Source organism: Collinsella aerofaciens (assembly GCF_020709435.1).
GTDB classification, from domain to species: Bacteria; Actinomycetota; Coriobacteriia; order Coriobacteriales; family Coriobacteriaceae; genus Collinsella; species Collinsella aerofaciens_AU.
The window spans coordinates 57,672-113,812 of sequence record NZ_JAJFDP010000007.1 but is presented as its reverse complement, the minus strand read 5'-3'; the positions used below and the strand labels follow the sequence as shown (position 1 = coordinate 113,812).

General features: G+C 61.1%; 55 protein-coding genes and 2 tRNA genes (1 of these 57 only partly in view). 47 read left to right on the top strand and 10 right to left on the bottom strand.

Annotated features, from left to right (window positions below; genetic code table 11):
- A partial coding sequence (locus tag LK493_RS06150) for an SDR family oxidoreductase (protein ID WP_227790454.1) occupies positions 1-511 on the top strand: 511 nt, incomplete at its 5' end.
- Positions 512-613: 102 nt separating this feature from the next.
- On the opposite strand, the gene LK493_RS06145 is transcribed toward LK493_RS06150, so the two are convergent.
- Positions 614-1,585, bottom strand: a complete 972-nt coding sequence (locus LK493_RS06145; protein ID WP_117654851.1) for a glycosyltransferase family 2 protein — start codon at positions 1,583-1,585, stop codon at positions 614-616.
- A 160-nt stretch (positions 1,586-1,745) separates the two neighbouring features.
- On the opposite strand from LK493_RS06145, the gene LK493_RS06140 reads away from it, so the two are divergent.
- From LK493_RS06140 to LK493_RS06130, 3 genes are all read left to right on the top strand, one after another.
- A complete protein-coding gene (locus tag LK493_RS06140) occupies positions 1,746-2,591 on the top strand; it encodes an ABC transporter permease (protein WP_022094778.1) in 846 nt (281 codons plus the stop codon).
- 11 nt (positions 2,592-2,602) lie between these two features.
- Positions 2,603-3,370 carry an ABC transporter ATP-binding protein gene (locus LK493_RS06135; RefSeq protein ID WP_006236046.1) on the top strand — a complete coding sequence of 256 codons (768 nt, stop codon included), beginning with the start codon at positions 2,603-2,605 and terminating at the stop codon, positions 3,368-3,370.
- A gap of 54 nt (positions 3,371-3,424) precedes the next feature.
- Positions 3,425-3,501: transfer RNA gene (locus LK493_RS06130), tRNA-Arg, on the top strand.
- Between the two features lie 104 nt (positions 3,502-3,605).
- On the opposite strand, the gene aroQ is transcribed toward LK493_RS06130, so the two are convergent.
- The 8 genes from aroQ to aroF all read right to left on the bottom strand — a co-directional run bounded on the left by aroQ (position 3,606) and on the right by aroF (position 12,053).
- Entirely contained in the window at positions 3,606-4,043 is a 438-nt protein-coding gene (aroQ, locus tag LK493_RS06125; protein WP_099431841.1) for a type II 3-dehydroquinate dehydratase, read from the bottom strand.
- A gap of 64 nt (positions 4,044-4,107) precedes the next feature.
- Positions 4,108-5,358, bottom strand: a complete 1,251-nt coding sequence (locus LK493_RS06120; RefSeq protein WP_227790453.1) for a shikimate kinase — start codon at positions 5,356-5,358, stop codon at positions 4,108-4,110.
- Complete coding sequence (pheA, locus tag LK493_RS06115; RefSeq protein WP_227790452.1) at positions 5,359-6,504, bottom strand: prephenate dehydratase; 1,146 nt, start codon at positions 6,502-6,504, stop codon at positions 5,359-5,361.
- A gap of 53 nt (positions 6,505-6,557) precedes the next feature.
- Positions 6,558-7,655 carry a chorismate synthase gene (gene aroC, locus LK493_RS06110; RefSeq protein WP_227790451.1) on the bottom strand — a complete coding sequence of 366 codons (1,098 nt, stop codon included), beginning with the start codon at positions 7,653-7,655 and terminating at the stop codon, positions 6,558-6,560.
- Between the two features lies 1 nt (position 7,656).
- Positions 7,657-8,976 (bottom strand): 3-phosphoshikimate 1-carboxyvinyltransferase, encoded by a 1,320-nt coding sequence (gene aroA / locus LK493_RS06105; RefSeq protein ID WP_227790450.1) that lies wholly within the window; start codon positions 8,974-8,976, stop codon positions 7,657-7,659.
- Positions 8,970-10,076 (bottom strand): 3-dehydroquinate synthase, encoded by a 1,107-nt coding sequence (gene aroB, locus LK493_RS06100; RefSeq protein WP_227790449.1) that lies wholly within the window; start codon positions 10,074-10,076, stop codon positions 8,970-8,972. The genes aroA and aroB overlap by 7 nt, the downstream gene beginning before the upstream one ends.
- Positions 10,077-10,112: 36 nt before the next feature.
- Positions 10,113-11,027 (bottom strand): prephenate dehydrogenase, encoded by a 915-nt coding sequence (locus LK493_RS06095; protein ID WP_035138596.1) that lies wholly within the window; start codon positions 11,025-11,027, stop codon positions 10,113-10,115.
- A 3-nt stretch (positions 11,028-11,030) separates the two neighbouring features.
- Positions 11,031-12,053: a 3-deoxy-7-phosphoheptulonate synthase gene (gene aroF / locus LK493_RS06090; protein WP_022094767.1), complete on the bottom strand. Its 1,023-nt coding sequence runs from the start codon at positions 12,051-12,053 to the stop codon at positions 11,031-11,033.
- A gap of 204 nt (positions 12,054-12,257) precedes the next feature.
- Here aroF and LK493_RS06085 point away from each other — a divergent pair.
- The 20 genes from LK493_RS06085 (at position 12,258) to LK493_RS05990 (ending at position 33,111) form a co-directional block, all read left to right on the top strand.
- Positions 12,258-12,334: transfer RNA gene (locus LK493_RS06085), tRNA-Arg, on the top strand.
- A gap of 75 nt (positions 12,335-12,409) precedes the next feature.
- Positions 12,410-15,133 carry an HAD-IC family P-type ATPase gene (locus LK493_RS06080; RefSeq protein WP_227790448.1) on the top strand — a complete coding sequence of 908 codons (2,724 nt, stop codon included), beginning with the start codon at positions 12,410-12,412 and terminating at the stop codon, positions 15,131-15,133.
- Positions 15,134-15,236: 103 nt separating this feature from the next.
- Positions 15,237-16,379 (top strand): zinc ribbon domain-containing protein, encoded by a 1,143-nt coding sequence (locus LK493_RS06075; protein WP_227790447.1) that lies wholly within the window; start codon positions 15,237-15,239, stop codon positions 16,377-16,379.
- Positions 16,380-16,486: 107 nt separating this feature from the next.
- Positions 16,487-17,029, top strand: coding sequence for a peptidylprolyl isomerase (locus tag LK493_RS06070; RefSeq protein WP_006236059.1), 543 nt, complete (start codon positions 16,487-16,489; stop codon positions 17,027-17,029).
- A gap of 11 nt (positions 17,030-17,040) precedes the next feature.
- Complete coding sequence (locus LK493_RS06065) at positions 17,041-18,345, top strand: tetratricopeptide repeat protein (RefSeq protein ID WP_055309859.1); 1,305 nt, start codon at positions 17,041-17,043, stop codon at positions 18,343-18,345.
- A gap of 127 nt (positions 18,346-18,472) precedes the next feature.
- The gene (gene mreB / locus LK493_RS06060) at positions 18,473-19,504 is read left to right on the top strand and encodes a rod shape-determining protein (protein ID WP_006236061.1); all 1,032 of its coding nucleotides are present in this window, start codon (positions 18,473-18,475) and stop codon (positions 19,502-19,504) included.
- Positions 19,505-19,582: 78 nt separating this feature from the next.
- Positions 19,583-20,524, top strand: a complete 942-nt coding sequence (gene mreC, locus LK493_RS06055) for a rod shape-determining protein MreC (protein WP_082421788.1) — start codon at positions 19,583-19,585, stop codon at positions 20,522-20,524.
- An 11-nt stretch (positions 20,525-20,535) separates the two neighbouring features.
- Positions 20,536-21,102 carry a rod shape-determining protein MreD gene (locus LK493_RS06050; RefSeq protein WP_022094761.1) on the top strand — a complete coding sequence of 189 codons (567 nt, stop codon included), beginning with the start codon at positions 20,536-20,538 and terminating at the stop codon, positions 21,100-21,102.
- A 13-nt stretch (positions 21,103-21,115) separates the two neighbouring features.
- Positions 21,116-23,185, top strand: coding sequence for a penicillin-binding protein 2 (gene mrdA / locus LK493_RS06045; RefSeq protein ID WP_227790446.1), 2,070 nt, complete (start codon positions 21,116-21,118; stop codon positions 23,183-23,185).
- Positions 23,186-23,194: 9 nt separating this feature from the next.
- The gene (locus tag LK493_RS06040; RefSeq protein ID WP_022094759.1) at positions 23,195-24,421 is read left to right on the top strand and encodes an FtsW/RodA/SpoVE family cell cycle protein; all 1,227 of its coding nucleotides are present in this window, start codon (positions 23,195-23,197) and stop codon (positions 24,419-24,421) included.
- An 18-nt stretch (positions 24,422-24,439) separates the two neighbouring features.
- Complete coding sequence (locus LK493_RS06035; RefSeq protein ID WP_006236071.1) at positions 24,440-25,369, top strand: YcjF family protein; 930 nt, start codon at positions 24,440-24,442, stop codon at positions 25,367-25,369.
- Positions 25,370-25,379: 10 nt separating this feature from the next.
- The gene (locus tag LK493_RS06030; RefSeq protein WP_227790445.1) at positions 25,380-27,257 is read left to right on the top strand and encodes a TIGR03960 family B12-binding radical SAM protein; all 1,878 of its coding nucleotides are present in this window, start codon (positions 25,380-25,382) and stop codon (positions 27,255-27,257) included.
- Entirely contained in the window at positions 27,254-28,066 is an 813-nt protein-coding gene (locus LK493_RS06025) for a TIGR03936 family radical SAM-associated protein (RefSeq protein WP_117745946.1), read from the top strand. The genes LK493_RS06030 and LK493_RS06025 overlap by 4 nt, the downstream gene beginning before the upstream one ends.
- 67 nt (positions 28,067-28,133) lie before the next feature.
- Entirely contained in the window at positions 28,134-28,508 is a 375-nt protein-coding gene (rplU, locus tag LK493_RS06020; protein WP_035138585.1) for a 50S ribosomal protein L21, read from the top strand.
- Positions 28,509-28,541: 33 nt separating this feature from the next.
- A complete protein-coding gene (gene rpmA, locus LK493_RS06015) occupies positions 28,542-28,799 on the top strand; it encodes a 50S ribosomal protein L27 (RefSeq protein WP_006236075.1) in 258 nt (85 codons plus the stop codon).
- Between the two features lie 85 nt (positions 28,800-28,884).
- Positions 28,885-30,351, top strand: a complete 1,467-nt coding sequence (gene obgE, locus LK493_RS06010; RefSeq protein WP_172544921.1) for a GTPase ObgE — start codon at positions 28,885-28,887, stop codon at positions 30,349-30,351.
- Between the two features lie 3 nt (positions 30,352-30,354).
- Complete coding sequence (nadD, locus tag LK493_RS06005; RefSeq protein WP_089573445.1) at positions 30,355-31,032, top strand: nicotinate-nucleotide adenylyltransferase; 678 nt, start codon at positions 30,355-30,357, stop codon at positions 31,030-31,032.
- 87 nt (positions 31,033-31,119) lie between these two features.
- Positions 31,120-31,653, top strand: a complete 534-nt coding sequence (gene yqeK, locus LK493_RS06000; protein ID WP_192934390.1) for a bis(5'-nucleosyl)-tetraphosphatase (symmetrical) YqeK — start codon at positions 31,120-31,122, stop codon at positions 31,651-31,653.
- A gap of 27 nt (positions 31,654-31,680) precedes the next feature.
- Positions 31,681-32,136: a ribosome silencing factor gene (gene rsfS / locus LK493_RS05995; protein ID WP_117745948.1), complete on the top strand. Its 456-nt coding sequence runs from the start codon at positions 31,681-31,683 to the stop codon at positions 32,134-32,136.
- 225 nt (positions 32,137-32,361) lie between these two features.
- On the top strand, positions 32,362-33,111 hold the full coding sequence (locus LK493_RS05990; protein ID WP_161115632.1) for a transposase: 750 nt from the start codon (positions 32,362-32,364) through the stop codon (positions 33,109-33,111).
- A gap of 217 nt (positions 33,112-33,328) precedes the next feature.
- On the opposite strand, the gene dinB is transcribed toward LK493_RS05990, so the two are convergent.
- Complete coding sequence (gene dinB, locus LK493_RS05985; protein ID WP_161115631.1) at positions 33,329-34,582, bottom strand: DNA polymerase IV; 1,254 nt, start codon at positions 34,580-34,582, stop codon at positions 33,329-33,331.
- Between the two features lie 201 nt (positions 34,583-34,783).
- Between dinB and rpsP the strand changes: the two genes are divergently transcribed.
- The 23 genes from rpsP to dxr all read left to right on the top strand — a co-directional run.
- Complete coding sequence (gene rpsP, locus LK493_RS05980) at positions 34,784-35,125, top strand: 30S ribosomal protein S16 (RefSeq protein ID WP_022094749.1); 342 nt, start codon at positions 34,784-34,786, stop codon at positions 35,123-35,125.
- A gap of 42 nt (positions 35,126-35,167) precedes the next feature.
- Positions 35,168-35,413 carry a KH domain-containing protein gene (locus tag LK493_RS05975; RefSeq protein WP_171021534.1) on the top strand — a complete coding sequence of 82 codons (246 nt, stop codon included), beginning with the start codon at positions 35,168-35,170 and terminating at the stop codon, positions 35,411-35,413.
- Between the two features lie 4 nt (positions 35,414-35,417).
- A complete protein-coding gene (gene rimM / locus LK493_RS05970) occupies positions 35,418-35,939 on the top strand; it encodes a ribosome maturation factor RimM (RefSeq protein WP_195621714.1) in 522 nt (173 codons plus the stop codon).
- Between the two features lie 10 nt (positions 35,940-35,949).
- Entirely contained in the window at positions 35,950-36,708 is a 759-nt protein-coding gene (gene trmD, locus LK493_RS05965) for a tRNA (guanosine(37)-N1)-methyltransferase TrmD (RefSeq protein WP_055285126.1), read from the top strand.
- Between the two features lie 2 nt (positions 36,709-36,710).
- Positions 36,711-37,274, top strand: coding sequence for a signal peptidase I (gene lepB, locus LK493_RS05960; protein ID WP_227790444.1), 564 nt, complete (start codon positions 36,711-36,713; stop codon positions 37,272-37,274).
- Positions 37,275-37,333: 59 nt separating this feature from the next.
- Entirely contained in the window at positions 37,334-38,245 is a 912-nt protein-coding gene (locus LK493_RS05955) for a glycine--tRNA ligase subunit alpha (RefSeq protein WP_006236091.1), read from the top strand.
- Positions 38,246-38,248: 3 nt separating this feature from the next.
- Positions 38,249-40,345 (top strand): glycine--tRNA ligase subunit beta, encoded by a 2,097-nt coding sequence (gene glyS, locus LK493_RS05950; RefSeq protein ID WP_227790443.1) that lies wholly within the window; start codon positions 38,249-38,251, stop codon positions 40,343-40,345.
- Positions 40,346-40,379: 34 nt separating this feature from the next.
- Positions 40,380-41,246 (top strand): pyruvate, water dikinase regulatory protein, encoded by an 867-nt coding sequence (locus tag LK493_RS05945; protein WP_117745955.1) that lies wholly within the window; start codon positions 40,380-40,382, stop codon positions 41,244-41,246.
- A gap of 250 nt (positions 41,247-41,496) precedes the next feature.
- On the top strand, positions 41,497-44,247 hold the full coding sequence (ppdK, locus tag LK493_RS05940) for a pyruvate, phosphate dikinase (protein ID WP_227790442.1): 2,751 nt from the start codon (positions 41,497-41,499) through the stop codon (positions 44,245-44,247).
- Between the two features lie 209 nt (positions 44,248-44,456).
- Entirely contained in the window at positions 44,457-44,798 is a 342-nt protein-coding gene (gene rplS, locus LK493_RS05935; RefSeq protein ID WP_006236098.1) for a 50S ribosomal protein L19, read from the top strand.
- 93 nt (positions 44,799-44,891) lie between these two features.
- Positions 44,892-45,680 carry a ribonuclease HII gene (locus tag LK493_RS05930; protein ID WP_117639929.1) on the top strand — a complete coding sequence of 263 codons (789 nt, stop codon included), beginning with the start codon at positions 44,892-44,894 and terminating at the stop codon, positions 45,678-45,680.
- 189 nt (positions 45,681-45,869) lie between these two features.
- Positions 45,870-46,355, top strand: a complete 486-nt coding sequence (locus LK493_RS05925) for a YraN family protein (protein WP_055250020.1) — start codon at positions 45,870-45,872, stop codon at positions 46,353-46,355.
- A complete protein-coding gene (locus LK493_RS05920; RefSeq protein ID WP_055250022.1) occupies positions 46,355-47,878 on the top strand; it encodes a YifB family Mg chelatase-like AAA ATPase in 1,524 nt (507 codons plus the stop codon). The genes LK493_RS05925 and LK493_RS05920 overlap by 1 nt, the downstream gene beginning before the upstream one ends.
- Entirely contained in the window at positions 47,878-48,810 is a 933-nt protein-coding gene (locus LK493_RS05915) for a DNA-processing protein DprA (protein WP_227790441.1), read from the top strand. Before LK493_RS05920 ends, LK493_RS05915 begins: the two co-directional genes overlap by 1 nt.
- 14 nt (positions 48,811-48,824) lie before the next feature.
- Entirely contained in the window at positions 48,825-50,162 is a 1,338-nt protein-coding gene (trmFO, locus tag LK493_RS05910; protein ID WP_227790440.1) for a methylenetetrahydrofolate--tRNA-(uracil(54)-C(5))-methyltransferase (FADH(2)-oxidizing) TrmFO, read from the top strand.
- The gene (locus tag LK493_RS05905; protein WP_117745960.1) at positions 50,159-51,079 is read left to right on the top strand and encodes a tyrosine recombinase; all 921 of its coding nucleotides are present in this window, start codon (positions 50,159-50,161) and stop codon (positions 51,077-51,079) included. Before trmFO ends, LK493_RS05905 begins: the two co-directional genes overlap by 4 nt.
- 219 nt (positions 51,080-51,298) lie before the next feature.
- Positions 51,299-52,027: a 30S ribosomal protein S2 gene (gene rpsB / locus LK493_RS05900; RefSeq protein ID WP_006236109.1), complete on the top strand. Its 729-nt coding sequence runs from the start codon at positions 51,299-51,301 to the stop codon at positions 52,025-52,027.
- 45 nt (positions 52,028-52,072) lie between these two features.
- Entirely contained in the window at positions 52,073-52,942 is an 870-nt protein-coding gene (gene tsf, locus LK493_RS05895) for a translation elongation factor Ts (protein ID WP_227790439.1), read from the top strand.
- A gap of 118 nt (positions 52,943-53,060) precedes the next feature.
- Entirely contained in the window at positions 53,061-53,783 is a 723-nt protein-coding gene (gene pyrH / locus LK493_RS05890; RefSeq protein ID WP_040359955.1) for a UMP kinase, read from the top strand.
- Positions 53,784-53,785: 2 nt separating this feature from the next.
- A complete protein-coding gene (gene frr, locus LK493_RS05885) occupies positions 53,786-54,322 on the top strand; it encodes a ribosome recycling factor (protein WP_055250029.1) in 537 nt (178 codons plus the stop codon).
- 1 nt (position 54,323) lies between these two features.
- The gene (locus LK493_RS05880; protein ID WP_195363557.1) at positions 54,324-55,118 is read left to right on the top strand and encodes an isoprenyl transferase; all 795 of its coding nucleotides are present in this window, start codon (positions 54,324-54,326) and stop codon (positions 55,116-55,118) included.
- Between the two features lie 2 nt (positions 55,119-55,120).
- Positions 55,121-56,020, top strand: a complete 900-nt coding sequence (locus LK493_RS05875; protein WP_227790438.1) for a phosphatidate cytidylyltransferase — start codon at positions 55,121-55,123, stop codon at positions 56,018-56,020.
- A protein-coding gene (dxr, locus tag LK493_RS05870; RefSeq protein WP_227790437.1) for a 1-deoxy-D-xylulose-5-phosphate reductoisomerase crosses the window boundary here: on the top strand, positions 56,020-56,141 show its 5' portion. It continues 1,066 nt past the right edge of the window; only the first 122 of its 1,188 coding nucleotides appear in the window; its start codon is at positions 56,020-56,022; the stop codon falls past the right edge of the window. Before LK493_RS05875 ends, dxr begins: the two co-directional genes overlap by 1 nt.

Below are 56,141 nucleotides of genomic sequence, written 5' to 3'. Positions count from 1 at the left end.
GTCCGTCTACGGCCAGACCAAGGCCGCCGGCGACATCGCCGTGGCCGGGTGCCCGCGCCACTACATCATGCGCTCCAGCTGGGTCATCGGCGAGGGCCGCAACTTCGTCAAGACGATGAAGGGCCTGTCCGACCGCGTCGCCGACCCCGAGGACGGGCTCGAGCAGGTCACGGTCGTTGACGACCAGCTGGGCCGCCTGACCTTCACGCGCGACATGGCCGAGGCCATCTTCCACGTGCTGGGGACGCACGCCCCCTACGGCACCTACGACTGCACCGGCTCCGGCACCGTCAAGTCCTGGGCCGATATCGCCCGCGCCGTCTTCGAGGCCGCCAACGGCAACGGGGACAGGGTCGTGCCGGTATCGACCGCCGACTACTACGCGAGCGCCGAGGGCCCCGTCGCCCCGCGCCCGGTCCACTCCGCGCTCGACCTGTCCAAGCTCGAGGCTGCCGGCTTCCACATGCCCGACTGGGAGGAAGAGCTGGGGGAGTACATCAAGACGCTCTAGCCGCTATTAACTTTTCGAGAGTAAAAGCCGCCGTTCTTTAACGGCGGCTTTTCTTGTTGGCGGCTATCTGCGCAGTGGTGCCAATAGTATTTTGCGGAAGATCTACCTCTCGCTTGGCATGGAAGTAGGGTGGCCGGGCTGGTCGTCGTAGGCGTATTTGCTGTACACGTTGACCTCCCACTGCTTTTTTTCGACCTTTGCTACAGAATCTAGGATGAAGCCGGTCGCAAGGCTCAGGCCGCACAGGAACATAAACGAGGCGGCGAGCACAGCGGTGGGGAAGCGCGGGACGAGGCCGGTCTGGAAATATTCGACAACGATGGGCATGCCCAGGGCGAGGCCGAATACCGCGAACAGAAGCGCAACGAGGCTGAAGAACTTCAGCGGGCGGTAGTCCTTGAACAGCGTGCCGATCATCGCAACGACTTTAATGCCGTCGCTCACGGTGTTGAGTTTGGACTCGGAACCCTCGGGACGGTCGCGGTACTCGATGGGCACATCTTTGATGCGCCAGCGGTGGTCGACGGCGTGGATCGAGAGCTCGGTTTCGATCTGAAAGCCCTCGGAAAGCACTGGGAAGGTTTTAACGAACGGGCGGCTCATGGCGCGGTAGCCTGTCATGACGTCATCGAAGCTGTAGCCATAGATCCACTTGATCATGGCGCGGACCAGATTATTGCCAAAGCCGTGGAAGGCACGCTTGTTCTCCTCGGCGTAGGTGCCGTTGGAAAGGCGATCGCCTACGGTCATGTCGGCCGTGCCGTTAAGGATGGGCTCGCAGAGGGCCTTGGCCGCCTCGGCGGGGTAGGTGTCGTCTCCGTCGACCATCAGGTAGCAATCGGCGTCGATATCGCGAAACATCTGGCGGCACACGTTGCCCTTTCCCTGACGGGGCTCAAAGCGGACTGTGGCGCCGTGCTCGGTGGCAATGCGTGAGGTATCGTCCGACGAGTTGTTGTCATAGACATAGACCGTCGCCTGCGGAAGCTCGCGGTGAAAGTCGTCGATGACTTTGCCGATCGTGAGCGCTTCGTTGTAGCAAGGGATGATGACGGCGATGGATTCAGAATTCACTTAATGCTCCTTATACATTCAATCCTAGAAAGTATAGCCGTTTGGGCCTGGCATCCTAAGATGTGGGTTAGTTCTCCAGTTTTGTTGCGCGAATCGTTTGCATGGCCGTCGGGTCTATACTGTTCGTTTGTCAACGATTACGAGTAAAGGAGTTGCATCCGTGTCGGATCAGACAAAGCAACAAGAAACTCGCAGTCTGCCTGCGACGTTTGCTAAGAACGAATTTGAGAAGGATGCGTTTATCCTTCGTCAGCTGGTTACCAAGGATTTTAAGATCAAGTATCGCCGTAGCGTTCTGGGCGTCGCATGGTCGGTGCTCAACCCGCTGCTGATGATGATCGTCATGGCCATCGTGTTCTCGACGATTTTTGGCCAGGGCCGCAATGGCTCAATGACGCCCGAGATGTACCCGCTGTACTTGATCGTGGGTAACATCACCTTTGCCGTCATGTCTGAGTCTACTAACCAGGCCCTGACGTCGATCGTGGGCGCTGCCCCTCTGCTCAAGAAGGTTAAGGTGCACCGCTGGGTTTTCCCGGTGCAGAAGGTGCTCTTCTCGCTGGTCAACTTTGCCTTCTCGCTGGTCGCCGTCGCCATCGTCATGCTGTGGTTCCGCGTTATGCCTTCTTGGCACCTGATTCTGTTGCCGGTTTGCCTGCTGCTGCTTATGTGCTTCTGCATGGGCCTGGGCATGATGCTCTCTGCCCTTACGGTCTTCTTCCGCGACGTTATGCATCTGTGGAGCGTCGTCATTACGGCGTGGACTTACATTACGCCCATCTTCTGGACGACTGACTATATTGCGCAAATGCCGCATCTCGTGCGTATCTTGATGTATGCGAACCCCATGTTCAACTACCTGCAGTTTATGCGCGATATCTTCCTGTTTCAGACTACGCCCTCGCTTATGACGTTTGGTATGTGCGTCGCTTGGGCGGTTCTTGCGCTTATTATTGGCTATACCGTGTTCCATAAGTCCGAGCGCAAATTTATCCTCTACATCTAAGGAGTGCTGTGATGACTGAATCTGTTGTTGATTACAGCGAGCAGCCTCTGGCTGTCGAGGTCGACGACGTCACCATGATCTTTAACATGGCGTCCGAGTCGCTGACCAACCTCAAGGAGTACTTCATTAAGCTTGCCAAGCACGAGCTGTTCTTTGAGGAGTTTAGGGCGCTTAAGCACATCTCGTTTGATATTCATCGCGGCGAGGTTGTGGGTCTGGTCGGCACCAATGGCTCCGGCAAGTCTACGATGCTCAAGATTATCGCTGGCGTTCTTGAGCCTAGCGAGGGCAGCGTTAAGGTGCACGGTAACATCGCGCCGCTGATTGAGCTTGGCGCCGGCTTTGACCCCGAGCTGACCGCCCGCGAGAACATCTATCTGAACGGCGCCCTGCTCGGCTATACCAAGGAGTTCATCGACGCCAACTTTGACGGCATTATCGAGTTCGCTGAGCTGCAGAACTTTGTCGATATGCCGCTTAAGAACTTCTCTTCGGGCATGGTGGCGCGTATCGCCTTTGCAATCGCGACGATTACCGAGCCCGATATTCTGATCGTTGACGAGACGCTGTCCGTCGGTGATGTGTTCTTCCAGCAAAAGTGTGAGGCCCGCATCCAGCACTTTATCCAGAGCGGCGACGTGACGGTTCTGTTCGTTTCGCACTCTATGGAGCAGGTTGAGCGCATCTGCCAGCGTGCCGTTTGGATTGAGAAGGGTGACCTTCGCATGGACGGCCCGGTCGATGAGGTCTGCAAGGCGTACCGCGAGCAGTTCAACTAGGTTATAATTACTTGCGCCTGACAGGCTTGTGCTTGCTTGGGCGTGCGGTTATTTGCTCCATTAGCTCAGTTGGATAGAGCAGGGGACTTCTAATCCCAAGGTCGACGGTTCGAATCCGCCATGGAGCACCATCGTTTATTAAGCCCAGACCGCTTGGTGGTCTGGGCTTTTTTCATCTTGTGTGTTGCTGGAGCCGAGCGCGAGCAAGCCGCTGCTGTTTGTTGGGGTTGGCATTTTACTTTTCGAGATGCTCTTTCAGCAGCTCCAACGCGTGGGCGTAGCCCTTCAGGCCCTCTCCGGTGATGGTGGCGAAGCAGGCCAGACGGGCGTAGCTCACCTGGCGGAAGTCTTCGCGCGTCTCTACGGCGCTGATGTGCACCTCGACGGCAGGGATGGCGACGGCTTTGAGCGCATCGAGGATCGCCACGCTCGTATGTGTGTAGGCGGCCGGGTTGATGACGATGCCGTCGACCTTGCCGTAGGCCTCCTGGATCTTGTCGACGATGCTGCCCTCGTGGTTAGACTGGAAGACCTCGACCTCGTCGAAGCCCTGTGCGGCACCCGCTTCCTGGCAGATCTGCACTAAGCGATCGTAGTTGTCGCTGCCGTAGATGCCTGGCTCGCGAATGCCGAGCATGTTGAGGTTGGGGCCGTTAATGACGAGTGCTTTCATGGTTGCTTCCTTTGCAGTTGAAAAACCACCACAAAGGTGCCTGCCCCCTTTGTGGTGGTTTTGGTTAGAGAGCGGGTGGGAGGGTGTCGAGGAGGGCATGGGCGGTGTTGGCGGCGCAGTCGCGTGAGTCGATGATGTAGTCGGCCCAGGCGCGGTAGCGCGGCATACGCTGCTCGGCCAGCTTGTCGATGCCGTCGCGCGCGGTGATGGGGCGGCCCTTGTGGGCGAGCTCGTCGAGCTTGCGGTTGAGCATCACGATTTGGCTGTTTTGGTGCAGCAGAGGGTAGTTCTCGTCGCGCGTAACCACGCCGCCGCCGGTGGAGAGCACCAAGCCGCTGCGCTTGGAGATGTCGGCCAGCGCTGCCGTCTCCTGCTCGCGGAAGGCCGCCTCGCCGCACTTGATGATAAAGTCGGCGCAGGGCATGCCCAGGCGCTCCTCGAGGGCGCGATCGAGATCGATGTGCTCGCGGCCCGTGAGCTGGGCGATCTGCTCGCCCACGCGGGTCTTGCCCGAGCCCGGCATGCCGATCAGCGCGATGTTCTGTTCGCGGCGTGACAGGCGCTCCGTTACGTCCAGGATCCTCTCGCGCGGGGTGGCTTTGCCGGTATAGCGCTCGACAGCTTGTGCCGCCTGGGCAACAAGCATAAGCAGGCCGCCGATGCAGGGGATGCCGCGGCGCTCGGCCTCGAGCATCAGGCCCGTGCGGGCGGGGTTGTAGACAATGTCGATGACGCCCTCGAGCGCATCGAGGCCTTCGAGCGTGCAAGGCGCGTCGGGGCAATGGGGGAACATGCCGGCGGGCGTGCAGTTGACGAGTAGGGAGGCGTCGGACTGCTGCGCGATATTGTCGTAGTTGACCTCGCTCGTGCGACCCACGGGTACGACGATGGCGCCCATGTCTCCCAGCACCATACTTGCCGTGGTGCCGGCGCCGCCGGTGGCACCGAGCACGAGGGCCTTCTTGCCGGCAACCTCAACGCCCAACTCCTCGACCAGGCACTGGAAACCGAAGTAGTCAGTATTATCGCCGTGCAGGCGGCCGTCGGGCAGGCGCGTGATGGTGTTGACGTTGCCCATGCGCTCGGCGAGCGGGCTCAGCTCGTCCAGGTATTCCATGACGGCGCGCTTGTAGGGGATGGTCACGTTGGTGCCCTCCCATTCGTCGCCCGTCATAAAAGCCTCAAGATCCTCGGGCTCGCACTCAAAACGCACGTACTCAAGCCCCGCCAGCTCCTTGTAGATGGTCGGGGTGTAGCTGTGGCCCAGCACGCGGCCCAGCACGCCGTAGGGGCGGGTTGCGGCGGTATCGGTCATCTAGAGCACCTCCGTGTAGCTGCCAAAGTAGGTGAAGCTCTCGCATACGTCGTCGATCGAATCGAGCAGGTCGTCGAGGGCCTTGCTGCCAAAGGGACAGTCCAGATCAAAGTAGAACATAAACTCAAAGTTGTGGCCGGGGATGGGGCGGCTCTCGAGTTTGATGAGGTTGATGTTGAGCGCGTAGAAGCGCTCGAGCACGCGATAGAGGGCACCCGGCTCATTGGCCGTGGTGATCATGAGCGAGGTACGGTTGGCACCGGGATAGACGCGTGGCTCGCGGCTGATGACGACAAAGCGTGTGTAGTTGTTGTCCGAGTCCTGGATGTTGGACTCCAGCACCTCCAGGCCATAGAGTGTCGCGCAGCTGCGCGATGCGATGGCGGCAACATCGGTGCGCCCGGAGCTGGCGACCATCTCGGCCGACATGGCGGTGTTGGGGTACTTGGTGGCGTGCAGGTCGTGGGACTCGATAAAGCCGGCACACTGGGCAATGGCTTGGCCGTGGCTGTAGACCTCGCGCACGTCGGCGAGCTCAGTGCCGGGCTTGACGAGCAAGTTGTGGTCGATCTTGAGGCGAAGCGAGCGCACGATGTGGAAGTCGAACTGGGCGAGCAGGTCGTAGACGGCGTTGACCGAGCCGGCGGTGGAGTTCTCGATGGGCAGCACGCCAAACTCGCAGAAGCCGTCGCGCACAGCGCGCATAACGCCTTCGAAGGTCTCGAAAAACGCGATGTCGGGCACGTCGAAGAGTTTGCACGCGGCGATTTGGCTGTAGGCACCTTCGACGCCCTGGCAGGCGACGGTTGCCGTCTGGGGGAAGGGTGTGTCAAAGGCTGCGGCCATGGCATGGGCCTTTTGCGACACCGTGATGCCCTTGAGCTCGTTGATGTAGCGCTGCTGCTCGGCCTTGCTCATGCTCATGAGGAGACGGAACAGGGTGATGGTCTGCGCCTTGTAGCGCTCGGGCGCGCGGCTGGCGAGGTTGTTGAGCTTTGAGCGCTCACGGGCGGGGTCGAAGACGGCCTTGCCCATCTCGATTTTTGACTTGGCTACCTCGGTGGCAATGTCCATTCGCTCGACAAAGCTGTTGAGGAGCGTGGTGTCGATGCCATCGATGGCCTGGCGGATGTCAGCAAGGTCCATGGAGGCCCCTTTCACGTAACGGCTGAGTTGGCAGGCAACCCAGGTGAGTCGGGTTAGAGCTGGGCGGCGTCCTCGAGGAGAGCGTCCCAGATGGCGAGGGCGGCGGCTGCTTCGGCTACGGGGACGGCTCGGGGGACGATGCAGGGATCGTGGCGGCCGTGGATCGAGAGCTCGGCATTTTCCATGGCGTCCATGTCTACGGTCTGCTGCTCGCGGCCAATCGAGGGCGTTGGCTTTACGGCCATGCGCCACATGACGGGCGCGCCGGTCGAAATACCGCCCAGGATGCCGCCGGCGTTGTTGGACTCAACCTCGATCTCGCCGGTCTCGGCGTCGATGCGATACGGATCGTTGTTCTCGCTGCCGCGCATGGCGGCCACGGCAAAGCCCATGCCAAACTCCACGCCCTTTACGGCGGGAATGCCAAACGCGATTTGCGCGATGCGGTTCTCGATGCCGTCGAACATGGGGTCGCCGATGCCCGCGGGAAGCCCGTAAATGCCGCACTCCACGATGCCGCCGATGCTGTCGAGCTCGTCGCGCGCGGCAAGAATCTCCTCGCGCATGCGGCCGGCTGCGGCGGCGTCAATGCACGGCAGATCGTTCGTAAGGATTGCCTTGCGGTCGGCCTCGCGATAGACCATATCGTCCATGGGTAAGTCGGAGATACCGCCGATCTGCGCGACGTGCGCCATGACCTGAATGCCGCGGGCTTCGAGCGCCTGCAGCGCGATCCCGCCGGCGATGCACAAGGGTGCCGTTAGGCGGCCGGAGAAATGCCCGCCACCAGCGACATCGTGCATGTTGTGATACTTCACGCGCGCAGGGAAGTCCGCATGTCCGGGGCGGGGCTTGCGGCGCAGCTCGGAATAGTCCTTGGAGCGCGTGTTAGTGTTCTCGATAATCGCGGCGATGGGCGCACCGGTGGTATGTCCATCGACAACACCGGCGATGATGTGGGCGGTGTCGGCCTCGCGGCGTTTGGTCGCGGTCTCGTCGCGACCGGGGGCGCGACGGTCTAAAAAGGCCTGCAGCTGCTCCTGGTCCACGGCGATGCCCGCCGGGATGCCATCGAGCGAGCAGCCGATAGCGGGGGAGTGCGATTGACCGAAGATGCTTAAGTGCAATACGTTGCCAAAGGTCGAGGACACGCTATTCCTCCTCGAGTGTGACCTTGCCGCCCAACAGGCGGTAGTGGTCGAAAAAATCGGGATAGGACTTGTTGACGGCCTCGGCGCCGTGGATCACGACCTCGCCGGTGGCGCGACTTGCGGCGATGGCTGCCATCATGGCGATGCGGTGGTCGTTGTGCGAATCGACCTCGCCGCCGGTAAGGGCATCGACGCCCTTGATGATGAGGTCGTCACCGGCGATGCGCACCTGTGCGCCCAGCGCGGTGAGCTCGCGGGTGGTGGTGACCAGACGGTCAGATTCCTTGATGCGCAGGCGCGCACAGTCACGGATGAACGTGCGGCCCTGAGCCAGCGAGGCCACGGCCGAGATAACGGGTACCAGGTCGGGAATGTCGTGGGCGCTCATCTCAAAGCCGGCGAGCTTGTCGGACTGCACGGTGGCGGCGTTGGTGGAGCGCACGATGCGGGCGCCAAAGCGCGAAAGCGCGGCAAGTACGTTGCGGTCGCCCTGTGCGGAGCTCAGGGACACACCCTCGACGGTGATGGGGTCGGTGCCGATAGCGCCGGCGCACAGCCAAAAGGCGGCGTTGGACCAGTCACCCTCGACGGCTACGCTGCCGGGCGTGCGATACGACCCACTGCTCACGCGGAAGTTCGTGACCTCGGGCTGGCCGTCCTTGGCCGGAATACGCTCGACGTTGACCTCGACGCCAAAGGCCTTCATGGCCTGGATTGTCAGGTTGATGTAGGGGCGGCTCTCGATGAGGCCGGTCACCTGTACGCTGGAGGGCTGGGCCAGCAGCGGGGCTGCCAGCAGCAGGCCCGAGATGTACTGCGAGCTTACGTTGCCCGGCAGCACAAAGGTGCCCGGGCGCATACGTCCGCTCGTCTTGAGCGGAAAACCGCCCAGACCCTGTAGGTCGCAGCCGGCGGCAATGATCTCGTCCGAGAGCGGGGACAGCGGGCGTGCGCCTAGGCGGCCCTGTCCCACAAAGGTTGCCTCTGCCCCCAGCGCGCAGGCGACGGGCAGCATAAAGCGGAGCGTGGAGCCGCTCTCGCCGCAGTCGAGCGTGCCGCCGGCAAGGGCCTTGAGCAGGCCGAACTCAATGCTCTTCATGGTGGGGTGGACCTGGAAGCCGTCCTCGACGGTCTCGATGCGGGCGCCGAGCGCCGTGAGGCAGCGGACCGTGGCCTCAATATCGGCGCAGGTGGTGTTGCAGGTCACATGCGTCTCTCCGTTGGCAAGGGCAGCGCAGATGATGAGACGGTGCGCCATCGACTTGGACGCGATGGCGGGAACGGTGCCCTTAAGCGGGGACGGGGTGATGCGGGCTAGCATGCGGATGCGTCTCCCTTCTGGCCGAGGCCCTCGGCAATGAGTTCGTGGAAAGTGGAAAGCGGCGTGCGGTCGATGCTGCAGCGGCCAATGCCGTGCGGAATCACCAGGTCGATGGTGTCGCCCGCGCGCTTCTTGTCGTGGAGCGCCTCGTCAAAGACGGCATCGGCATTGAGGTCGCAGCGGGTCTTGAGGCCGTGGCGGGCGCAGAGCTCCTCAATACGGCCGGGCAGTGCAGCATCGCAAACGCCGTGCAGGGCCGCGGCGCGCGTGATGATGCCCATGCCGATCGACACGCAGTTGCCGTGTCCGAGCTCAAAGTGCTCGCAGGCCTCGACGGCGTGTCCGGCGCTGTGTCCAAAGTTGAGCAGCTTGCGCTGGTTGGTTTCGTGCTCGTCGGCGACGACCACGGCGCGCTTGATGTCGATGTTGCGGGCGATGATGAGTGCTACGCGGGCCACATCGCGGTTGAGCAGCTCCAGCGTGAGCGGGGTCTTCTCCAGCTCGGCGAAAAGCTCCGGGTCGGCGATCACGGCGTGCTTGACGACCTCGCCGCAGCCGTCGGCGAACTGCTCGGGCGTGAGGGTGGCCAGGCACCCCACGTCGGCGATAACCACGCTCGGCTGCCAAAAGGCGCCGGCCAAGTTCTTGCCGGCAGCCAGGTCGATGGCGGTCTTGCCGCCCACCGACGAATCCACCATGGCGAGCAGGCTCGTCGGGATCTGCACAAACTTGCAGCCGCGCATGTAGGTCGCGGCCACAAAGCCCGCCACATCGCCCACGACGCCGCCCCCGAGTGCCACGATCACGTCGGAGCGCGAAAGCTCGTGCTCGGCCACAAACTCCAAAATGGCAACATAGGTTTCGGCGCGCTTATGGGCCTCGCCGGCCTCGAAGGTGCAGATGCTCACCTCGTAGCCTGATGCCTCCAGGCTCTGCTTAACGGGCATCTGGTAGAGCGGGCCTACGTTGGTGTCCGTCACGATGACGGCCTTGGTGCCGCCGGCAGTGGCGCGCACGAGCGGTCCCGCCTGCTCCAGCAAAAACGTGCCAACATGCACCTGGTAGGGGCGTGCGGTGTCGATATCGATGGTAATCGCCATAAGCTTCGGTCCTTTCGACCTGGCGTGATAGGTGGTCTAGTGGGAGGCCTCGTCGTCGAGTGCGCGCTTAATGCGGTCGCCCTCGGCAAGGAGATTCTCCAGATAGCGCTGGTCGCGGTTCTTGAGCGCACGGCTGTAGGCGCCAAGCGACTCGATCAGATGGTCGATCTCGAAGGCGAGCGCGTCGGCGTCGTCGATCATGAGCTCGGACCACATTTGCGGGTTGAGGTGCGCCACGCGGGTGAGATCGCGGTAGCTACCGGCCGAAAAGCCGTGGTGGACCTGGGCGGTGGGGCTTTTGACGTAGGCGTTGGATACCACGTGCGCAAGCTGGCTCGTGAAGGCGATGACGCGGTCGTGCTCGGCGGCGCTGGTCACGCTGAACTTGCCAAAGCCCAAGGGGCGCACCATCTCGCGCACCTGGCCCAAAAGCTCCAGCTTGAGCGCATCGTCTACCGCGGGCGGTACGAGCACCAGCGGGGCGCCCTGGAACAGGTCGGCACGAGAGTTAGCGTAGCCCGAGAACTGGGTGCCCGCCATGGGGTGCGCGCCCACAAAGTAAAAGCCGTGCTCGCGGGCAAGCTCAAAGGCACGTTCGCACACGATGCCCTTGACGCCCACCGTGTCGATCACCACGGGGCCCATGATGGCGTCGGTGTCGGTGGCGTCGGCGAGCGCCTTGGCGTGCGTCTCGAGCCACTCGATGCATGCCTCGGGGTAGCAAGCCAGGACGATGATGTCGCATTCGCCGAGTGTCTTGTCGTTGAGCTCTCCGGCGACAGTGCCCATGCTGGCGGCCGTCATGACATCGTCATCGGGGTCCCAGGCCAGCACGCGGACGCCCGCCTGTGCATAGCCGCGGGCAAAGCTACCGCCGATGAGGCCAAGGCCGACGATGCCGGCGCACTTGGGGCCGCCCTGGTTAACGCGCGCGTTTCTCACCGTACCCATGGGCTACTCCATGGTCTCTTGGCAGACAACCTCGCGGATGGCTCGGATGCGGCGCATGGTGTCGTCGAACTGATCGGGGGTGAGGGCCTGGGCGCCGTCGGACCAGGCGCGGCTCGGCTCGTCGTGGACCTCGATCTCCAGGCCGTTGGCACCGCAGGCGGTCGCGGCGAGCGCCATGGGCTCGACGTAGCGGGTGTAGCCGGTGGCGTGGCTGGGGTCGGCGACGACGGGCAGGTGCGACAGGTGGTGCAGCACCGGCACGGCGTTAAGGTCGAAGGTGTTGCGGGTGCGGGTCTCGAAGGTGCGGATACCGCGCTCGCACAGGATGACGTTGTCGTTGCCCTCGCTCATGATGTACTCGGCTGCCATAAGCAGCTCGTCGATCGTGCCGGACATGCCGCGCTTGAGCAGAATCGGGGTCTGGGTCTTGCCGACCTCCTTGAGCAGGGGGAAGTTCTGGGCGTTGCGGGCGCCGATCTGCATGACGTCAATCTTCTTGTCAAGGAAGACCTGCACGTCGCGCGGGTCCATGATCTCGGTGACGATCGGCATGTCGAGCTCGGCAGACGCCTCGCACAGCAGGTCGAGGCCGGCAGGGCCCATGCCCTGGTAGGCGTAGGGGGAGGTGCGGGGCTTGTAGGCGCCACCGCGCAGCATCGTGGCACCGGCGGCCTTCACGCGGCGTGCGATGCGGATGAGGTTCTCGCCCTCGACGGAGCAGGGACCGGCGATGACCTGGAACTGGTCGCCGCCGATCTTGACGCCGTGGCCGCAGTCGATGACGGAGTCCTCGGGGTGGAACTTGCGGTTGGCGCGCTTAAAAGGCTCGGAGACGCGCTGCACGCGCTCGACGACATCCATGGACTCGAGCAGGAACGGGTCGATCTTGGTCGTATCGCCCACCAGGCCGATGATCGTCTCGTTCTCGCCGCGCGAGACATCGGTCTTCAGGCCCTTTTTCTCAATCCAGCTGACGATATGGCTTACGGCCTCGTCGCTGGCGCTCTGCTTTAAAATTGCAATCATGGTGTGCCTCTCACCTCGATGGATAACTTTTGCAAAAACGGCCCGCATCGCGAGCCGTGTATATATGGTGCATGAGAGTTTATACTATCTGACTCGCTTTTGCCTTCTAAAGTGGGCCGTTGCGGCTCGTCTTCCTCGGAATTGCAAAGCTTTTTCTTTTATTTTGATAGCCCGTGGTGCACTTGGGTATAATGCCAACTGTTGGCCCTATTAGCTCAGGGGATTAGAGCGTCTGCCTCCGGAGCAGAAGGCCGTTGGTTCGAATCCAACATGGGGCACCATCGAACGTAAGACCGTCCGAACCTCGCATGGTCCGGGCGGTTTTCTTATACCGACGCGACGTGATGGGACGTGGTATGGCAGCAACGGATATCGAGCGCGGACTCTCAACCGCCGAGGTCGAGGAGCGTATCGCCGCCGGTAAAATCAACCGCAACATGGAACTCAAGACCAAGTCGGTCAAAGAGCTCATCATCGAGAACCTCTGCACGCTGTTCAATTTGATCAACGTGATCTTGGCTTTCCTGGTCATTTTGACCGGTTCGTTTAAGAATCTGACGTTCCTGTTCGTGGTGTTCCTCAATACCGCTATTGGCGTCATTCAGTCCATGCGTTCCAAGAAGATGGTCGATAAGCTCACGCTGCTGACCTCCAAGAAGGCCATCGCGGTGCGCGATGGCGCCGAGGTGGAGCTCGACCTGGACCAGATCGTGCTCGACGACATCATCCGCCTGGGGCGCGGCGACCAGATTCCCGCTGACGCCGTGGTGGTTTCGGGCGAGGCGCTCGTGAACGAGAGCCTGCTGACGGGCGAGAGCGACCTTATTAAGAAACAGCCCGGTTCCGAGCTCATGAGCGGCAGCTTTATCGACTCGGGCCTGCTGCGCGCCCGCGTGATCCATGTCGGCGCCGACAACTACGTGGCCAAAATTAATAACGAGGCCAAGTACGTCAAAAAGGTCAATTCCGAGATCATGAACGCGCTGAACGCCATCGTGCGCTTTGCGAGCATCATCATGATTCCGCTTGGCCTGGCTCTGTTCGCCTCGAGTGTAAGTTGGCTGTGGGATGCCGCGGGAACCCCGGGCGATAGCGCGCTTTCGTGGTGCTTCTCCGAGCTGTTGGCTGGTCATGTGCCTTCGTCGGCGCTGCTGTCCACGGTGGGCGCCCTGCTGGGCATGATCCCGCAAGGCCTGGTGCTGCTGACCTCGTCGGTGCTCGCCATCGCCACGGTGCGCCTTGCCCGCCGCAAGGTGCTGGCGCAGCAGCTCTACTGCATCGAGACGCTCGCGCGCGTCGACGTGCTGTGCCTGGACAAGACGGGTACCATTACCTCGGGTCGTATGGAGGTCGAGGGCACCTACCCGCTGCCTGTTGAGGGTGTTGGCTTTGGCGTGGACTCGGACGAGGCGGCTGTTCCCGTCGATACCACAGTGCTCGATTTTGCGCTGGCTAACGTGGCGCGTGCGACTTCGGCCGATGCCAACGAGACCTGCCAGGCGCTGCTCAACTATTATGCTGATCGCCCGGTCGAGGTGTCTGAGCCGCTGTCGGTCATTCCGTTCTCGTCCTCCAAAAAGTGGAGCGGCGCGTCGTTTGCGCAGGGCTCCTATGTGATGGGTGCGGCGCAGTTTGTGCTCTCTGATCGTGTGTTTTCGCAGGTCGAGAACCGTGTCGCCGAGCTTGCCGATACCTGCCGCGTGCTCGTGGTGGCGCGCGTGGACGGCTTTACGCCCGATGGCGATATGATGGGCGAGGCCGAGCCCGTGGGCTTTGTGACCATCCGCGACGAGATTCGTACCTCGGCGGCCGAGACCATCGGCTATTTTAACGAGCAGGGCGTGACCCTCAACGTGATCAGTGGTGACGACCCGCGTACGGTGTCGTCGATCGCGCGCGTGGTGGGCGTGCCAGGGGCGGACGCTTATGTGGACGCTACGACGCTCGATACGCCGGCCAAGCTCGATGCCGCAGTGGACCGCTACCATGTCTTTGGTCGTGTGACCCCGCAGCAGAAGCGCGAGCTCGTGCAGGCGCTCAAGCGCCGCGAGCACACCGTGGCCATGACGGGCGACGGCGTCAACGACGTGCTGGCGCTCAAGGAGGCCGACTGCTCCGTCGCCATGGCGGCCGGCTCCGATGCCGCGCGTAACGTGGCCGAGATCGTACTCGTCGACAACGACTTTGCCTCGATGCCCGCCGTGGTGGCCGAGGGCCGTCGCTCCATCAACAACCTGCAGCGTTCGGCCTCACTGTTCCTGACCAAGACGCTGTTCTCGATGGGCCTGGCGGCGCTGTGTATCGCGCTGCCGCCGTACCTCTTCGAGCCCATCCAGATGACGCTCATTAACTTCTTCTGCATCGGCGCGCCGGGCTTTGTGTTGGGCCTGGAGCCCAACAATGCTCGTGTGAAGGGTGCGTTTTTGAGCAACGTACTCAAGCGTGCACTGCCGGCGTCGATTGCGGTCATTTTGGCTGCGGCGCTCGATATCTTTGTGGCGCGCGTGTTTGGCTTTAGCCAGCTCACGCTGTCTACGATGTGCCTGCTTACGTCGTGCGCGGCGAGCGTCAGCCTAATCTGGCGCATCTCGCAGCCTCTCACGCCCTTACGTGTGGTGCTCTTTGTGTTTGTAGTCGCCGGCATCCTGGTGGGCGTTATCGGATTCCCGGAGCTGCTGTCTATTGCCAACCTGTCGATGGGCCAGATGGTTATCTTGGCTGTTATCGTGGTCTTTACCTGCTCGGTGTTCTTTAAGCTCGCCGCGATGATGGATTCGCTCAAGCCGCGTCGTCGTCATGCCGCAACTGGTTTTGGCCGCGGTGTGCGCGTCCGCCTGGGTCGCGGTGGCGGCAAGGTGAGCTCGACGGGCTCGACGGCCGAACGTTTTGCCAAGCGCGTCGCCGCCGACATGGCGCAGCGCCGCGAAGATCGCACCGCTCGCGAGGCCGAGGCCCGCGCACTCGAGGGCGTGGCCCAGGCCCAGCCCAAGAAAAAGAAGAGTACCGGAGCTAAGCGCTCTCGTGTGACCAAGTCCGCCCAAGGCATCAAAGTCTCGATGCCAAGCAAAAAGAAGAAGTAGCTACGCGCCCTGGCGATGTTGAATTGGTGCCTTGTTCCTGTGGGGCCGTGGCGATGTTATGCTCTAACCTCGATTGTTTGAATTGCTTCGAAAAGAGGATGCCGTGATCTGCCCGCATTGCCTTAAGACTATCGAGGACGGCGCCTCGTTTTGCCCCTACTGCAACGCCTATGTGGGTCCGGGCGATGGTCCCGAGCACACCGAGTTCGTGTTCTGTGAGGGCTGCGGTGCCCGTCTTTCTCCGCATGATCGTACGTGCCCCAAATGCGGGCGCCCCGCTCCGGGTATCCTCTCTGAGGACGCGGCCGCATCCGACCTGGCAGCGGGCCGCACTGCGGGCTTTCCGCGCCTAACGCAAGAGCAGATCGATACCGAGGTGCCGCATGCGCCGGCCTCTGCCGCTGCGGTGCTCTCAGACGCCGCCGACCCCAATGAGACCTGCGTGCTGCCGGCTTTCGATAAGGATTTCGGTATCCCCAAGGTCGATATTCCCACGCCCGTTTCCCTGCATGACGATGCTCAAAAACCCAAACGTAAGGTGCATCCCGACGAGGACGCCTATCACAAGCACAAGCGTCATATCCCCAAGCCGCTCATTATCATCGCGGTCCTTGCTGTCGTTTGCGGCGGTGCCTATTGGTTCGTGACGGCCGATCCCATGGGTGTCATGCCTGGCTTCTACGACCAGTTTGGCCAGGCCGCGCAGACGACCTTCCCCACGCGCCAAAAGGGCGAGGCGAATGAGGACGATACCAAGCAGGACGATTCTGCCGAGGTGGTCCAGGAAGAAACCGTGCTCACCGATGATCAGCTCTATACCAGGCTCGACGGTCTGTATCAGACCATCGTGTCCTACGGTGACGAGGACCAGATCGGCGAGGTCATCGATTCCTTTAACAACGGCTATCTCCGAACGCCGCTGTCCACCCGTCAGGAGCTGTCACAGAGTGCTTACGCCCTGCGCGACCAGATCAAAAAGACGCAAGATGAGCTCAACAACCTTAAGTACCAAGACGATACGGTCTATGCGGACGACATCGCCCACTTAAAGCAGCTTGCCGAGTGGATGTATGAGCGCGTCGACGTGATCTGCCAGAGTTGGGACATCTCGCTGGCCATTCCCGATGGCGAGTCGATGAGTTCCCACCAAAGCGAGATCCTGGCGCCCATCGCGCAGGGCGGCAACAGCGCGCTTAATCAGTACGACGCCAACGTGGGCTCCTGGAAGCCGCAGCAGCGTTCCTAAAATTAGTTCGCCATAGTCGGCATAACCTACGTGCGCAATTGATGTAAGCGCATGCTTATTGCTACAATTCGTACAAATATGCTTTAAACGCACGAGGAAGGAACCACATGTTTGGTTTTAAGAAAGAGCTCTACACGCCCGAGTATCAGCTTGCCGGCGACGAGTGCGCCGTTATCGAGACGTCGAAGGGTACCATCAAGGTCAAGTTTGACGGCGAGGGCGCTCCCATTCATGTCGCGAACTTCTGCGAGCTTTCCACGATGGGCTTCTATGATGGCCTTAAGTTCCATCGCTATGTGCCCGGCTTTGTCATTCAGGGCGGCGACCCCAATACCCGCGATATGTCCGGCGCCGACGTCGCTGCCGGTCTTGAGGGCCCCGACGGCATGCCCGGTACCGGTGGCCCCGGCTACTGCATTAAGGGCGAGTTTGCCACCAATCCGCGCAACAGCCATGTCGATGGTGCCCTTGCCATGGCACGCTCCATGGACCCCGATTCCGCGGGTTCGCAGTTCTACTTCTGCCTGGGCGCCCAGCATAACCTCGATTCCGGTTACACCGTCTTTGGTACCACGGTCGAGGGTCTTGATGTGATTTCGCAGCTGCGTGCCGGCGACGAGATCGTCCATGTCGAGATCGTTCACGAGTAAAGGGGACTTCCTTGAATAGCCAGCTGATCCAACAGGGCCGCGCCGCTTACCGCGCGGGTGATTTTTCCGCTGCAGCCCAGATGCTTGGGGCGGCAAAAACTCCCGATGAGATTATGGGCGAGGCCGATCACCTTCGTGGTAACGCCTTGATGCACCTGGGCATGTATGCCGAGGCCGCCGAGGCCTATGCCGCCGCCCTCAACGACGGCACCTACGGCAAGCGCGGCGCACTGCTCACCAACCGCGGCAAGGCGCTCGCCGCCGTGGGCGACTACACGACGGCCGCCCAGGCGTTCTCTGCTGCTACGCAGGATGCTTCCTATGCCACGCCGTTCAAGGCCTATCTGGGCCTGGGTAACGCGCTGTTCCAGTCGGGCGACTATGCCAACGCGGGTACTGCCTTCCGTCAGGCTGCCATCGACGGCGCCAATCCGGCTCCTGCCGCCGCACTCGGCGAGCTCGGTCGTTGCTTCATTAAGCTCGGCCGTCCGGCGGATGCCGTGGAGACCTACCGCACGGCTATCGACTTTGCCGGTCCCCGCGACGACACGCGTGCGCTCAACGCCGGCATGGGTCAGGCGCTTTCTGCCGCCGGCCGCCCCTCCGACGCACTCGACGCCTTTAACGCCGCTACTGCCGATGGCATCTACCAGCTCACCTCCGAGCAGGCCGATGAGCTTGCCCGCGTGCACGATTCGCTTGCCGCGCTGTCTGCCCAGACGGCTATGGCCACGGCTCCTGCGCCCGCGATGGACGCTCCTGCCGTCGATCCGCTCGATCCTACGGGCGCGACCGGTCAGTTTATGCCCGATCCCTCGGACACCGGTTTCTTTACGCTGTCCGAGTCCGAGATGGTCCAGCAGGACCGTCAGGATCGTAAGCAGGCCAAGGTCCGTCGTCGCCATCGCCACACGGGTCTCAAAGTCTTCATTGTGCTGCTTCTGCTCATTTTGATCGCCGCGGGCGGTCTGGGCTTTGCCTACACGCGCGGCTTTGGCTTCCCGTCTCAGGAATCTGTCGTTACCGATCTGTTCCAGGCTGCCGGCGACGGTGACACCGCAAAGGCCGAGTCTTGCCTTGCATCGAGCCTGTCCGAGGACGCCAAGTCTATGATCATCTCCTCGATTCCGCAGGGTGCCACCGTGTCAGTCGAGGGCATGGATCAGTCCATGACCGAGACGACCGCCAAGGTGAAGGCATCGCTGTCCAAGGGCGGCGAGCAGGAGTACACCGTCAAATTCGTGCGCTCCGACAACCATATCGGCTGGGCCGTTTCCTCGCTCGATATGGATTTCTCGGCTGCTGACAACCAGTAGTGACCTTATGGGATTTAGCTTTGCCCGGCGCTTCACCGCAAGTGAGGTGCCGGGCTTGCGCTAGTATCATGAGCTAGTAGTTTTCCAGCAATCATCCAACACATCAGGAGTTGCGTTGTTTTCTTTGATGGATATGTTCTTCGGTAGCTATGCGGGCGATCTTGCCATCGACCTCGGCACCGCAAATACGCTTGTCTCCGTGCGCGGCAAGGGCATTGTCATTCGCGAGCCCTCTGTTGTCGCCATCGACAAGAACGACGAGCGCATCCTGGCGGTCGGTATCGAGGCAAAGCGCATGCTCGGTCGTACGCCCGGCAACATCGTGGCCGTTCGTCCCCTGAAGGACGGCGTCATCGCCGACTTCGATGTTACCGAGGCCATGCTTCGCTACTTTATCGACAAGGCTTCCGAGAAGCGCTATCCGTGGACCCCGCGTCCGCGCGTTGTCGTTTGCGTTCCCTCCGGCGTCACGTCGGTCGAGAAGCGTGCCGTCTTTGAGGCTACGATCCAGGCCGGCGCTCGCCAGGCCTATCTGATCGAAGAGCCTATGGCCGCCGCTATCGGCGCCGACCTGCCCGTCGAGGAACCCACCGGCTCCATGGTCATCGACATCGGTGGCGGTACCACCGAGGTTGCCGTTATCGCTATGGGCGGCATCGTCGTCTCGCAGTCCATCCGTATTGCCGGCGACGAGTTCGATCAGGCCATCCTCACGCACGTTCGTGATGCCTATAACCTGGCCATCGGCGAGCGTACGGCAGAGGACATCAAGATCAAGGTCGGCTCCGCCGTGCCGCTCAAGGACGAGCTCGATGTCGAGGTCAACGGCCGCGACGTGATCACCGGTCTGCCCAAGACCGTGCGCATCGAGAGCGAGGAGATTCGTCGCGCGCTCAACAAGCCGCTCGACGAGATGGCCAAGGCCGTTAAGGACGCCCTCGATGCCACGCCGCCCGATCTTGCCTCGGACCTTATGTACTACGGCATTTTGCTGACTGGTGGCGGCGCGCTGCTGCGCGGTCTCGACGTGCGCCTGCGCGATGAGACCGGCGTTTCGGTCAACGTCAGCCCCACGGCGCTCGATAACGTCGTTAACGGCTGTGCCCGCGTGCTCGAGGCCAATGCGTTTGATGGCGGCTTCGTCCAGACCAATGCTTAATTTCCAAAAGGTGGATTCCATTTGGCACGATCTTCGGGTTTCTCCACAAATCTGAATACCAAGCGACAATCAACGGGTATGCGCCCGTTGATTGTTTTCAGCCTGATTTCGGTGTTGCTGCTCACGTTTTACATCCGCGAGGGCGAGGCAGGACCGATTCATGCCGTGCGTTCGGGCGTAACGACGATTACCTCGCCGGTGCGCTTCGTGGGCTCGGCCGTGGCGGCTCCTTTCAATGCGATCGGCAACGTGTTCTCTAACCTTACGGCGTCGCAGGACACGCTCGACGAGCTCAAGAAGCAAAACGAGGAACTGACCTCTAAAGTTGCTGAGCTCTCCGAGGCTCAAAAGACCGCCGAGCGTCTGGAGGGGCTGGTCGGCCTGCAGTCGACCTATAACCTCAAATCGACCGCAGCTCGTATCGTTGGTGCTTCCGGCGATGCCTGGACCTCGACCGTTACCATCGACAAGGGCTCTGCCGACGGCCTTACCATCAACATGCCCGTGACGAGCTCTGCCGGTGTTATCGGCCAGATTATCGAGGTATCGGCCAAGACCTCTACCGTGCGCCTGATTGGCGACGAGAACTCCGGCGTGTCCGCTATGGTGCAGGACACGCGCGCCCAAGGCATGCTGCAGGGTCAGGCTGACGGCACGCTGCGTCTTGAGTACGTGAGCGTTGACTCCGACGTTAAGGTTGGCGATATCATCGTGACCTCGGGCATCGGTGGCGTGTTCCCCAAGGGCCTTCCGCTTGGCACCGTCTCGTCGGTTGAGAAATCGGCAAACGACGTGTACTACACCATTGTGGTGCGCGCCCAGACGACGGCCGAGAACAACGAGGAAGTGCTGGTCATCACCTCGCTGACCGACGAACAGTCGGCCTCGGATGAAGACGTGAGCACGGCCAACAGCACACCGCAGGGAACGTCGCGCGATGCTGCGACCAAGACGAAGGACGAGAGCTCGGATGACAGTTCCGACACGTCCGAGACGACCGATTCCGGCTCGAGCGAATAGGGGGCATGTCCATGGATCTACACGAGCAGGGGATGAGCTCCCGTACGTTTGTGATCGCCGCCATCGTGTGCGTGCTGCTGCAGGCAGGCCTGGCACCGCAGATCTCCATTGCGGGCGGTCGCGTCAACTTCATGATTATCCTGGTGTGCCTAAGCGTGTTCTCGGGCGACCCGACCCGTGCCGTCGTGTGCGGTTTTTGCAGCGGCTTGTTTTATGACCTGTCCGCTGCCGTGCCGGTGGGCGTTATGTCACTCCTGCTGACCGTGGGTTCTTTTGCCCTGGTGCACAGCGCCGTCGGTCAGACGGGCGGTACCCCGAGTGCGCGCGGCGTCACTGTGGGCGCCTTCGCGCTCGTCATTAATGTGATCTACAGCATCATCTTGCTGTTTATGGGTTTGGAGACGAGCTTTGTCGTGGCGATCTTCGGCCATGCGCTGCCGTCCTCGATCCTGACGGGTCTGGTTGCCATTCCGTTTTTGATGTCCGGTGTCGTGCCGCAGTCCGGCTATGGATTCTCCGCGCGTGGCGGACGCCAGACGGGCATGCGCTTTAAGCCCAAGACCCGTAAGCTCAAATAGGGGAGGCCCGTAGATGTCTTCCCAGTTGACGGTTATTATCGCCGGTATCGTGCTGGTTGTGGCCATCGTGGTCGCGCTGGTCATCATGCGTCGAGGCGATTCCCGTTTTACCTACGATACACAGCATGGAACGGCCCCGCGCGCCACCGAGGGCGAGGGCAATACCGCGGCGACCGCCTTTAAGGGCCGCTTTTCCATCCTCACCACGGGTGTGGGCGCGATGTTTGCGGCACTTGCCGTCAAGCTGTGGGGCATGCAGATGGTCTCGTCGGACTATTACGAGAAGCAGGCCAATAGTAATCAGACTCGCACCGTTACCACACCCGCTGTGCGCGGCCGCATCCTCGACCGCAATGGCGTGGCGCTTGTCCAGAACCGTCCCTCATTTGCTGTCGTGGCCTACCGCGACCTTGCCGAGGATGAGGTTCTGGTTCGCCATCTTGCCAACGTGCTTGGAATGCCTTATGTGGCGGTCCTTCGCAATATTCAGGACAATACAGAGGGCGCTCAGAGCCTGCATACCATCGCGACGGACGTCCGTCGCTCCACGGTTGCTTATATCAAGGAACACGCCGGCGAGTTCCCGGGCGTCAAGATTGCCGAGCGTACCGAGCGCCAGTATCCATACGGCGAGACGGCATGCCATATCTTGGGCTATACCGGCACCATTACCTCCGAGCAGCTCGAGGCCCAGAATAAGAAAACCTCTGGCGATGATGATGCTTCTGCTGGCAAGATTACGTACCAGTCGGGCGATATCGTGGGCCAGGCGGGCGTTGAGAGCTACTACGAAAACCTGCTGCAGGGTATTCGTGGCGAGCAGACCGTCAAGGTCGATGCCTCGGGCAATGTGACCGGTCAGGCCGGCGCCGTGCCCGCGAAGGCCGGCTCCGACATTAAGCTCACGCTCGACCTTAAGATCCAACAGGCCTGTGAGACGGCGCTGGCGAGCGCTATCGAGCTTGCCAAGACCACTGGCTACAGCAATGCCGGCAACGGCGCTGTGGTGTGTCTCGATCCCAACAATGGCGAGATCCTGGGCATGGCGAGCCAGCCCAAGTTCGATCCGTCCGTCTTTATCGGCGGCGTCTCAAATGACGTGTGGACCGAGCTCAATGATGACAAGGGTTCGCACCCGCTGCTCAACCGCGCCATTAGCGGACAGTACATGTCGGCCTCGACCATCAAGCCGCTCTCGGCACTGGCCGGTCTTGAGTTTGGAACCTACACTTCAACGCAGACAACCAACTGCACGGGTTATTGGACGGGTCTGGGCAAGGCTTGGGGCAAGCGCTGCTGGCTGACGTCTGGCCACGGCACCATGACGCTGCAGTCGGGTATCGCCAACTCGTGCGACCCCGTCTTCTACGACATGGGTAAGGCGTTCTTTTATGACGAGCAACATCCCGAGGGCCTGCAGGAGGTCTTTCGTCGCTGGGGCCTAGGCAAGACCTGCGGTATCGATCTGCCGAGTGAGGGCGCGGGTCGTATTCCCGATGCCGAGTGGAAAGAGTCATACTTCACCGACGCCTCTGCCGAGGACCGCAAGTGGAATGCCGGCGATATGACCAACATTGCTATCGGCCAGGGCGACATCCTGGTGACGCCCCTGCAGATGGCGTGCGCCTATATGGGTCTTGCCAACGGCGGCAAACAGTACGTGCCTCACGTATTTTTGTCTGCCGTGTCGCGCGATGGCGACGGCGATGCCTATAAGTACAATGGCAAGGGCAAGAAGAAGCGCCTGGAGGCCAAGATCAACAGCGATTCGGATTTGGCTCTTGTTCGCAACGGCATGCACGACGTGATTTACACGGCATCGACGTCCCTGGCGGCGCACTTTGGCACCCTGACGCCGCAGGTATACGGCAAGTCGGGCACGGGCGAGAAAAGTGGCGAGGACGAATACGCGTGGTTCTGCGCCTATGCACCGGCCGATGATCCCAAGTATGTCATCGCTACCGTCCTGGAGCAGGGCGGCGGTGGCTCAGATACCGCGATGCATGTCGTGCGCGACGTGCTCGGCGTGATTTATGACGAGCCCGATACCTCTTCGGCCTCGGGCGATTCTTCGGTTCGATAGGAGGTTGCGATGGATTTTTCTCCGGCGGATCTGTTCCGTTCAACCAAGACCGGCTCTCGCAGCAGCCTGGACCGCGTCAACAAGCAACTTTCGGCCTCGCGCGGCACGTTTCGCCAAAAGGTGCATATCGGTGTGCTCGTGGCTACTGTGGCGCTCGTCGCCTACGGTGCCATCATTATCTGGTCGGCTTCGCAGTTTAAGGCCGATGCCTCGTTCTCACGCCATCTGCTGGGAATTGGCATCGGGGCGGTGCTGGCGGTGCTCGTCTGGCGTACCGACCTGCGCGGTATTTCCAATTTCTCGACGGCGTTGCTCGTCATCGACCTGATCGTGATCTTCTCGCCCAAGATTCCGGGTCTGTCCTATACGGGCGGTCTGGGCATGACGGGCTGGATCAAGATTCCCGGTATCGGCTTGACATTCCAGCCGGTTGAGCTTGCCAAGCTCATCACCATCTTCTTTATTGCTACGCTTGGATCGCAGTATAACGGTCGCATCGATACCGTTCGCGACTACGTCAAGCTCTGCGGCATGCTGTCCATTCCGTTTTTGGCCGTCGTTGCCATGGGCGACCTGGGCTCGGGCCTGGTCGTGCTTGTTTCGGGCGCCATCGTCATTTGTATGAGCGGTGCACGCCGCGAATGGGTGCTGTCGACGCTGGCCCTGCTCGTGGGCCTGGTGGCCCTCGTTCTGGCGCTCGATTCGGTCTTTGATTCGTTGCTCGGCCATGATGTGCTCATCAAGCAGTATCAGATGAACCGTCTGACGGTCTTTATCGACCCCGATAATGCCGATTCGGACGATGCCTACAACCTGCAGCAGTCGCTTATCGCCGTTGGCTCGGGCGGCTTCTTTGGTAAGGGTTTGGGCCATGCGACGCAGTCGGCCGGCGGCTTTCTGCCTGAGTTCCACACCGACTTCGTCTTCGCCTTCCTGTCCGAGACCTTTGGCTTTTGCGGTTCCTTTTTGCTCCTGTGCCTCTACGTGCTGCTGATCTTTTCGACGATTCGCGTCGCCTTTAAGTGTGAGTCGCTGTTTTTGCGTCTTTCGTGTGTGGGCATCGTTGGCATGTGGGCGTTCCAGACCTTCGAAAACATCGGCATGTGCATCGGCATGATGCCGATTACCGGTATTCCGCTACCGTTTATTAGCTTCGGTTCGTCTTCGATGATGATTCAGCTGCTGACGGTGGGTATCGTACAATCCATATGGCGGCATCGTTCGGGCGCCGCGTAACCGCTGGAGGGGTTTGCTATGAAAATTCCCGTAGATAAGCTGACCCGCGCTTTTAAGATGGGCGCGTCCGTTAAGAAGGATTCCGATACGCCGGTGCGCGTCTCGGTCTATCTGGATTCGTCCGCCTCGCGCTTTCTGGCCGAGACGGTGCGTGACGCCTTTGTGCCGCAGACGACCTCGGGCATTGTGCGCGTCGAGCGTCTGGGGGAGGAGCGAATTGCTCCAAAGACCGATACCGATGTGGTGCTGGTGCTCTCGTGTGGTTCCGACCGCTTGGAGAGTGCCGTGCAGGAGCTCGTGATCGCCGGCGCGCCCGTGTGCGTGCTTGCCGAGTCTGCTGTGGAGGTGCCGTTTATCGAGGAGTCCACGCCCATGCTCGGCGTGGTAGCGGCAACCGATAAGACGTATCTGCTCGAGACGCTTGCCCGCTGGATTCTCGATCGCACCGACAAGGAAACGGCTTTTGCGGCGAACTTTGCCTTCATGCGCATCGCGGCGGCCAATCGTATCATCACCTCGTGCGCGCTCACCAATATGGCGACCGGTGCGCTGGTGTTTTTGCCGGGCGCCGATTATCCCGTTATGGCGCTGGCGCAGGTGGGCATGCTCTTTGAGCTCGCTGCCGTCTTTGGACGCGGCATTAAGCCTGAGCGCGGCTACGAGGTCGCGGGCGTGCTTGCCGGCGGTCTTGTGATCCGAGCGGTCACCCGCGCACTTGTCAAGCAGACGCCGCATATTGGGTTTGCCGTCAAGGCGCTCACTGCTGCCGCGGGCACCTATGGCATGGGCCGTGCGCTCGTTTCGCTCTACGAGCGCGATGTCGACTACAGCCGTGCCAACGAGGTGGTCACTGCCACGTTCTCCCGCGTTCGCGATCTGGTGACCACGGTCGCGGGCGCTACCCGTCCTATGGCGTCCTACCAGGACGCATCCGATCTCGCAGCTTAGGGGTTTTCCGTTGCGCGTTGCATACCAAGATTGTTTTCATTTAATTGAGCCGTTGCTCGCCAAGGTCGAGAAGCCGAGTCGCTATATCGATCACGAGTGGGGCACGCTTTCCAAGGCCGATGCCGACTACCGTTGCTGCCTGATCTATCCGGATGTGTACGAGGTCGGTCTGCCCAACCAGGGTATCGCCATCCTCTACAACATCCTTAACCAGGCCGAGGGCATCTCCTGCGAGCGTGGCTATGTGCCGTGGCCCGATATGGGTGACGCTATGCGCGAGGCGGGCATTCCGCTGCTCTCGCTCGAGGGTGCAGCGCCGGTCGCTTCGTTTGATATCGTCGGTCTGCATGTGCCGCACGAGATGGCGGTGACGAACTTCCTCGAGGCACTCGACCTCGCTGGCATTCCGCTGTTGGCGGCCGACCGAGGCGAAGACGACCCCATCATCATCGCCGGCGGCCCCTCGGTGTACAACCCCGAGCCGTACGCGGCCTTCTTCGATGCCATCCTCATCGGCGAGGGCGAGGAATCGCTGCTCGAGACCTGCCAGCTGCATCGCCGCCTGCGTGACGAAGGGGTCCCGCGCGCGCAGATTGTCGAGCAGCTTGCATCCATTGCCGGCAACTACGTGCCGTCGCTCTATGAGGTTCGTCACGACGAGCCCTGCTCGCCGCATGGCTACACCGTGCCGCGTGAAGGCAAGGATGCGCCGACCGTGGTCTACAAGCGCGTCGTCGAGGATTTTGGCGCCACGAATCCGCTGTCGCAGTCGTGCGTGCCCTATGCGCAGCTGGTTCACGACCGCTTGTCTATCGAGATCCTGCGCGGCTGCGCCCGCGGCTGTCGTTTTTGTCAGGCCGGCATGACGTATCGCCCGGTGCGCGAGCGCTCGGCCGACCAGATCGTCTCGTCGGTGATTCAGGGTCTGGAAAAGACTGGCTATGACGAGGTGTCGCTGACCTCGCTCTCCACGACCGACCACTCCTGCATTCGCGACGTGCTCGGCAGGCTCAACCGTCGCCTGGAGGATACGGGTATTCGCGTGTCTATTCCGTCGCAGCGCCTGGATTCGTTTGGCGTGGATATGGCCGAGTCGGTCGCCGGCGAGAAGAAGGGCGGCCTGACGTTCGCGCCCGAGGCCGGCAGCCAGCGCATGCGCGACATCATTAACAAGAACGTGACCGAGGAGGACCTGGACCGTGCGGCCAAGGCGGCCTTCGAGGCCGGCTGGAACCGCATGAAGCTCTACTTTATGATGGGCCTTCCCGGCGAGCGCGATGAGGACATCGTGGCCATCGCCAATCTGGCCGATCACGTGCTCGAGCTCGGCCGCTCCGTGGTTCCCAAGGCGCGCCGCGGCTCCATCTCGGTATCCATCTCGGTGTCGGTGTTTATCCCCAAGGCCGCCACGCCGTTCCAATGGTGCCCGCAGCTCGATTACGACGACGTCAAGCGTCGCCAAAAGCTGCTCATCACGAGCGTGCGCAACCGCGCCGTACGCGTGCACTACCACGATGCCGAGACCTCGCTCGTCGAGGCCGCACTGTCCCGCGCCGGTCGCGACATGACGCCGGTCATCATCGACGCCTGGCGTGCGGGCTCGCGTTTTGACGCCTGGGTGGAGCATTTTTCGCTCGACAACTGGAAGTCGGCCGCGGCCAAAAACGGCATCGACCTCAACGAGCTCGTGCACCTGCCCTACGAACTGGACTGGCGCCTGCCCTGGGAGCACGTGAGCCCCGGCTGCTCGCGCGGCTTCCTCGAGCGCGAATACCGCCGCTCGTTGGAGGGCGTCACGACCCCCGACTGCACCCGCACGTCGTGCACCGGCTGCGGAATCTGCCCCACGCTCCATGCCAAGAACGTATTGGTGGGTGATCGCGCATGAGTGAGCGCCTGACCGACAACCCCACGCTCTTTAGACTTCGTGTTCGCTATGGCAAGCGCGATCGCCTTAAGTACCTGGGCCATCTCGAAGTGATCCATACCATTGAGCGCATCGTGCGCCGTGCGGGACTTCCCTATGCCGTCACGCAGGGCTTCTCTCCGCACATGCGCGTGGGCTTCTCTTCGGCGCTACCGGTTGGTACGTCGTCGACCTGCGAGTGGTATGACCTGTTTATGACCGAGTTCGTGGCGCTCGACGAGGCGTTTGAGCGCCTGGCTGCGGCGTCTCCGGCCGATCTGGCGCCCATCGAGGCGGCGTACATCGACGTGCGCACGCCGGCATTGACGGCGCAGCTCACGCGCCTGTCGTATCGCATCGACTTACACCTGGATCCCGAGGCGCCCGTAAGCGCCGACGAGGTGCGTCGTGCGATCGACACGCTGCGCGCGGATCATGGCATCGACTACGCGCGCGGCAAAAAGAGCAAGCGCTTGGATTTGGATCACACGCTCGTTGGCTATGAGCTCACGGCGGGGGAGCGCCCGGACCATTTGGTTCTCATGCTCGACACCCATGCCGACAACGAGGGCTCTATGCGTCCGGAAATTTTGCTTTCTGCTGCTGATGTTTTGTTGCAGGGCTTGACCCCGGGCGTGGATGCACCTATTGTTTCCACCGGTATGCAAGACCTCGTGACCATCTGCTCCTACGATGTCGAGCGTCAGAATCAAGCATGCGAGGACGACGAGGGCCGACTCGTCAGCCCCATACCTGTGCGAACTTGTGGATTTGCTCCACATACTCGTTGACGGGGGTATTTTCGCCTGCTACTATATTCGGCTGTTGCACTAACTGATGCATGAAGGGCAAGTAAACATGTACGCAATCGTTAACACGGGCGGCAAGCAGTACAAGGTCGCCACCGACGATGTCATCACCGTCGAGAAGATCGAGGGCAATGAGGGCGACAAGGTCACCCTGCCGGTTATCTTCCTCAACGATGGTAAGAAGATCGTCACCGATCCCGACAAGCTGGCCAAGGCCAAGGTTACCGCTCAGATCGTTGAGCAGTTCAAGGGCGAGAAGCAGCTGGTCTTCAAGTTCCACAAGCGTAAGCGCTATCGTCGTCTGAAGGGTCACCGTCAGCAGCTCACCAAGCTGAAGATCGTGAAGGTCCAGGCTACGTCCCGCGCCAAGAAGGCTGTCAAGGCAGAGGCCGAGGCTGTTGCCGAGGCTCCCGTCGCCGAGTAGATTACACTCGTAACGAAAGAGTAGGTATACACAATGGCACACAAAAAAGGACTCGGTTCCTCCCGTAATGGCCGTGACTCCCGCGGTCAGCGCCTTGGCACGAAGCGCTATGCCGGCCAGACGGTAACCACGGGCACGATTCTCGTCCGTCAGCACGGCACGCACATCCACCCGGGTGAGAACGTTGGCCGTGGTAAGGACGACACGCTGTTCGCGCTGGTCGACGGTACCGTTGAGTTCCACAAGGGTATCAAGCACAGGGTCAGCGTACGCCCGCTCGCGAACGCGTAATTCACCCTTCATAGAGCACATATGTGGGAGGCACTTGAGTTTTAGGATTCAAGGGTCTCCCTCTTTTTTGTAGGAGGCGATTCTGTTGTCACAGTTCACCGATATCAGCCGCATTAACGTGTGCGGCGGCGACGGCGGAGCCGGATGCATGTCGTTTAGGCGCGAGGCATTTGTCCCCAAGGGCGGCCCCGATGGCGGCGACGGCGGTCGTGGCGGCAATGTCGTCATCCAGGCCGATGCTCAGCTGTCTTCGCTGATCGATTACCGCTTTAAGCATCACTTCCGCGCCGAGCGCGGCACGCACGGGCAGGGTGCCCGTCGTAACGGTAAGAGCGGCGAGGACCTGATTCTCAAGGTCCCTATGGGTACCGTGGTGCGCGAGCTCGATCCCGAGACGCAGACCCCGATGTTCGAGATTGCCGACCTGGTGCACGACGGCGAGCGCGTCGTCGTGGCGCCCGGCGGTGCCGGCGGTCTGGGCAACACACACTTTGTGACGTCGGTGCGTCGCGCTCCGGCCTTTGCCCAGCTCGGCGAGCCTGCCGAGGAACACTGGATCGAGCTCGAGATGAAGCTTATGGCCGATGCCGCGCTTGTGGGCTTTCCCTCGGTGGGTAAGTCATCGCTCATTGCGCGCATGAGTGCCGCCCGCCCCAAGATTGCTGACTACCCGTTTACCACGCTCGTGCCGAACCTCGGCATGGTGCGTGCCGGCGAATATTCTTACGTCGTTGCCGACGTCCCCGGTCTCATCGAGGGCGCGAGCGAGGGCAAGGGCCTGGGTCACCAGTTCCTGCGCCACATTGAGCGTACGGCACTCATCATGCACGTCGTCGATATGACGGGTGGTTTTGAGGATCGCGATCCGGTCGAGGACTATCGCATCATCAACCGCGAGCTCGAGCAGTATGGCGCCGAGCTTTCGGAGCGTCCGCAGATCGTCGTTGCCAACAAGTGTGATGCGCCGGGCACGGCCGACAAGATTGCCGACCTTAAGCGTGCGGCGCTCGACGATGGCCATATGTTCTTTGCCGTGTCTGCTGTTACGGGCGCCGGCCTCAACACGCTGATGCTTGCCGTGGGCGAGCAGGTGGCTAAGCTTCGCGCCGAGCTGGCGGTCTCTGATGAGCCGGTCGATCTGCGCGACGAGGAGTGGGAGCGTCGCCGCCTGCAGCGCGAGAAGCGTTTCCGCATTGTCCAGGAAGAGCCCGGTGCCTTCCGCGTGGTCGGTCGTGCCATCGAGCGCATGGTCATCCAGACCGACTGGGAAAACGAGGAAGCCGTCATTTACCTGCAGCATAAGTTTGCGCGTATGGGTGTTGACGACGCGCTCGAGAAGGCCGGTTGCCGTGCGGGCGACGAGGTCCGCATTTGCCAGCGCGCTTTTGACTTTGAGGGCGCCGAGGACTTCTCGGAGTACGAAGAGCTCGAGGATGCTGGCGAGGACGTTGCCGTCGAGGCCATTGACGTGGCCGATGCTGCGGATGAGGGCGTCGAGGTTGTCGATGCGGCGGATGCCGAGGACGATGCCGAGACCTCGGAGGGCGAGTAAGCCATGTCGCTGCGCGGTGGAATCGGTCTGCCCGAGCTTCCTCTAGAGGACGGGCAGGAGTTTAGGCTCGGCATTATGGGTGGCACCTTTGATCCCATCCATTACGGGCACCTGGTGACCGCTGAGCAGGCGCGTGAGTCCCTCGACTTGGATGCCGTGCTCTTTATGCCGGCGGGCACGCCTGCCTTTAAGCTTGACAAGCCGGTGACGCCTGCCGAGGACCGTTATGCCATGACGGTCCTCGCCACCGCCGCGAACCCGGCCTTTTTGGCGAGCCGGTTCGAGATCGACCGCCCGGGCGTAACCTATACGGCTGATACGCTTCATGCCCTTCGCGACTTTTACCCGCCGCAGGTAAAGCTCTACTTTATTACGGGCGCCGATGCGATTATCGATATCGTGACCTGGCATGATGCCGAACGAATCGCTGAGCTTGCTACCTTTATTGCGGCGACACGACCGGGCTTTGATATCGATACAGCGCGTGCCCGAATCAAAGAGTCGGGGCTGCCGTTCGACGTGCGCTATATTCAGATTCCGGCGCTGGCGATCAGCTCGACGAACATTCGTAAGCGAGTTGCCCGCGGCATGAGCGTGCGCTATCTTACGAGCGAGTCCGTGCTCGGCTACATTCGCAAACGCAGGCTATATGCCGATTTGGGCCAAGAAGATTTTGAGTGATGGGGGTCTACGTTGTCGGTAGAGGATCAGTTTGAGGGCGATGAGCGCGCACTGCTCAAGCGCATTCAAGAGCTGCTCGATGTTCGCATGAAGGATAAGCGCAAGCGCTATGTGCATTCGCTGGGTGTTGCCGAGACCGCACTTCATCTGGCCGAGGTCTACGGCGTTGACCGCTTTGATGCCGCTGCTGCCGGTCTGATCCACGACTGGGACAAAGTGCTCTCCGACGACGAGCTGGTTACGCGCGCTCTGCATTACGGCATTAAGATTGCCGGTTCTCCTTCCGCCGCGACGCCGCTTTTGCATGGTCCTGTTGCCGCCTATGAGCTTCCGCAGCTTTTCCCCGAGTTGTCGCCGGCCGTTTTCCAGGCTGTCGACCGTCATACCGTGGGCGCTTGCGACATGACGCCGCTCGATATGGTGGTCTTTGTGGCCGATGCCATCGAGCCCAACCGCCACGGCGACTATGCGCATGCGCTGCGCAAGATGGTGGGGGAGTCGTCGCTCGACGAGTTGTTCTTCTCCTGTTTTGCGCAGGGTTTGGTCTATGTGATCCAGTCCGGGCGCTATCTTTATCCCACGGCTATTTCGATTTACAACCATTACGCCCAGCTGCGCTAGCTCGGGCTGTCTAGAAAGAGGTATTCCATGGCCGACGAGACCATGACCGACGAGCAGATTCTTGAACATGTGGAGCACAAGAGCTTCGCCGCCACGTCCGACCGCACTGCCGCCTCGCTGTCCGCGAGCGGTGTCGCCGCCGAGGATGTCGCCCGCGCCGCCGCACAGGCCGCCTACGACAAGAAGGGCGAGGACGTTCAGGTGCTCGACCTGACCGAGCTTTCCGACGTATGCGACTACTTTGTGCTTGCCACCGGTACCAACAACCGCCAGGTCGATTCTATCGTCGACGAGATCGAGGAGAAGGTCGCCGAGGCTTGCGGCGAGCACCCGTTCTCCATCGAGGGTCGCGAGCAGAAGACCTGGATGCTCATGGACTACGGTTCGGTTGTCGTCCACGTCTTCACTCCCGAAGCCCGCGACTTCTACCGCCTCGAGAAACTCTGGGGAGACGCCCCCCAGCTCCCCCTCAACCTCCTCTAGTAGCTCATTTGAGACGGGGTTTAGCTACCCTCACGCATATCGCCGGGCAGTTGCGGTTTTCCGCACCTGCCCGGCTTTCTTTTTGCCCAAAGTAGCTAATTTGGGACGGGGCTTTTTTAGCTACTACCTACCGTTCGCCGATAGAAGCGAGTTGCGGTTCATTGCGTGATATTTAGCTTTCCGACTCGGGTAACGTATTTGTTATCTGTAGAGGAGGAGATGCGTATGACTCGGACCGCGCGGGAAATCTCTGTTTACGGCTATTACCATGTCGTCCAAAAGGGCTGTGGTGGTCAGCTGATATTTGAGGATGCTGACGATCGACTCTATCTGATTCGACTGATAGCTTCGAAATGCCAGAAGTTCAAAGTGGATGTTATCGCATGGTGCCTTATGGATAATCACATTCACTTGTTGCTAGATGACGGGCATGCTCACCTGAGCGATTGTATGCATTCGATTACGACGGCGTATGCCATGTATTTCAATTCTAAGACAGGCAGGAGAGGTCCTGTTTTCCAGGATCGATTTAAGAGTGTGCCGATTCTCGATGATGATCAGCTGCTCAACTGCGTTCGTTACATTCACGATAACCCTGCGAAAGCCAGAATTGGCACTGCTTCGCTCTATCGCTGGAGCAGCTTTAGCGAGTATATGGGCTATCCGGGAATTTGTAAGACTGATTGCGTGCTCGGGTTGCTCGGGAATTCCCAGAGATTTTTTGCATTTAGCACCTCGGGCGAGCCCAATGGCTATTGCTTCCGTTATGGCGCTCATGTGAGTGATACTGACGCGCTTGAGTTTGCGCAGGCGTTGCTCAAACCATACGAGCCTCACTATCTCAACGCTCTGCCCAAGGGCGTGCGTGATGACTGTATCCGTAAACTCAAAAGCGAGGGCTTTTCGATCAAGCAGATCGTGCGCCTCACGGGTATCGGCCATTGCACGATTCAAAAAGTTAAAGTTGAAAAGTAGCTCATTTTAGGCGGGATAATTTTGCTGCGGCCGCCAAACCGGACATCCGGGGTAGTCAATTTGGGACGGGGCTTTTTTAGCTACCCTTTGGCTGACGGTGAATGAATTAGGCCGAATGAATCTCAACCGATATATAGGTGTAGCTAAAATAGCCCCGTCCCAAATTGACTACCAATGCCGTGTCGGACGGAAGGCAGCAACCCCCGTCCAAAAAAGACTAGTTATTGAAGCGGGATTGGCGGCCGAAGGATAGGGCGGTGTCGCCGAATTTGTCTCGGACGGCGTCGATGGCGACGGAGAGGTCGCGGCGGTCGCTGGATTGGGCTCCGCGGTCATCGATCTCGCAGAACAGGTCAGTCTGGATGCCGCCTTGGTGGTCGAAGTCGCTCATGCCGATGCCGGCTAAGCGAACATGCATGCCTTCTTGCCAGATGTTGTCGAGCAGTTCGAGTGCAACCGCCACGAAGATGTTCTCATCATCGGTTGGATGAGGCAGCCGGCGCTGTGCCGTACGCCCGCTTCCATACGAATACTTGAGCTTGAGCGTTACCGTGGCACCCGTCAGCCCCTGACGGCGCAGACGGCGTCCCACCGACTCACCCAGCAGCGCAATCGCCGCCTCAATATCCCCACGCTCAGTCAAATCTTTCGCAAAGGTGCGTTCATTACTGACCGACTTGACCTCACGCTCCTCATCGAGACTCGTGACTTCGGAGATTTCGAGTCCCAGCGCACGCTGGCGCATGCGTTCGCCGTTGACGCCAAAAATAGAGGCCAAGGTGGATTCCGGTGCACGTGATAGCTCGCCGAGGGTGTAGATGCGCATGCGGCGCAGTCGCTCCTCGGCCGAGCGCCCGATGCCGCTCATGGCAGATACCGGCAGCGCGGCCAAAAAGCGCTGCTCGGTTCCGGGGCGCACGATGGTCAGCCCAAACGGCTTATCCCGCTCGCTTGCGATCTTTGCGACCGTCTTGTTGCAGCCCACGCCAATGGAGCAGGTCACTCCCAGCGCTGCCACGCGGTCGCTTATACGCCGCGCAACCAGCAGCGGGTCTTCGGGCGCAAAGCGACCCGGTGTGATATCGATAAAGGCCTCGTCGATGGACACACGCTCCACGCGCGGTGTCTCATCGGCAAGGATCGCCATGACCTGCGCGCTCACCTCGCGGTAGCGATCAAAGTGTCCGTGCGTCCAAATGGCCTGCGGGCACAGGCGCCGCGCCTCGGCCGAGGCCATGGCAGAATGCACGCCAAAGCGACGCGCCTCGTACGAACACGTGGACACGACGCCGCGCGACTCGGCGTCTCCGCCCACGATGAGCGGCTTTCCGCGCCATTCGGGATGATCGAGCATCTCCACGCTCGCAAAAAATGCATCGAGGTCCATCAGGCCCACCGCCGGACCCGTCCAGGGCGGCGGCGTAACGCCCGCAGCATCCTCATAACCGTATGTATGTTCGCGTCTTTCCATGTCATGAGTATACCGCGCAGCTCATGTGGGGTGCGTGGATGCGCTTGCAAATCGCGAATTCTTGTCTAAGATATGGATTTGCCCTCGACTACACCGAAGAAGTTGGTCTCACGGACTTCACCTGCCCGCGTCGATGGCGTATTATGTTCAACTGTTTGTTTGTAGTTGCAGCCTAAAGCTGCTTGGTTGGAGGAGTTTCCTTTGGCAGTCAAGATTCGCCTTGCTCGTCACGGCGCTAAGAAGCGTCCGTACTACCGTGTCGTCGTCGCCGATTCCCGCGCCCCGCGTGACGGTCGTATCATCGAGGAGGTTGGCCGCTACAACCCGATGACCGCCCCCAAGACCATCAACCTCGACCTCGAGAAGATCGCTGACTGGCAGTCCAAGGGCGCTCAGCTCACCGACGCCGTCGCCGCTCTGGTCAAGGCCGCCAACGAGGGCGAGAAGACCGAGACCGTCGTCAAGAAGTCCAAGAAGCAGCTCGCCAAAGAGGCCGAGGCCGCTAAGGCTGCCGCTGAGGCCGCTGAGGGCGCCGAGGAGTAAATCGTGCCTGAGGTTGACGCTGCACAGCTCGAGGGTGAGGCAATGCTCTCAGATCGCATCGCCGATCTCGTCGAATATCTCGTTGTTCAGATCGTCGACGACCCGGATTCCGTGAGCCTTGAGGTCATCGATGGTGACGACGCCTCTACGATTGAGGTTTCGGTCGCCGAGGATGACGTCGCTAAGGTCATCGGCCGTCGTGGCCGTACCATCAAGGCCATTCGCACGCTCGCCCGTGCACTGGCCGCTCGCCTCGACACTGCTGTCGAGGTAGAGGTTCTGGGCTAGGACCTTGAGGTCCCAGTACAAAAACATCGCCCGTGTGGTCAAGCCGCACGGAAGGAAGGGGGAGGTCCTCGCGCAGCCGCTGCGGGGGCTTCCTTCTGTATTAGAGCCGGGTATGCGCGTCGCCCTGACGCCGCCGGCGCTCAAGCGCGACCGCTTTTGCACGGTCGTGTCCGTCACCGATACGGGCGATGGCGATCTGGTCTCGTTTGAGGGCATTGACGACTTGACGGCCGCCGAGGGCATCACGGGATGCTACGTGCTGGCAAATCGTGACGATTTTGAGCTCGATTCGCTCGACGCTGCCTATACCGACCTGATGGGTCGCGAGGTGGTCGACGAGCGCTTCGGTTTGCTCGGCACGATCGTAGAGATCATGTCGACGCCCGCTAACGATGTTTGGGTTGTTGAGGGCGATCGGTACGGCGAGGTACTGATTCCCGTGATCGAGCAGGTTGTGCTCGATCTTCCTGACACAGGAACAATTTCCGTCCACGTTATGGACGGCCTGATCGATATGGACAAGTAGGGAGGACAACATGCTGATTGAGACCCTTTCGGTCTTTCCCGAGATGTTTGAGCCCGTCATGTCCACATCGATTTTGGGCCGCGCCCGCAAGGCCGGCCTTTTTGATTTTAAGGCGTATAACCTGCGCGACTGGACGCACGACCGCCATCGTACCGTCGATGACGAGCCGTACGGCGGCGGGCAGGGCATGCTCATGAAGGTCGAGCCTATCGCAGAGGCCATCGAGGCCATTAGCGCAGAGGGTCCCAAGCCCACTGTGGTGTTCTTTACCCCCTGTGGCGAGCCTTTTACGCAGCATGTGGCCGAGCGCCTGCTCAAAAGTGAGCGCCTGCTGTTTGTGTGCAGTCGCTACGAGGGCGTCGACGAGCGCGCGTATGCGTATGCCGATGAGCGTCTGTCGATCGGCGACTACGTGCTCACGGGCGGCGAGCTTCCCGCTATGGTCGTTGCCGATGCTGTCGTACGCCTCATCCCCGGCGCCCTTGGTGACGAGATGAGCAACGTCGACGAGTCGTTCTCGACCGCCGAGGATGGAGGCCTGCTCGAGTACGCGCAGTACACCCGTCCTGCCGAGTTCAACGGCGAGGGCGTGCCTCCGGTGCTTGTGAGCGGCGATCACGCCAAGGTCGATGCCTGGCGTCGCAAGAACGCCATCGAGCGCACCTGCCGCTGGCGTCCCGATCTGATCGAGACTGCGCGGCTCACGCCCGAGGAGCGCGCTTACGCGCAGGAGATCCTTGACGCTTCGTATTCGCAGAGCGAGGAGTGAGTATGGTTCCTACGCAACATTCCGCGTTGAGGGGCGCTTTTGAGTGGATCGCGGTTATCGCGATCGCGCTCGTGGCCACCTTCCTGATCCGCACCTTTGTGGTCGAGCCCTTTGTGGTGCCCACCGGCTCTATGGAGGACACGATCGAGATTGGCGACCAGATCCTGGCACAAAAGGTGAGCCTCGAGCTCGGTCAGCCCGTCAAGCAGGGCGATATCGTGGTGTTTCACAACCCCGATGGCACCTCCGAGCATGATGTTCTTGTCAAGCGTGTTATTGCCACGGCCGGCCAGACGGTCGACCTGCAGGATGGCAAGGTGGTCGTTGACGGCCAAGCGCTCGACGAGGACTATACGACGGGCATGAGCTGGCCACTTTCGGTCCAAGCACCCGGCACTCAGGTAAGCTATCCCTACACCGTTCCCGACGGGTGCGTGTGGGTGATGGGCGACAACCGCGAAAACTCTGCCGACTCACGCTACTTTGGTCCCGTCGACCGTTCGGACCTGATCGCCGTGGCGCTCGTGCGTTACTGGCCGCTCAACCGTCTAGGCGCTATCGACTAAAAACCGCTATAGTACAGTACCTAACCGTGTAATCGTTTCGACGAGGGGATATTAGAGGCATGAACGCTTCATCGCTTTCCTTCCAAGACATCATCCTGCGCCTCCAGCAGTACTGGGGCGAGCAGGGCTGCGTTATTATGCAGCCCTACGACTCCGAGGTCGGTGCCGGTACCTTCCATACCGCGACCACGCTGCGCTCGCTCGGTCCTGCCGAATGGCGCACCTGCTATGCGCAGCCCTGCCGCCGTCCCGCCGACGGTCGCTACGGCGAGAACCCCAACCGCATGCAGCACTACTATCAGTTCCAGGTGCTCATCAAGCCGTCGCCGGTCAACGCCCAGGAGCTTTACCTGGGGTCTCTTGCCGCTATCGGTCTGGACCCCAACGACCATGACGTCCGCTTTGTCGAGGACGACTGGGAGAGCCCGACGCTCGGCGCCTGGGGCCTTGGCTGGGAGGTCTGGCTCAACGGCATGGAGGTCACGCAGTTTACGTACTTCCAGCAGGTGGGAGGCATCGAGGTCGACCCCGTGCCCGTTGAGATTACCTACGGCCTGGAGCGTATCGCCATGTACGCCCAGGGCGTCAACTCGGTCTACGACCTGGTGTGGAGCTACCTGCCCGACGGCACGCCCATGACCTACGGCGACGTGTTCCTCGAGAACGAGCGCGAGTTCAGTGCCTATAACTTTGAGGTCGCCAACGTCGAGATGATGCGTCAGAAGTTTGACGACTACGAGGCCGAGTGCCATTCCTGCCTGGAGCGCAAGCTGCCGCTGCCGGCATATGACTGCGTCATGAAGTGCAGCCACGCTTTCAACCTGCTCGATGCTCGCGGCGCCCTGTCCGCGGTCGAGCGTGCCAACTACATCCTGCGCGTCCGCGCCGTCGCCAAGGCGTGCTGCGAGGCCTACATGGCCGAGGTCGCCGGAGTCAACGAGAATGCCGACCAGGAAGGCGAGGTGGCGTAAGCCATGGCAGACGCTAAGGATTTCCTGTTTGAGATCGGTACGGAGGAGATGCCCTCCGCGCCGCTGAACAATGCCGTCAAGCAGCTTGGCTCCATGATTGCCAAGGGTCTCGACGAGGCCGGTCTGGCCCACGGCGAGGTCCGTGTGATCTCGAGCCCGCGCCGCCTGGCTGCGCTCGTGGCTAACGTCGCCACCGCGACCGATGAAGTCCATGAGGTCAAGCGTGGCCCCGCGGCCAACATTGCCTTCGACGCTGACGGTAACGCCACCAAGGCCGCCCAGGGCTTTGCCCGCAAGTGCGGTGTGGCTGCCGAGGACCTGGTCCGTCGCGAGGACACTGACGGTCGCGAGTATGTGTTCGCCGAGAAGAACATTCCCTCCGCACCGGCTACGCCGATTCTGACCGCTCTGTGCGAGAAGACCATCGCCGGCCTGCAGTGGCCCAACTACCGCAGCCAGCGCTGGGGTCACGAGCATGCGACCTTTGTTCGTCCGGTCCGCTGGATCTGCTGCCTTTTGGGCGAGGATGTTGTGCCCGTGTCGTTTGCCGACGTGACGAGCGGCAACACCACGCGCGGTCATCGCGTACTTGGCCCTGGCGACCATGTTGTTGCCAGCCCCGCTGTTTATGAGCAGGTGCTCGAGGACGCCGGCGTGCTTTCTGCCGAGCGTCGTCGCGAGGCCATCCTTGCCGGCATCGCCGAGGTTGAGGCCGCTCGCCCCGGCTGTCATGTCGACACGCCCAAGAAGGTCTTCGAGGAGGTCATTAACCTCTGCGAGTGGCCGACGGTGCTCGTCGGTACCTTCGATGAGGAGTTCCTCAAGGTCCCGCACGAGATCATCTGCGAGTCCATGCTCACCAACCAGCGTTACTTCCCGATCTATGACGGCGAGGGCAAGCTCACGCGTGAGTTCGTGGTCGTCTCCAACAGCAAGCCCGAGAACGCCGAGCGCGTGATCGACGGCAACGAGCGCGTCGTGCGCGCCCGTCTGGACGACGCAAAGTTCTTCTACGAGGAGGACCTGAAGATCTCCCTCGACGAGTTCCGTGAGCGTCTGGCCAAGGTTGCCTTCCAGGAGAAGCTCGGTAGCGTGCTCGCCAAGTCCGAGCGCATTGAGCAACTCGCGCTTGCCATCGCTCGCGAGGCCCATCTGGGCGCCCACCTGGCCGCCGATGCCGCTCGCGCCGCGCACCTGTGCAAGGCCGACTTGGTATCCAACGCCGTCGTCGAGTTCACGAGCCAGCAGGGCGTGATGGGCGGTTACTACGCCACCGCGATGGGGGAGAACGACGAGGTTGCCCACGCCATTCGCGATCATTATCGTCCCCGCTTTGCCGGTGACGAGCTGCCCGAGGGCACCGCTGGCTGCATCGTGGCCTGCGCCGACAAGCTCGATACCATCGCCGGTATCTTTGCCATTGGCGAGCCCCCGACCGGCTCCTCCGACCCCTACGCGCTGCGTCGTGCCGCTATCGGCATCATCAACATCCTGCGCGACCGTCTGCCGATCGACCCCACGTCGCTTATCGACTTCGCCCTCGAGCTCTATGGCGAGCAGGGCATTGAGTTCGACGCCGCCGAGGTCGCCCAGCAGGTTCGTGACTTCTTCCATGGCCGCCTGGTGAGCATGGCCCGCGACGAAAAGATCCCGGCCGATACCGTTGCCGCCGTCTCCGCGGTGCACATCATCGCTCCGTCCGTCTTCTTCGCCCGCTGCGCCGCCCTCGACGAGGCCCGCAAGAACGACGCCGAGACGTTCGACAACCTTGCGACCGCCTATGCTCGCGCCGCGCATATCTCCAAGCCCGAGCTGGGCGTGGAGTACGACCGCAGCCTGATGGGCGAGGTCGAGCTTGCGCTCGCCGACGCCTCCGAGGCTGCTCAGACCGCTGTCGATGCCGCCCTTGCTACCGAGGATTATCCGGCCGCATTTGCTGCCCTCGCCGCCCTGCGCGCGCCCATCGACCGTTTCTTCGACGAGGTCATGGTCATGGACAAGGACGAGCAGCTCCGCGATAATCGCCTTAAGCTGCTCAACCGCTTCGAGGCCGTTTTCTCCGGCATCGCCAACATCGGTGAGCTTGCTCGTAAAAAGTAAGCCAGCCTGCGCGTAAGCGCAAAAGGAGCCCCGCATGGATTGCCCGGTCACCGCTCGTCCCACCGTTATCGTTATCTCCGACTCGCTCGGTGATACCGCTTGTGAGGTGGTGCTTGCGGCGTCCGGGCAATTTGATGAAGGGGCTTTTCGTTTGTTGCGCCTGCCCAAGGTGACCTCGGTGGAGCAGGTGGAGTCGTTTGTGGGCCCGCGCGTCGATGCCGACCATCGCGATATTGCCGTGTTTCACACCATTGTCGATCCGGCGCTTCGCGCCCGCGTGCTCGATTACCTGGGCATGCTGCATATCCGTTCGGTCGACCTGATCGGTCCGACGCTCGCCGTGCTATCGTCGCTCATCGGTGTGCCGCCCAAAGGCGTCGCGGGCGTGATTCACAGGACCGATGACCGCTATTTCCATCGTATCGAGGCCATGGAATATTTCGTTGAGCACGATGACGGCCGCGGTTGCGACGATTTGTCGGGTGCCGATATCGTGCTGCTGGGCGTATCGCGCACGTCCAAGACGCCGCTGTCGATGTATCTGGCTTATCAGGGCTACAAGGTTGCCAATGTTCCGTTGGCCCATGGCATGGAGCCGCCGAAGTCGATTTACGAGGTCGACCCGATGCGCCTGTTCGGCCTGATTTCGACCGTCGATGTGATTTCCGAAATTCGCGATAGCCGCTTGGGCGATGACTACGCTCGTGCCGTTGCCGGCTCCTATGCCGAGCCCGAGAGCGTGCGCAGCGAGCTTGAGGAAGCTCGTGCCCTCATGAAACGCCTAGGCTGCTTTGTGGTGCGTACCGACGGCAAGGCCATCGAGGAAAGCGCTGCCGAGATCATTAGCCACTTGGAGGAAATCCAAGAAGCTCGCGCCCGCCGAGCCACCAGCCGCGCCTAATATTAGTAGCATTTTGATAAAGCGATTTAGCAAAAACATCGCATCTGACCTGCTTTTTTATTGTAGTGGTATCTTCATAAGGTAACCAACTTTACCTACCGTTTACCGCCAGTTTTAGCACGTTTACCAAACCGCGTATCCTCTGCTCAAGCCCGTTCAAATCCGGCCGTATAGTTCCCTCACGGCCCGCATCCGGCGGGTCGATTCGTTACCACGGTCGTGCGCGTAAGCGCATGGAAGGGGAAGTATCGTGAGCGATTGCAAGAGGGTTTACCGTTTTGGTACCGACGCCCAGGGCACCTGTGTCACCGAGGGCGACAAGTCCATGAACTTCGTGCTTGGCGGCAAAGGCGCTAACCTTGCCGAGATGAGCCGTATCGGCCTGCCGGTTCCCGGTGGCTTTACTATTACCTACCAGACTTGCGTCGAGTACTCCGGTGCCGGCAACGTGTGGCCCGAGGGTGCACTCGATGAGATCGTTGCTGCCGAGGCGGACCTCGAGGCCCGCTGCGGCAAGAAGCTCGGCGACGCCTCCGATCCGCTGCTCGTGTCGGTTCGTTCGGGCGCTCCGTTCTCCATGCCCGGCATGATGGACACGGTCCTCAACTTAGGCCTCAACGACGACTCCGTTCAGGGGCTCATCGCCCAGACGCAAAATCCGCGTTTTGCTTGGGATAGCTACCGCCGCTTTATTCAGATGTTCTCCAACGTCGTTATGGGCGTTGACGCCGACCTGTTCGAGAACGCGCTGACCCAGGCACGCCTGGTCGCCGGCGTCCGCGTCGACTCCGAGCTTTCGGCCGAGGATCTGCAGGAGCTCGTCGAGACCTTTAAGGGCATCTTCTCCGAGAACGTCGATGCCTCCCTGTATCCCGAGCTCGAGGTCGCCGACGGCAAGCCCGTCTTCCCGCATGATCCGGAGCTCCAGTTGCGCCTTGCCATCCAGGCCGTCTTTGGCAGCTGGATGAATGAGCGCGCCTGCATCTACCGCAAGCAGCATGGAATCTCCGACGAGCTCGGCACCGCCGTCAACGTGCAGGCCATGGCCTTTGGCAACAAGGGCGAGACCTCTGCGACCGGTGTCGCCTTTACACGCAACCCGGCAGACGGCACCAAGGAGTTCTACGGTGACTTTTTGGTTAACGCCCAGGGCGAGGACGTTGTCGCCGGCATCCGCAACACCGAGCCCATCGCCGACCTCAAGGCCACCCCGGGCCTCGAGTCCGCAGGCAAGGAGCTCGAGCGCGTGTTCCTGACGCTCGAGGATCATTACCGCGATATGTGCGATATCGAGTTCACCATCGAGCAGGGCAAGCTCTGGATGCTCCAGACCCGCGTGGGCAAGCGTACCGCAACCGCCGCTCTGCGCATCGCTATCGAAATGGTCGAGGAAGGACTGATCACCCGCGAGGAGGCCGTAAACCGTATCGATCCCGCGCAGCTCGACCAGCTCCTGCACCCGCAGTTCGATGCTTCCAAGAAGTATGAGGCGCTGGCCTGCGGTCTTAATGCCAGCCCCGGTGCCGCCGTGGGCGAGGTCGTTTTCTCGAGCGATGACGCCGTCGCGCGCGCCAACGAGGGTCACAAGGTCATTTTGGTTCGCTGGGAGACTAACCCCGACGACCTGAAGGGCATGGTCGCCGCCGAGGGTATCCTAACCAGCCACGGTGGCAAGACGAGCCATGCCGCCGTTATCGCCCGCGGCATGGGTACGCCCTGCGTCTGTGGCGTTGAGCGCTTCCATATTGACGCCGCCGAGAAGGTCGTGCGCATCGAGGGCAGCGACCGCGTACTGCGCGAGGGTGATGTCATCTCCATCGACGGCACCCAGGGTATCGTCGTCGACGGCGCCGTTGATCTGGTTTCGGCCGAGCTCACCGGCGATCTGGACACCATCCTGTCCTGGGCCGACGAGATCCGTCTGGACGAGACCGACGGTCACGCCAACCACGTGCGCGTCAACGCCGACAACCCCGAGGACGCCGCGCTCGCACTCGAGTTTGGTGCCGAGGCCATCGGCCTATGCCGCACCGAGCACATGTTCCTGGGTGACCGTAAGAACATCATCCAGAGCTTTATCCTGTCTGACGATGAGGCCGTGAAGCAGCAGGCCCTGGCCGACCTGCTCAAGGTCCAGACCGAGGACTTTCTGGCGATGTTCAAGACCATGTCCGGTCGCGATGTGGTTGTCCGCCTGCTCGATCCGCCGCTTCATGAGTTCTTGGATAATCCTCGCGAGCTCGAGGTCGCCATCACCAAGAAGGAAGCCGCTGGCGCCAACGAGGAAGAGCTTGCCGCCCTGCGCACCCGTCTGCGTCGTATTGACGGCATGGTCGAGTCCAACCCGATGCTCGGCCTGCGCGGTGTGCGCCTGTCCGTCGTCTTTAGCGATCTGCCGTTTATGCAGGTTCGCGCCGTCGCTACGGCTGCTGCCCGTCTCATCAAGGAAGGCGTCGATCCGCGCCCCGAGATCATGGTTCCGCTCGTCTCCATCACGGCCGAGCATGTCCAGACCCGCGAGGTTATCGAGCGCGTAATCGCTGAGGTTTCCGCCGAGGAGGGCGTCGAGCTCAATATTCCCGTGGGCACGATGCTCGAGCTGCCGCGCGCCTGCATGGTCGCTGACGAGATCGCCCATCACGCAGACTTCTTCTGCTTTGGCACCAACGACCTCACCCAGACGACCTTCGGCTTCTCCCGCGACGATGCCGAGGCCAAGTTCATCCCGCTGTACATGCACAAGAAGATCTTGAAGGACAATCCCTTCGAGACCATCGACACGGCAGTACTCGAACTGGTGCGCATGGCTGTCGAGAAGGGCCGCGCCACCAACCCCGACATGCACTTTGGCGTGTGCGGCGAGCACGGCGGCGACCCTAAGTCCATCAAGGGCCTGTTTAACGTGGCCGATGTTGACTACGTGTCCTGCTCGCCCTACCGCGTGCCCCTCGCACGCCTGGCTGCCGCCCAGGCCAAGCTCGAGGCCAAGCGTTCCGCCTAACGTTTTGGGTTTAGACGCCTAGCGTAGCCCCCTTCATGCCGCCCGTCTCATTCGTGAGACGGGCGGTTATCATGTGCGGGTTTTGTCTTTTTGTCTGCGTAAAAAATTGTTCTTGCAGCAGAAACCCGCGCGTGTATACTGGAATACGTTTGTTCAACTACGTGCCGGCCAAGGTGGTACGGCACCTCTAGAAGAGTAAGGAATTGCACATGGATTACATCCGCGCAATCGAGCGTCAGCAGATCCGCGAGGACATTCCTCAGGTTCGCGTCGCCGACAACGTCAAGGTTCACTACCGCATTAAGGAAGGCGACCGCGAGCGCATCCAGGTCTTCCAGGGCGACGTCATCCGCATGGCCGGCGCCGGTGCCCGCGAGACCTTCACCGTCCGTAAGATGTCCTTCGGTGTCGGTGTTGAGCGTACCTTCCCGCTTCACAGCCCCAAGATCGCCAAGCTCGAGGTCGTTCGTCATGGTCGCGTCCGTCGCGCCAAGCTGTACTACCTCCGCGACAAGGTGGGCAAGGCTGCTCGCATCCCCGAGAAGCGCTAAGAAGATCGCAGCGTCTGTCCACTCGTTTGGACACAAGGGTCACCTTCGGGTGGCCCTTCTTTTTATCTGATTTGCATGCAAGGAGGGCCTAGTATGGCCAACATGACGAGCTCGGTTTCGGCATCGCAAGTTGCCGGTGAGTTGGCGAGCGCTACGTTTGAGGAGATTCCCGCCCTCGTGGAGCATTATCGCGAGGACCCGCGCCAGCAGGTGATCAAGGCTTGCGAACGCGCCCTCAAACGTCATGCCAAAGAGCTTGCCGAGCGCGAGCGCGTCAATGACATGTACGAGCTTATGCATGAGCTTGGCGGCGATGGGGTGGTCGTTGGTGTCGACGAGGTGGGTCGCGGATCGGTGGCCGGTCCTTTGACGGTATGCGCCGTCTGTCTTCCTATGGAGCCGCGCGTCTGGGGCATCAACGATTCCAAAAAGCTCACGCCGGCGCGCCGCGAGCTGCTCTCAGTGAAGATTGCCGAGGTGGCGACGGCGATCGGTTTTTGCCATATCGCGCCGAAGGATATCGACGAGATGGGTATGGCCCGCGCCATCCGCGCTGCCGTCGCGGGCGCCGTGGCCGATACGGGACTTGAACCCGACTGCGTCCTCATGGATGGTAACCCCTTGGGCGCCGTTCCCAACGAGCGCGATGTGGTGAAGGGCGATGCCAAGATCGCCTGCATCGCCGCGGCGTCCATCATGGCCAAGGTCACGCGTGACGAGATGATGGTCGAGTACGACGCCGAGTACCCCGAGTACCATCTGGCCGAGTCGAAGGGCTATGCGAGCCCCGAGCACATCGAGGCCATTCGCAAACATGGACTTTGTCCGCTGCACCGCGTGAGCTTTTGCGGAAACTTTCTGCAGACTGAGCGCCTTTTCTAGGTCAATTGTGGAGACAGGGACCTCTGGGGTTTTATAAACCTGCTGGTAGCGGGCCGTATGCAACAGCATTGCTGCGTACGGCCCGTTTTTTGACGGCATTTGGTCAGCTTTTGGTTTGCTTCCGGTACTTACCCGCATGAAAGGTGCCCTCATCATCGGGGCAATGCAGTGTGCGGGAAAGGAGACCCCATGAGTGCCGCAAGCAAAAAGAGCAAGACGCAGCAGCTCAAGGAGCGTTGGGAAAACGGCGAGCTCGACTCCGGGGCGATGACGCCCGAGTTTATCAAGGGACTCAGTCCCCGCGAGCTAGGCATGCTGGGCGAGCTGATCACCATCGACTACTTTAACGAGCGCGGCTACACCTTGCTGGAGCAGGGCTATCGTTGCACCGAGGGCGAGGCCGATCTGGTGCTGCTCGATGAGCTCGACGATGTCGTGGTGATGGCCGAGGTCAAGACCAGACGCGTTTCGCTGGATTGCACCACGCGGGTCTTTCCCGAGGAGGCCGTGGACGCCCAAAAGCAACGCCGCTACCGCCGCATCGCAAGTTGCTATCTCATGGAGCATTATCCGCTCAAGGCGATTCGCTTCGATGCTGTGGGTGTCACCATCCGCGGCGGGCATATCGCCGAGATCGAGCATCAGTACAACGCGTTCGATTGGCAGGTGTCGTGATGGCGTTCGAGACGTTTGCCGTTCACGCGGCCTGCATCCGCGGCGTCGAGGCGATTCACGTCACGGTCGAGGTCTCGCTTGCCGGTGGCGTTCCGGGCATCCAGATGCTCGGCATTCCGAGTATGGAGGTGATGGAGTCACGCGGTCGTATTCGCTGCGCGATGCGCTCCGCCGGGTTCGAGATCCCGCGCTCGGGCATTACCGTTAACCTGGCACCCGGCGATATCCGCAAGACCGGTAGCGGCTTTGACCTGCCCATCGCCATCGCGGTTCTAGCGGCCGATGAGCAGATTCCCCGTGACAACCTCGATCGCTGCCTTATCGCAGGTGAGCTTGGTCTGGACGGTACGGTGCTTCCCGTCAAGGGCGAGGTGGCGTTTCAGCTATTGGCTCGCGACATGGGGCTGTCTTTTATCGCCGGCAGGTCCGACCAGCATGTGCCACTCGCGGGCGTAGATTGCGGCTTTATCGACCATCTGTCTCAGCTTGCTCACGGCATGGGCGATGCCGCACGGCACTACTTGGATTCCGAGGGTGTCGAGGCGACCTTTGAGCCCGAGCTCGACTATGCAGACGTGCTGGGGCAGGAAGTCGCTAAACGCGGCATGGCGCTTGCGGCGGCAGGAGAACTCGGCTTGCTCATGATCGGGTCTCCGGGATCGGGCAAGACGATGCTCGCACGCCGTATGACCGGCATCCTGCCCGAGCTTTCCGTTGAGGATCAGCAGGAGGCACTGTGCATCCATTCGGTTTTGGGTGAGAACATTGATGGCTTGTTGGCGGGGCACCGCCCCTTCCGCAGTCCCCACCACAGTATTTCGACCGCAGGCCTTATCGGCGGCGGGCGCCCGGTGCACCCGGGTGAGATCAGCCTTGCTCATGGCGGCGTGCTCTTTTTGGACGAGCTTGCCGAGTTTCCCACTGGCGTGCTGCAGACGCTGCGTCAGCCCATCGAGCGCGGCTACGTGAGGATCGTACGCGTCGACGGGGCTTTTACCTTCCCGTCGCGCTTTCAGCTGCTGGCTGCGAGCAATCCCTGCCCCTGCGGCTTTTTGGGCGATCGCGAGGTGCCGTGTCGCTGCTCGGCGGCGATGGTCGAGCGCTATCGGTCTAAACTGCGCGGTCCTTTGGCCGACCGTATCGACATGATGATCGATGTGACCCGTCCCGACCCTCAAGTGATTATCGAGGGTGCGGAGGGCATGTCGTCGGCCGAGTTACGTGACTACGTTGTGCGCGGTCGCGCCTTTCGCGCTTGGCGCGAATCCCGCATGGACGATGCGGATGCCGAGGCCGAGGATGACGAGACGCGGTCCATTGACGGCGTCGTTTCGACCTTTGAGCTTGATGATGCAGCGGAGAAGTGTGTGCTCGGTCTGTCCAAACGCACGCATCTCACGGGCCGCGGCATCGTGCGCTTGGTTCGCATTGCGCGCACGATTGCAGACGTCGCCGAGAGCGAGCAAGTGACGCAGGATCACGTGCTCGAGGCGGCGATGTACCAGGGAAGGAGGGACCAATGATGGCCGAGGGGACCTTTGAGCTGCATCCAGGTGATGCGTTGTATCCCGAGACCGTTTTGGAGCTTTCTGATGTACCCCAGACGCTTTATGTGCGCGGCAATCCCGAGGTGCTTTCGACACCCGCGCTCTCCATCATCGGCGCGCGCAAGGCCTCGCCGTATGGTCTTGCCGTGGCAGAGCTTGCGGCAAAGGTGGCGGTTGAGGCGGGAGTGACGGTAGTTTCGGGCGGCGCGGTTGGTTGTGACCAGGCCTCGGGTTGGGCTGCGGTCAACGCCGGCGGCAAACACGTCGTGGTGCTGGGGACGGGCGCCGACGTGGTCTACCCGCGTTCGAGCGCGGGGCTTATTACGCGCACGCTCGATACGGGCGGCGCGGTCGTGTCGATCTCTCCGTGGGGCATGGGTCCGCGCAAGTTTGCCTTTCCGCGCCGCAATCGCGTGATCGCGGCCCTGTCGCAAGCCCTCTTTGTATCCGAGGCGGGTATGCCTTCCGGGACGTTTTCTACAGCTGAGGCTGCTATGGATTTGGGGCGCGAACTTCTTGCCGTGCCGGGGTCGATCCTATCGCCCGAGGCGCGTGGCACGAATTACCTCATTGCGAACGGTGCCTGCTGCATTGTCGACGAGGAGTCCATCGAGATGGCTATCTCTCGCATATACGGCACCCTGCGCTACTCGCGCCCCGATGCTCCCGGCATTGCCGACCTGAATCCAACACAGCAGACCGTGATGCATGCGCTCATCGCCTCTCCGCTCAAGGTCGACGACATCGCGGCGCTCGTCTCACTCGATGCTGTCGGCGTACTCAAACTCTTGGGTTCGCTTGAACTCGAGGGCCTTATCGAGCGCATGATGGATGGAAGGTATGCGCCCTCCAAGTTTGCCCTTCACGCCCAGACGCCCTTCGGTCACAATGGAAAACGTGTCAATTAGAAAGGTGTTTGCAGATGCAGTTCGATCAGGTGACGGTTATCGGTGGCGGTCTGGCGGGTTCGGAGTGCGCGATCCAGCTGGCAGACCGCGGGTTTGCCGTAAAGCTGTGCGAGATGCGCCCCCAGGTGAGCTCCCCGGCCCACCATACCGATCACCTGGCAGAGCTCGTCTGCTCCAATTCGTTTAAGTCGACCCGTCCGGATTCTGCGGCTGGTTTGCTGAAGGCCGAGCTTGAGCGCATGGGTTCAGTCCTGCTCGATTGCGCCCATCGCGCCGCTGTTCCCGCCGGTGGTGCCTTGGCGGTCGACCGTGTCAAGTTTTCCGAGCTTGTCGAGGCCGAGGTTGCCGCCCGTCCCAATATCGAGATCATTCACGGCGAGGTCACGCAGATTCCCGAGGGTCACGTGGTCATTGCCGCCGGCCCCTTGTGCTCGCCGGCGCTGAGCGAAGAGGTCATGAAGCTCGTCGGTGGCGACGCCCTTGCGTTCTTCGATGCCGCGGCGCCGATCGTCGATGCCTCCACGCTCGATATGGACGTGCTGTTCTCGCAGTCGCGCTACGAGGAGCAGGGGAGTGGCGACTATCTCAACGCTCCGCTCAACAAGGAGGAGTACGAGGCCTTTATCGAGGCGCTTACCACGGCCGACCGCGTGGTGCTCAAGGAGTTTGAGGGCGGCGATCTGTTCCAGGCCTGCCAGCCTGCCGAGGAGGTTGCACGCACCGGCAAGGACGCCATTCGCTTTGGCGCCATGAAGCCCGTCGGCCTCACCGACCCGCGTACCGGACGTCGCCCCTGGGCGGCGATTCAGCTGCGTGCCGAGAACAAGGAGAAGACCGCTTATAATCTGGTGGGCTTCCAGACCAACCTGACCTTTGGCGAGCAGAAGCGCGTCTTCCATATGGTGCCGGGCCTGGAGAACGCTGAGTTCTTCCGCTACGGTGTCATGCACCGCAATACCTTTGTCGACGCCCCGCACGTGCTCGATGGCACCTTTGCCGTGCCCGGTACCGGCGTGCGCCTGGCCGGTCAGATCACCGGCACCGAGGGGTACATGGAAGCCGTGGCGACCGGTCTGCTCGCGGCGCTCAACACCTATGCAGAGGCTATCGGCGCCGATTCCGTCGAGTTGCCCCGCGTGGGCGCCCTGGGTGCGCTCGTGGGCTATGCGACCGATCCTGCCACCGTGGGCTATCAGCCCATGCATGTCAACTTTGGCCTGGTGCCGCCACTCGAGGATGGTAAGCGCCGCAGCAAGCGCGACCGCTACCAGGCCTATGCGGACCGTGCGCTCGAGGCCCTTGACGCCTATCTGGCCACTCGCCCCGATCTGTTTGGAGGCGACCGGTCATAGCCTTTGACCTGTACGACACCGTCGACTCGTTTATCGCCTATATCGCACGCGTCGAGGGACTTTCTCCCAACACGGTGACGGCCTATGGCTCGAGGCTGGAGCGCTTTGCTGCGTGGTGCGAACGCGAGGGCATCGACGCTCGCGCCGCCGACGTACGGACCGTTCGTTCCTATTTGGCCGAGCTGTCGCGTGGCCAGGTGGCGGCTCGGACCCTTGCGGCACACCTGTCTGCCATTCGCTCACTCTATCGGTGGATGGCTGTCGAGGGGATTGTCGAGGGCGATGCGGTCTCGGCGATCGCATCGCCCAAGCTGCCGCGCGACCTGCCGGGCGTCCTTACGACTCAACAGGTGGAGGCACTCCTCAAAGCCCCCGATACCTCAACACCCGCGGGACTGCGCGATGCGGCGATGCTCGAGTTGCTCTATGCCTCGGGTGCCCGCATCTCAGAGCTTGCGGCGCTCAATGTGGAATCCATCTCATGGTCCGAGCGCACGCTGCGCCTGTGGGGCAAGGGGAGCAAAGAACGTATCGTCCCCCTGTATCGTCGTGCGCTCGAGGTGACTCGTTTCTATATTGAGGAGGGGAGGCCGGTGTTGCTCGCTCAGGCAAAGCGCCGTGACCCCGCCACCGGGCCGCATCCGCTGCTTATATCGGCGCGCGGCAATCGCATGAGCGCCGCCATGCTCCGGCGGCGGTTCCATACGCTGGCGACGCTCGCCGGCATTCCGGCCGACATCGCCCCGCATGCGATGCGCCATACCTTTGCGACCGACTTGCTCGAGGGCGGTGCGGACCTGCGCTCGGTCCAAGAGCTGCTGGGTCATGCGAGCCTGTCCACGACGCAGATCTACACGCATCTCACACCCGATCGGCTTAAGCGGGCTGTGGCTCAAGCCCATCCCCGCGGCGAATAGTTGCTGGGACGTCCCGCGCCGCACTCAGGTGTGTGGTTTTGATTGCGGGTTGGCAGGAAGAAGCATTCCTGCTATCATTCATCGGGTTGCTTCACGGCAACATGTTTTTATCACGCACGCGCGGCTACTTCATACCGTGGTGCCCGGGCTTTGGTAGCACATGTCCGGGTTGGTTTTGGAGGATGACCCCGCGCGGAGGCAAACCACAGGAGGTTTAACATGGCTACCAAGATTAATATCCGCACCCTGCTCGAGGCCGGCTGCCACTTCGGTCACCAGACCCGTCGCTGGAACCCCAAGATGAAGCCGTTCATCTTTGGTGAGCGCAACGGCATCTATATCCTTGACCTCAAGCAGACCATCCTCGACGCCGACCAGGCCTACACCTTCGTCAAGAACGTCGCCAAGGGTGGCAACGTGCTGTTCGTCGGCACCAAGAAGCAGGCTCAGGAGGCCGTCAAGAACGCTGCTGAGCGCGCCAACATGCCTTACATCAACCAGCGTTGGCTCGGCGGTATGCTGACCAACTTCGTCACCATCCGCTCCCGCATCAACCGCATGGAGGAGCTCGAGGCTATGGTCGAGGACGGCCGCATGGCTGTTCTGCCCAAGAAGGAGCAGGCTGTTCTCGGCAAGGAGCTCACTAAGCTCCAGACCAACCTCGGTGGCGCCCGCGACATGAAGGGTCTGCCCCAGGCTCTCTTCGTCATCGACACCAAGCGCGAGGAGAACGCCATCAAGGAGGCCCAGCGCCTGAACATCCCCGTCGTCGCCCTGATCGACACCAACTCCGATCCCGACGAGGTCGAGTACGGCATCCCCTGCAACGATGACGCTATCTCCGCTGTCACCCTTATGTGCGAGCTCATGGCTGACGCCTGCCTCGCTGGCTCCGGCAAGGAGCAGGTCTCCGAGGCCGAGATGGCCGCTGAGCCCAAGGCCGAGTAAATCAGTCTTAGTTAATTCTTTTTCATCTCTTTGAAAGGAACCACAATGGCCCAGATTACCGCCGCTATGGTTAAGCAGCTCCGCGAGATGACCGACTCCCCGATGATGGAGTGCAAGAAAGCTCTCGTCGAGGCTGACGGCGACATGGACGCCGCTGTCGACGTTCTGCGTAAGAACGGCCTTGCCAAGGCTGCCAAGAAGGCTGGCCGTGAGACCAACGAGGGCGCTGTCGCCGCGTTCGTCTCCGAGGATGGCAAGACCGGCGCTCTGCTCGAGCTCTCCTGCGAGACCGACTTCGTTGGCTCCAACGCCAAGTTCACCGGCTTTGCTTCCAAGGTCGCTGAGGTTGTCGCTACCACCGAGCCTGCTGACGTCGACGCTCTGCTCGAGAAGCCGATGGGCGAGGAGACCGTTTCCTCCGAGCTCACCGAGATGATTCACATCATGGGCGAGAACATGAAGATCTCCCGCTTCGCTGCTCGCAAGGCTGAGAACGGCGCGCTCGCTTCTTACATCCACATGGGTGGTAAGATCGGCGTCCTCGTCGAGTTCGCCTTCGAGAAGGCCGAGACCGCTCAGGCTGAGTCCTTCAAGACCTTCGCTCACGACGTTGCCCTTCAGGTTGCCGCCGTCGCCCCGATCTGTGCTACCCGCGATCAGGTTCCGGCCGAGACCGTCGAGCACGAGAAGCAGATCTACATGGCTCAGGCTGCCGAGTCCGGTAAGCCCGAGGCTATCCAGGAGAAGATGGCTGTCGGCCGTCTGGAGAAGTTCTACAAGCAGTCCGTGCTCACCGAGCAGGAGTTCATCAAGGACAGCTCCCTCACCATCAAGAAGTACGCTGAGCAGGTCTCCAAGGAGCTCGGCGACATCATTACCGTCGTTGCCTTTGACCGTCTGGTTCGTGGCGAGTAAATAAGCTCTTGTAGCTGGTAATGAGCAGGCTGTGGGTTTTACTCACAGCCTGCTTTTTCATGGCTCTTCTTAGAGCCTTTGATAGAATGTTGAGAGTTCAATCTAAAGGAGGATCGCTTTGTCCGACATCCGATATAAACGCGTGCTTCTTAAGCTTTCTGGCGAAGCACTGATGGGCGACGGCCAGTATGGCATCGACCCCAAGGTTACCGACCATCTTGCCAAACAGGTCAAGGAGCTGCTCGCCGTTGGCCATGAGGTCGGCGTCGTTGTCGGCGGCGGCAATATTTTCCGCGGCATGGCCGGCGCTGCCGGTGGCATGGAGCGTGCTCAGGCCGACTACATGGGCATGCTGGCAACCGTTATGAACGCGCTCGCCCTGCAGGATGCCTTCGAGCACAACGATGTTCCCTGCCGCGTTATGAGCGCTATCCAGATGAACGAGATCTGCGAGCCCTATATTCGCCGTCGCGCCATCAACCACCTTTCCAAGGGCAACGTCGTTATCTTTGCCGCCGGTTCGGGCAATCCGTACTTTACGACCGACACCGCCGCGGCTCTTCGTGCGTGCGAGATCGGCGCCGAGATTCTGATTAAAGCCACCAAGGTTGACGGCATCTACGACAAGGATCCCGTCAAGTGCGCCGACGCCGTCCGTTTTGACAAGATTACCTATCACGAGGTGCTCGTCCGCGGTCTGCAGGTTATGGATTCCACGGCTACGGCACTGTGCCAGGACAACCGTATGCCGATTTTGGTCCTCAACATCGATGGCGAGGACACCGTCAAGCGCGCGCTCGCGGGTGAGCCCGTCGGCACGCTCGTCTATCAGGAGGATTAAGCATGGCAGATAACATCACCGCCCATATGGACAAGTCGCTCGAGTCCCTCAAGCATAACTTCTCCAAGGTCCGTACCGGCCGCGCCAATGCCAACATTCTGTCCGACATCACCGTCGATTATTACGGTGTTCCCACGCCGGTCACGCAGGTTGCCGCCGTCAAGACCCCCGAGGCCCACATGCTGCTCATCGAGCCGTGGGACAAGGCACTCATCAACGCTATCGTCAAGGCCATCGGCGCTTCCGATCTGGGTATTACCCCCAACTCCGATGGCACCGTCGTTCGTCTGCCGTTCCCGGCTCCCACCGAGGAGCGCCGTCGCGAGCTCGTCAAGGAGTGCCGCGAGTACGCCGAGCAGGCCAAGGTGTCTATCCGTAACATCCGTCGCGACTTCAACAACAAGCTTGAGCGCGATGAGGAGCTCACCGAGGACGATGTCCGTCGCGAGCAGGCCAAGGTCCAGAAGCACACCGATGAGTATGTCGCCAAGGTCGAGGAGCTTCTGAAGGAAAAAGAAGCCGAGGTCATGGAGATCTAAGGTGCAATACGACGAGCATAAACTGGTCGAGTACTTTGCCGACGCCCCTGCGGGCGTCGGTTTTTCCGACCTTGACCTCAATAACATTCCGCACCATATCTCGTGCATCATGGACGGCAATGGTCGTTGGGCCACATCGCGCGGTCTTGCACGCACCGAGGGCCACAAGGCGGGTATCGTCTCCCTTCGTGAGATTATTACCGCCTGCGTGCGTCTGGGCGTCGACGTGCTTTCGGCCTATGCGTTTTCTACCGAAAACTGGAACCGCCCGCAGCATGAGGTCAACGTCTTGATGCACCTGTTTGCCAAGACGTTTATCGACGAGCTGCCGCTTCTGAAGCGCGAAAACGTGCGCGTTGTCTTTTTGGGTGACATTTCCGCGCTGCCCAAGAAGACCCGCGACGTTTTTGAACGCGGTCTTGCCGAGTGCGCCAATCACACCGGCATGACGCTGGCGCTTGCCGTCAACTACGGCGCGCGTGCCGAGATTACCCGCGCTGTCCGTCAGATCGCACTCGACGCTGCCGCCGGTAAGATCGATCCTGGCTCAATTGATGACGACATGGTGGCTTCCCACCTCTATACCGCTGGCCTTCCCGATCCTGAGCTTGTGATTCGCACCTCTGGTGAGCTGCGCCTTTCGAACTATCTGCTGTGGCAGGTAGCTTATTCCGAGTTCTACGTCACCGATACCTATTGGCCCGACTTTGATCGTTGGGGTCTTGTCGACGCCATTTTGGCCTATCAGGGCCGTGACCGTAGGTTTGGTGGACTGAGCAAGACCGAGGAGGCTTAATCGTGTCCGATCGTCCCAAGGCATCTGCTCCCAAGACGCCTGCGCGTAAAGCTGCCACTGCGGGAGCGCCTGCAGCGAAGAGCGGCAGCGGTTCGTGGCTGGCGGGCTTTATTACCCGTGCCGCCGCCGGTATCGTCTACGCCGTTGTCTTTATCCTGTGCCTGGTTTTGGGTATCGTGCCCACTGCCATCTTTGTTTCCGTCATGAGCGGTCTGTGCTGTTATGAGTTTTTCCGTATGACGAGGCTCGATGGCAAGATGGCTAACGAGCGCATGGGTATCGCTGCCGCCGTACTCTTTCCGCTGTCGGCGTTGGGCGATTCGATGTTGCTGAATGCCCTGCTTTTTGCCCTGATGCTCGCTGTGGGCATTTGGTATGTCTGGTCGCCGCGTACCCGCATCTCTGATGTGGCCGTGACGCTCATGGGTCCCATCTACACTGGCTTTATGCTGTCGGCTATCGTGCTGCTGCGCGATGCCGTGCCCGGTTTTGCCGGCGCCCTGCTTTCAGTGGGCGTTTGCGCGTCCCTTTGGGTCTCCGATTCGTTTGCCTACATTGTGGGCAGCCGTATCGGCAAGCACAAGATGGTTCCCAAGATCTCTCCCAAAAAGAGCTGGGAGGGGTTTGTCGGCGGCATCCTGGGCTCGGTTTTGATTTGGCTCATCCTGTGGGCGACGCACTTCTACAAGCTCAGCCTGCCCTATGCGCTGCTGTGCGGCGTTGTCGTGTCCATCCTGGGCGTTATCGGAGACCTCATCGAGTCGCGCATCAAGCGCGGTGTGGGCGTTAAGGATTCCGGTAACCTTATCCCGGGCCACGGCGGCATGCTCGATCGTAGCGATTCGCTCATCTTTGGCTGCATTACCGCTCAGCTGCTTTTGATGATCGGAGGCGTGCTGTAATGTCATTCCAGACGACGTATGGCCCCGATGGACGCCTCCGTGTTGCCATCCTGGGTTGTACGGGCTCTATCGGCACCCAGGCACTCGATGTGTGCCGTCAGCATGCCGATCGCCTGCAGGT

Bases quoted from the DNA above. Each gene is read 5' to 3' on its own strand.
- LK493_RS06135 (WP_006236046.1), top strand. From the start codon at position 2,603: ATGACTGAATCTGTTGTTGATTACAGCGAGCAGCCTCTGGCTGTCGAG.
- aroQ (WP_099431841.1), bottom strand. From the start codon at position 4,043: ATGAAAGCACTCGTCATTAACGGCCCCAACCTCAACATGCTCGGCATT.
- LK493_RS06120 (WP_227790453.1), bottom strand. From the start codon at position 5,358: ATGACCGATACCGCCGCAACCCGCCCCTACGGCGTGCTGGGCCGCGTG.
- pheA (WP_227790452.1), bottom strand. From the start codon at position 6,504: ATGGACCTTGCTGACATCCGCCAGGCCATCGATGGCATCGACACCACG.
- aroA (WP_227790450.1), bottom strand. From the start codon at position 8,976: ATGCTAGCCCGCATCACCCCGTCCCCGCTTAAGGGCACCGTTCCCGCC.
- aroB (WP_227790449.1), bottom strand. From the start codon at position 10,076: ATGGCGATTACCATCGATATCGACACCGCACGCCCCTACCAGGTGCAT.
- LK493_RS06095 (WP_035138596.1), bottom strand. From the start codon at position 11,027: ATGGGTACGGTGAGAAACGCGCGCGTTAACCAGGGCGGCCCCAAGTGC.
- aroF (WP_022094767.1), bottom strand. From the start codon at position 12,053: ATGATTGCAATTTTAAAGCAGAGCGCCAGCGACGAGGCCGTAAGCCAT.
- LK493_RS06080 (WP_227790448.1), top strand. From the start codon at position 12,410: ATGGCAGCAACGGATATCGAGCGCGGACTCTCAACCGCCGAGGTCGAG.
- LK493_RS06070 (WP_006236059.1), top strand. From the start codon at position 16,487: ATGTTTGGTTTTAAGAAAGAGCTCTACACGCCCGAGTATCAGCTTGCC.
- mreB (WP_006236061.1), top strand. From the start codon at position 18,473: ATGGATATGTTCTTCGGTAGCTATGCGGGCGATCTTGCCATCGACCTC.
- mreC (WP_082421788.1), top strand. From the start codon at position 19,583: ATGCGCCCGTTGATTGTTTTCAGCCTGATTTCGGTGTTGCTGCTCACG.
- LK493_RS06050 (WP_022094761.1), top strand. From the start codon at position 20,536: ATGGATCTACACGAGCAGGGGATGAGCTCCCGTACGTTTGTGATCGCC.
- mrdA (WP_227790446.1), top strand. From the start codon at position 21,116: ATGTCTTCCCAGTTGACGGTTATTATCGCCGGTATCGTGCTGGTTGTG.
- LK493_RS06040 (WP_022094759.1), top strand. From the start codon at position 23,195: ATGGATTTTTCTCCGGCGGATCTGTTCCGTTCAACCAAGACCGGCTCT.
- LK493_RS06035 (WP_006236071.1), top strand. From the start codon at position 24,440: ATGAAAATTCCCGTAGATAAGCTGACCCGCGCTTTTAAGATGGGCGCG.
- LK493_RS06025 (WP_117745946.1), top strand. From the start codon at position 27,254: ATGAGTGAGCGCCTGACCGACAACCCCACGCTCTTTAGACTTCGTGTT.
- rplU (WP_035138585.1), top strand. From the start codon at position 28,134: ATGTACGCAATCGTTAACACGGGCGGCAAGCAGTACAAGGTCGCCACC.
- rpmA (WP_006236075.1), top strand. From the start codon at position 28,542: ATGGCACACAAAAAAGGACTCGGTTCCTCCCGTAATGGCCGTGACTCC.
- nadD (WP_089573445.1), top strand. From the start codon at position 30,355: ATGTCGCTGCGCGGTGGAATCGGTCTGCCCGAGCTTCCTCTAGAGGAC.
- yqeK (WP_192934390.1), top strand. From the start codon at position 31,120: ATGAAGGATAAGCGCAAGCGCTATGTGCATTCGCTGGGTGTTGCCGAG.
- rsfS (WP_117745948.1), top strand. From the start codon at position 31,681: ATGGCCGACGAGACCATGACCGACGAGCAGATTCTTGAACATGTGGAG.
- LK493_RS05990 (WP_161115632.1), top strand. From the start codon at position 32,362: ATGACTCGGACCGCGCGGGAAATCTCTGTTTACGGCTATTACCATGTC.
- dinB (WP_161115631.1), bottom strand. From the start codon at position 34,582: ATGGAAAGACGCGAACATACATACGGTTATGAGGATGCTGCGGGCGTT.
- LK493_RS05975 (WP_171021534.1), top strand. From the start codon at position 35,168: ATGCTCTCAGATCGCATCGCCGATCTCGTCGAATATCTCGTTGTTCAG.
- trmD (WP_055285126.1), top strand. From the start codon at position 35,950: ATGCTGATTGAGACCCTTTCGGTCTTTCCCGAGATGTTTGAGCCCGTC.
- lepB (WP_227790444.1), top strand. From the start codon at position 36,711: ATGGTTCCTACGCAACATTCCGCGTTGAGGGGCGCTTTTGAGTGGATC.
- LK493_RS05955 (WP_006236091.1), top strand. From the start codon at position 37,334: ATGAACGCTTCATCGCTTTCCTTCCAAGACATCATCCTGCGCCTCCAG.
- glyS (WP_227790443.1), top strand. From the start codon at position 38,249: ATGGCAGACGCTAAGGATTTCCTGTTTGAGATCGGTACGGAGGAGATG.
- LK493_RS05945 (WP_117745955.1), top strand. From the start codon at position 40,380: ATGGATTGCCCGGTCACCGCTCGTCCCACCGTTATCGTTATCTCCGAC.
- rplS (WP_006236098.1), top strand. From the start codon at position 44,457: ATGGATTACATCCGCGCAATCGAGCGTCAGCAGATCCGCGAGGACATT.
- LK493_RS05930 (WP_117639929.1), top strand. From the start codon at position 44,892: ATGGCCAACATGACGAGCTCGGTTTCGGCATCGCAAGTTGCCGGTGAG.
- LK493_RS05925 (WP_055250020.1), top strand. From the start codon at position 45,870: ATGAGTGCCGCAAGCAAAAAGAGCAAGACGCAGCAGCTCAAGGAGCGT.
- LK493_RS05920 (WP_055250022.1), top strand. From the start codon at position 46,355: ATGGCGTTCGAGACGTTTGCCGTTCACGCGGCCTGCATCCGCGGCGTC.
- LK493_RS05915 (WP_227790441.1), top strand. From the start codon at position 47,878: ATGGCCGAGGGGACCTTTGAGCTGCATCCAGGTGATGCGTTGTATCCC.
- trmFO (WP_227790440.1), top strand. From the start codon at position 48,825: ATGCAGTTCGATCAGGTGACGGTTATCGGTGGCGGTCTGGCGGGTTCG.
- rpsB (WP_006236109.1), top strand. From the start codon at position 51,299: ATGGCTACCAAGATTAATATCCGCACCCTGCTCGAGGCCGGCTGCCAC.
- tsf (WP_227790439.1), top strand. From the start codon at position 52,073: ATGGCCCAGATTACCGCCGCTATGGTTAAGCAGCTCCGCGAGATGACC.
- frr (WP_055250029.1), top strand. From the start codon at position 53,786: ATGGCAGATAACATCACCGCCCATATGGACAAGTCGCTCGAGTCCCTC.